The 48,066-nt window shown below is 65.1% G+C and carries 44 protein-coding genes and 3 pseudogenes; 25 read left to right on the top strand and 22 right to left on the bottom strand.

Translation table 11 applies throughout. From position 1 onward, the window contains the following. Positions 1-125: 125 nt before the first annotated feature. The 4 genes and pseudogenes from AC0L30_RS26835 to AC0L30_RS26820 all read left to right on the top strand — a co-directional run. Positions 126-4,712: pseudogene (locus AC0L30_RS26835) on the top strand (amino acid adenylation domain-containing protein); the annotation flags it as partial. Positions 4,713-4,853: 141 nt separating this feature from the next. Next, positions 4,854-5,024, top strand: a complete 171-nt coding sequence (locus AC0L30_RS26830) for a hypothetical protein (RefSeq protein ID WP_162847227.1) — start codon at positions 4,854-4,856, stop codon at positions 5,022-5,024. A 245-nt stretch (positions 5,025-5,269) separates the two neighbouring features. Beyond that, on the top strand, positions 5,270-6,001 hold the full coding sequence (locus tag AC0L30_RS26825) for a 4'-phosphopantetheinyl transferase family protein (protein ID WP_007600598.1): 732 nt from the start codon (positions 5,270-5,272) through the stop codon (positions 5,999-6,001). Beyond that, positions 5,998-6,975 carry an LLM class flavin-dependent oxidoreductase gene (locus AC0L30_RS26820; RefSeq protein ID WP_473405601.1) on the top strand — a complete coding sequence of 326 codons (978 nt, stop codon included), beginning with the start codon at positions 5,998-6,000 and terminating at the stop codon, positions 6,973-6,975. The genes AC0L30_RS26825 and AC0L30_RS26820 overlap by 4 nt, the downstream gene beginning before the upstream one ends. Before the next feature lie 170 nt (positions 6,976-7,145). Here the strand turns inward: AC0L30_RS26820 and AC0L30_RS26815 are convergent, their stop codons facing one another. The 3 genes from AC0L30_RS26815 to AC0L30_RS26805 form a co-directional block, all read right to left on the bottom strand. After that, positions 7,146-8,171, bottom strand: a complete 1,026-nt coding sequence (locus AC0L30_RS26815) for a histone deacetylase family protein (RefSeq protein ID WP_473405600.1) — start codon at positions 8,169-8,171, stop codon at positions 7,146-7,148. A gap of 126 nt (positions 8,172-8,297) precedes the next feature. Continuing rightward, entirely contained in the window at positions 8,298-9,239 is a 942-nt protein-coding gene (locus AC0L30_RS26810; RefSeq protein WP_007600595.1) for an SMP-30/gluconolactonase/LRE family protein, read from the bottom strand. Then, the gene (locus tag AC0L30_RS26805; RefSeq protein WP_473405599.1) at positions 9,196-11,268 is read right to left on the bottom strand and encodes a PQQ-dependent sugar dehydrogenase; all 2,073 of its coding nucleotides are present in this window, start codon (positions 11,266-11,268) and stop codon (positions 9,196-9,198) included. The genes AC0L30_RS26810 and AC0L30_RS26805 overlap by 44 nt, the downstream gene beginning before the upstream one ends. Positions 11,269-11,474: 206 nt before the next feature. Here AC0L30_RS26805 and AC0L30_RS26800 point away from each other — a divergent pair, with 206 nt between their 5' ends. The 3 genes from AC0L30_RS26800 to AC0L30_RS26790 all read left to right on the top strand — a co-directional run bounded on the left by AC0L30_RS26800 (position 11,475) and on the right by AC0L30_RS26790 (position 13,745). Beyond that, on the top strand, positions 11,475-11,708 hold the full coding sequence (locus AC0L30_RS26800) for a DUF6894 family protein (protein ID WP_007600593.1): 234 nt from the start codon (positions 11,475-11,477) through the stop codon (positions 11,706-11,708). Positions 11,709-11,717: 9 nt separating this feature from the next. Then, complete coding sequence (locus AC0L30_RS26795) at positions 11,718-11,894, top strand: hypothetical protein (RefSeq protein WP_219685338.1); 177 nt, start codon at positions 11,718-11,720, stop codon at positions 11,892-11,894. Between the two features lie 261 nt (positions 11,895-12,155). Then, complete coding sequence (locus AC0L30_RS26790; RefSeq protein ID WP_473405598.1) at positions 12,156-13,745, top strand: gamma-glutamyltransferase family protein; 1,590 nt, start codon at positions 12,156-12,158, stop codon at positions 13,743-13,745. Positions 13,746-13,969: 224 nt separating this feature from the next. Here the strand turns inward: AC0L30_RS26790 and AC0L30_RS26785 are convergent, their stop codons facing one another. Genes AC0L30_RS26785 through AC0L30_RS26770 form a run of 4 tightly spaced genes read right to left on the bottom strand, consistent with a single transcriptional unit; the run spans position 13,970 to position 17,446 of the window. Further along, entirely contained in the window at positions 13,970-15,256 is a 1,287-nt protein-coding gene (locus tag AC0L30_RS26785) for an NAD(P)/FAD-dependent oxidoreductase (RefSeq protein WP_473405597.1), read from the bottom strand. A 12-nt stretch (positions 15,257-15,268) separates the two neighbouring features. Then, on the bottom strand, positions 15,269-16,000 hold the full coding sequence (locus AC0L30_RS26780; RefSeq protein ID WP_027568180.1) for an amino acid ABC transporter ATP-binding protein: 732 nt from the start codon (positions 15,998-16,000) through the stop codon (positions 15,269-15,271). Further along, positions 15,997-16,650, bottom strand: a complete 654-nt coding sequence (locus AC0L30_RS26775) for an amino acid ABC transporter permease (RefSeq protein WP_007600584.1) — start codon at positions 16,648-16,650, stop codon at positions 15,997-15,999. The genes AC0L30_RS26780 and AC0L30_RS26775 overlap by 4 nt, the downstream gene beginning before the upstream one ends. 31 nt (positions 16,651-16,681) lie before the next feature. Beyond that, complete coding sequence (locus AC0L30_RS26770; protein ID WP_007600582.1) at positions 16,682-17,446, bottom strand: ABC transporter substrate-binding protein; 765 nt, start codon at positions 17,444-17,446, stop codon at positions 16,682-16,684. Positions 17,447-17,470: 24 nt separating this feature from the next. On the opposite strand from AC0L30_RS26770, the gene AC0L30_RS26765 reads away from it, so the two are divergent. Both AC0L30_RS26765 and AC0L30_RS26760 read left to right on the top strand, forming a co-directional pair. Next, positions 17,471-17,608 carry a hypothetical protein gene (locus AC0L30_RS26765; RefSeq protein WP_354201023.1) on the top strand — a complete coding sequence of 46 codons (138 nt, stop codon included), beginning with the start codon at positions 17,471-17,473 and terminating at the stop codon, positions 17,606-17,608. A 19-nt stretch (positions 17,609-17,627) separates the two neighbouring features. Next, positions 17,628-18,302 carry a helix-turn-helix domain-containing protein gene (locus AC0L30_RS26760; protein WP_473405596.1) on the top strand — a complete coding sequence of 225 codons (675 nt, stop codon included), beginning with the start codon at positions 17,628-17,630 and terminating at the stop codon, positions 18,300-18,302. A 105-nt stretch (positions 18,303-18,407) separates the two neighbouring features. Here the strand turns inward: AC0L30_RS26760 and AC0L30_RS26755 are convergent, their stop codons facing one another. Then, the gene (locus tag AC0L30_RS26755) at positions 18,408-19,673 is read right to left on the bottom strand and encodes a D-amino acid dehydrogenase (RefSeq protein WP_219685342.1); all 1,266 of its coding nucleotides are present in this window, start codon (positions 19,671-19,673) and stop codon (positions 18,408-18,410) included. A gap of 70 nt (positions 19,674-19,743) precedes the next feature. Beyond that, positions 19,744-21,072 (bottom strand): omega-aminotransferase AptA, encoded by a 1,329-nt coding sequence (aptA, locus tag AC0L30_RS26750; protein ID WP_473405595.1) that lies wholly within the window; start codon positions 21,070-21,072, stop codon positions 19,744-19,746. A gap of 149 nt (positions 21,073-21,221) precedes the next feature. Here aptA and AC0L30_RS26745 point away from each other — a divergent pair, with 149 nt between their 5' ends. Then, entirely contained in the window at positions 21,222-21,770 is a 549-nt protein-coding gene (locus AC0L30_RS26745) for a cupin domain-containing protein (protein ID WP_007606338.1), read from the top strand. A 140-nt stretch (positions 21,771-21,910) separates the two neighbouring features. After that, entirely contained in the window at positions 21,911-22,063 is a 153-nt protein-coding gene (locus AC0L30_RS26740) for a hypothetical protein (protein ID WP_473405594.1), read from the top strand. A gap of 43 nt (positions 22,064-22,106) precedes the next feature. Here AC0L30_RS26740 and AC0L30_RS26735 read toward each other — a convergent pair. The 3 genes and pseudogenes from AC0L30_RS26735 to AC0L30_RS26725 form a co-directional block, all read right to left on the bottom strand. Continuing rightward, a pseudogene (locus tag AC0L30_RS26735) lies at positions 22,107-24,360 on the bottom strand (xanthine dehydrogenase family protein molybdopterin-binding subunit). Continuing rightward, positions 24,347-25,408: an FAD binding domain-containing protein gene (locus tag AC0L30_RS26730; RefSeq protein WP_354201018.1), complete on the bottom strand. Its 1,062-nt coding sequence runs from the start codon at positions 25,406-25,408 to the stop codon at positions 24,347-24,349. The pseudogene AC0L30_RS26735 and the gene AC0L30_RS26730 overlap by 14 nt, the downstream one beginning before the upstream one ends. After that, positions 25,405-25,902: a (2Fe-2S)-binding protein gene (locus AC0L30_RS26725; RefSeq protein ID WP_007600564.1), complete on the bottom strand. Its 498-nt coding sequence runs from the start codon at positions 25,900-25,902 to the stop codon at positions 25,405-25,407. Before AC0L30_RS26725 ends, AC0L30_RS26730 begins: the two co-directional genes overlap by 4 nt. Positions 25,903-26,142: 240 nt before the next feature. Here AC0L30_RS26725 and AC0L30_RS26720 point away from each other — a divergent pair, with 240 nt between their 5' ends. Continuing rightward, complete coding sequence (locus AC0L30_RS26720; protein WP_473405636.1) at positions 26,143-26,784, top strand: TetR/AcrR family transcriptional regulator; 642 nt, start codon at positions 26,143-26,145, stop codon at positions 26,782-26,784. A 53-nt stretch (positions 26,785-26,837) separates the two neighbouring features. Then, entirely contained in the window at positions 26,838-27,245 is a 408-nt protein-coding gene (locus AC0L30_RS26715; protein WP_063993780.1) for a DUF4864 domain-containing protein, read from the top strand. Here the strand turns inward: AC0L30_RS26715 and AC0L30_RS26710 are convergent. Further along, positions 27,242-28,507 (bottom strand): MFS transporter, encoded by a 1,266-nt coding sequence (locus tag AC0L30_RS26710; RefSeq protein WP_473405593.1) that lies wholly within the window; start codon positions 28,505-28,507, stop codon positions 27,242-27,244. The genes AC0L30_RS26715 and AC0L30_RS26710 overlap by 4 nt on opposite strands. 152 nt (positions 28,508-28,659) lie before the next feature. Between AC0L30_RS26710 and AC0L30_RS26705 the strand changes: the two genes are divergently transcribed. The 8 genes from AC0L30_RS26705 to AC0L30_RS26670 all read left to right on the top strand — a co-directional run bounded on the left by AC0L30_RS26705 (position 28,660) and on the right by AC0L30_RS26670 (position 36,072). Continuing rightward, a complete protein-coding gene (locus AC0L30_RS26705; protein ID WP_354168981.1) occupies positions 28,660-29,106 on the top strand; it encodes a hypothetical protein in 447 nt (148 codons plus the stop codon). 79 nt (positions 29,107-29,185) lie between these two features. Then, a complete protein-coding gene (locus AC0L30_RS26700; protein ID WP_473405592.1) occupies positions 29,186-29,470 on the top strand; it encodes a hypothetical protein in 285 nt (94 codons plus the stop codon). A 9-nt stretch (positions 29,471-29,479) separates the two neighbouring features. Next, complete coding sequence (locus AC0L30_RS26695) at positions 29,480-30,901, top strand: TolC family protein (protein WP_473405591.1); 1,422 nt, start codon at positions 29,480-29,482, stop codon at positions 30,899-30,901. Between the two features lie 13 nt (positions 30,902-30,914). After that, positions 30,915-32,252 carry a copper oxidase gene (locus tag AC0L30_RS26690; protein WP_473405590.1) on the top strand — a complete coding sequence of 446 codons (1,338 nt, stop codon included), beginning with the start codon at positions 30,915-30,917 and terminating at the stop codon, positions 32,250-32,252. A gap of 35 nt (positions 32,253-32,287) precedes the next feature. Beyond that, complete coding sequence (locus AC0L30_RS26685) at positions 32,288-32,746, top strand: cupredoxin domain-containing protein (RefSeq protein WP_456765949.1); 459 nt, start codon at positions 32,288-32,290, stop codon at positions 32,744-32,746. An 11-nt stretch (positions 32,747-32,757) separates the two neighbouring features. Continuing rightward, positions 32,758-33,060, top strand: coding sequence for a copper-binding protein (locus tag AC0L30_RS26680; protein WP_354201014.1), 303 nt, complete (start codon positions 32,758-32,760; stop codon positions 33,058-33,060). Between the two features lie 375 nt (positions 33,061-33,435). Further along, positions 33,436-35,577 carry a flagellar biosynthesis protein FlhA gene (flhA, locus tag AC0L30_RS26675; protein WP_219685354.1) on the top strand — a complete coding sequence of 714 codons (2,142 nt, stop codon included), beginning with the start codon at positions 33,436-33,438 and terminating at the stop codon, positions 35,575-35,577. A 294-nt stretch (positions 35,578-35,871) separates the two neighbouring features. Continuing rightward, on the top strand, positions 35,872-36,072 hold the full coding sequence (locus AC0L30_RS26670) for a hypothetical protein (RefSeq protein WP_007600553.1): 201 nt from the start codon (positions 35,872-35,874) through the stop codon (positions 36,070-36,072). A 997-nt stretch (positions 36,073-37,069) separates the two neighbouring features. Here the strand turns inward: AC0L30_RS26670 and AC0L30_RS26665 are convergent. From AC0L30_RS26665 to fliI, 5 genes are all read right to left on the bottom strand, one after another. Then, complete coding sequence (locus AC0L30_RS26665) at positions 37,070-38,029, bottom strand: helix-turn-helix transcriptional regulator (RefSeq protein WP_007600550.1); 960 nt, start codon at positions 38,027-38,029, stop codon at positions 37,070-37,072. Between the two features lie 351 nt (positions 38,030-38,380). Further along, positions 38,381-39,436 carry an anti-sigma factor gene (locus tag AC0L30_RS26660; protein ID WP_473405589.1) on the bottom strand — a complete coding sequence of 352 codons (1,056 nt, stop codon included), beginning with the start codon at positions 39,434-39,436 and terminating at the stop codon, positions 38,381-38,383. Positions 39,437-39,473: 37 nt separating this feature from the next. After that, positions 39,474-40,019 carry a sigma-70 family RNA polymerase sigma factor gene (locus AC0L30_RS26655; RefSeq protein WP_007600547.1) on the bottom strand — a complete coding sequence of 182 codons (546 nt, stop codon included), beginning with the start codon at positions 40,017-40,019 and terminating at the stop codon, positions 39,474-39,476. Positions 40,020-40,197: 178 nt separating this feature from the next. After that, entirely contained in the window at positions 40,198-40,617 is a 420-nt protein-coding gene (gene fliJ, locus AC0L30_RS26650) for a flagellar export protein FliJ (RefSeq protein ID WP_007600546.1), read from the bottom strand. A 121-nt stretch (positions 40,618-40,738) separates the two neighbouring features. Beyond that, the gene (gene fliI, locus AC0L30_RS26645; RefSeq protein ID WP_473405588.1) at positions 40,739-42,064 is read right to left on the bottom strand and encodes a flagellar protein export ATPase FliI; all 1,326 of its coding nucleotides are present in this window, start codon (positions 42,062-42,064) and stop codon (positions 40,739-40,741) included. A gap of 415 nt (positions 42,065-42,479) precedes the next feature. Between fliI and ctrA the strand changes: the two genes are divergently transcribed. The 4 genes from ctrA to AC0L30_RS26625 all read left to right on the top strand — a co-directional run bounded on the left by ctrA (position 42,480) and on the right by AC0L30_RS26625 (position 45,340). Continuing rightward, positions 42,480-43,181 (top strand): response regulator transcription factor CtrA, encoded by a 702-nt coding sequence (gene ctrA, locus AC0L30_RS26640; protein WP_007600544.1) that lies wholly within the window; start codon positions 42,480-42,482, stop codon positions 43,179-43,181. A gap of 166 nt (positions 43,182-43,347) precedes the next feature. After that, positions 43,348-43,752: a DUF350 domain-containing protein gene (locus tag AC0L30_RS26635; protein ID WP_219685357.1), complete on the top strand. Its 405-nt coding sequence runs from the start codon at positions 43,348-43,350 to the stop codon at positions 43,750-43,752. A 1-nt stretch (position 43,753) separates the two neighbouring features. Then, complete coding sequence (locus AC0L30_RS26630) at positions 43,754-44,176, top strand: hypothetical protein (protein ID WP_246649495.1); 423 nt, start codon at positions 43,754-43,756, stop codon at positions 44,174-44,176. A gap of 3 nt (positions 44,177-44,179) precedes the next feature. Further along, on the top strand, positions 44,180-45,340 hold the full coding sequence (locus tag AC0L30_RS26625) for a glutathionylspermidine synthase family protein (RefSeq protein WP_473405587.1): 1,161 nt from the start codon (positions 44,180-44,182) through the stop codon (positions 45,338-45,340). 45 nt (positions 45,341-45,385) lie between these two features. Here the strand turns inward: AC0L30_RS26625 and AC0L30_RS26620 are convergent, their stop codons facing one another. The 4 genes and pseudogenes from AC0L30_RS26620 to AC0L30_RS26605 all read right to left on the bottom strand — a co-directional run. Then, entirely contained in the window at positions 45,386-46,258 is an 873-nt protein-coding gene (locus AC0L30_RS26620; protein ID WP_473368091.1) for a CheR family methyltransferase, read from the bottom strand. Next, a complete protein-coding gene (locus AC0L30_RS26615) occupies positions 46,255-47,451 on the bottom strand; it encodes a protein-glutamate methylesterase/protein-glutamine glutaminase (RefSeq protein ID WP_473405586.1) in 1,197 nt (398 codons plus the stop codon). Before AC0L30_RS26615 ends, AC0L30_RS26620 begins: the two co-directional genes overlap by 4 nt. Before the next feature lie 75 nt (positions 47,452-47,526). Then, positions 47,527-47,892, bottom strand: a complete 366-nt coding sequence (locus AC0L30_RS26610) for a response regulator (protein WP_007600538.1) — start codon at positions 47,890-47,892, stop codon at positions 47,527-47,529. 73 nt (positions 47,893-47,965) lie between these two features. Next, positions 47,966-48,066 (bottom strand): annotated as a pseudogene (locus AC0L30_RS26605) (chemotaxis protein CheW); the annotation flags it as partial.

The raw sequence follows: 48,066 nt of genomic DNA, 5'->3' as shown, positions 1-48,066 counted from the left end.
TATTATTTGTCTTTTGGTCGGGGGTGTTGTTTTTCGCGCCCCCCCCGCCGGGGGGGGGGGGGGCGCGGGCCCCCCCCCCCCCCCCCCCCCCCCCCCCGGGGCGCCCGGCGGGCCCCCCCCCCGGGGAAGCAGACGCGCCGCTGTCGTTCCAGCAGCAGCGGATGTACGTGCTCTCGCGGCTCGACCCCACGCGCTACAATTATAACGTCGTCGAAGTCGCGCTCCTCAAGGGTGGGCTCGATGTCGCCGCACTTTCTGCGAGCCTTGCCGCGGTCTCTGCCCGCCATGAGGCGTTGCGGTCGGTCATCATCGAACGCGAGGGCGAGCCGGTGCAGCTTGTGCTGCAATCGCCGCCGCAGTTCGAGCGGATCAAGCTCAAGCCCTGCCCGGCGGACAAGCGGGCCGCTGTTGTCAGGCGCGAAGCGCTCCGGCTCGCGCAACATCCGTTCGACCTTGCGCACGAGGCGCCGCTGAAGGTCACGCTGCTCTCGTTCGACAAGAGCAGCCACGCGCTCGTGGTCAACGTCCATCATCTCGTCACCGACGGCTGGTCGCAGCGACTGTTCTGGGAAGAACTCGCCGCCCATTATTCGGCAGCGCGCAAGAACGACGTGGCAACACTGCCTGCGCCCGCCTTCCAGTACCGCGACTTTGCGCTCTGGCAGCAGAGCTGGGCCAAGACGCCGGCGGCCAAGGAGCAGCTCGATTACTGGCGGACGCAACTGGACGGCGTCACCACGCTGCCGCTGCGGACCGACCGGCCAAGGCCGGAGGTCTGGAGCGGCCACGGTGCCCGTCACTATCTCGAATTCTCCAAGACTCTGTCGGCCGACTTGCGTGCGCTGAGCCAGAACCAGGGCGTCACGCCCTTCATGACCCTGCTCGCAATGTTCCAGTGCCTGCTGTTCCGTCACACCGGACACGAGGATGTCGCGACGGGATCGCTGATCGCCAACCGCAACCAGATCGAGAGCGAGCGCCTGATCGGACTGTTCGCCAACACTCTGATCCTGCGCAATGATTTCGGCGGCGATCCGAGCTTCGGCGACATGTTGCGCCGGGTCCGGCAGGTCACGCTCGATGCCTATCGCAACCAGGACCTCCCGATCGAAGAGGTCCTGCGCGCGCTTCAGATCGCGCGAAGGAGCGACGGCAATCCGCTGTTCCGGATCATGTTCATCCTCCAGAACGCCTCGATTGAGGCGGCACGATTCTCCGGTCTGTCGACGCGGCGGATCGAGATCGATCCACAAGTGGCGCGATTCGACATCACGCTCGAACTGGTCGAGGCCGACGGCCGTTTCACCGGCTTCTTCGAATACGCCACCGATCTGTTCGACGCGGCGACGATCGAGGGCATGGCCGCTCAGTTCAAAACCCTGCTCAAATCCGTCATCGCCGATCCGGAGCAGCGCATCTCGCACCTGCCACTCCTGAGCGAGACCGAACGCCGGCAGCTGCTGGCGCAGGGCCGGGGCGTGCCGGCCGATTTCGCCACGCGCGGCAATTTGAGCGAAGGTTTCGACCGCCAGGCCAAGAAGACGCCGAACGCGATCGCCGTGTCGGACGGCCGCACATCCCTGAGCTACCGCGAGCTGGCGCGCCGCAGCCAGGCGGCCGCGCGCTGGCTTGCCCTCGAAGGCGTCGGCGCCGAGACCGTGGTCGCCTTGCTTGCAGATCGCGGGGCCGACCTGCTCGCCGCGATGATCGCCGTGCAACGCGTGGGCGCCGCCTTCCTCAATCTCGATCCCGACCAGCCGCCGGCACGGCTCGCAACCATCCTCGGATCGAGCGGCGCCCGCATGCTGCTGACCGGACGGTCGCAGTCGTCCATGGCGGAGGGGCTGCTCGAACCGCTGGTCGAGCGCCTTCAGGTGGCCGAGCTCGAGGACGCGATCGCGCCGGCGTCGACCAAGCCGGCCCGTGCAACGCGGCGCGCGGCTTCGAGCCTTGCCTATCTCATCTACACTTCCGGGTCGTCCGGCGCGCCGAAGGGCGTCATGATCGAGCAGCGCGGGCTTTCGAACCATCTGGCCTCGCTCATCTCCGAGCTGAAACTCACGTCCCGGGACGTGATCGCGCAGACCGCGCCGCAGAGTTTTGTCATCTCGGTGTGGCAGTTCCTCGCGGGGCCCATGGTCGGTGCGCGGGTCCATGTGTGCGGTACCGCGATCGTGCAGGACCCGATTTTGCTCGCGCGCGAGATCGAGCGCGAGGGCATCACGGTGCTCGAGATCGTCCCATCGCTGCTGCGTGTGATCCTCGATCGCATGGACGAGGCACAGGTCCGACGCGCCTTTGCGAGGCTGCGCCTTCTGATCTCGACCGGCGAACCGCTGCCCGTCGATCTCTGCAAGGCCTGGTTCGCCCGCTGTCCGAAAGTGCCGCTGATCAACGCCTATGGTGCGTCGGAATGTTCCGACGACGTCTCGCTGCATCGCCTGACCAAAGCACCGACGATCACGACCGGCAACGTCCCCATCGGCGCGCCGCTGCCGAACATGCAGCTCTACGTGCTCGACGCAAGCCTGCAGCCGCAGCCGGTCGGCGTGAGCGGCGAGCTCTGCATCGGCGGCGCCGGTGTCGGCCGCGGCTATGTCAACGACCCCGCGCAGAACCGGCAGCGCTTCCTGCCCGATCCGTTCTCGCGCAAAGCAAGCAGCCGGCTGTTCCGGACCGGCGATCTCGCCCGCCGCCGCGCCGACGGCACGATCGAATGCCTCGGTCGCGCCGACCATCAGGTCAAGGTTCGCGGCTACCGTATCGAGCTCAAGGAGATCGAGAACGCGCTTGCCGACCATCCCAGTGTGCGCGCCGGCATCGTCGAGCCGCGCCGCGAAGCAAGCGGCGATGTCAGGCTGATTGCCCATATCGTCGCAAGGTCCGGCAGCCGGAGCAGTGCCAGCGAGCTGCGCGACTTCCTGAAGAGCCGGCTGCCGGGCCACGCCATCCCGTCCGCGTTCCTGTTCCTGGATCAGGTGCCGCTCAATGCCCATGGCAAGATCGACCGCACCGCGCTGCTGGCGCCGGCGCAGCAGGAAACGTCCGGACCGGATGCGACCGTGCCGGCGCGGCGCTTCACCGAAAAGGTGCTGTCCGACATCTGGATCGACCTGCTGAAGATCGAGAGCCTCGGCGTCACCGACAATTTCTTCGACCTCGGCGGCCACTCGCTGCTGGCGGGCCAAATCATGGCGCGCGTCGCCCGGGCGCTCGGCGTGTCGCTGCCGATCAAGACCATCTTCGAGGCACCGACGATCGACGAGCTTGCCCGGCGGGTAGACGAGGCCGTGGCGGCCAAGCTGCGCAAGCCGGCCACAGGTTTCGCAAGGCTGGCTACAGCGAGCCTGGCCGAAGGCAGCCCTCCCACGCTCTCGATCGCGCAGGACCAGATGCTGCGGATCGAGCAGAATCTTCACGGACTGCCGCTGTTCAACCTGCCTTTCGCTTTCCGTCTTCAGGGGCCGCTCAATCTGGCCGCCCTGGCGCAGGCGATCGATGACATCGTGCGCCGGCACGAATCGCTGCGGACCCATTTTGGCTGGAGCGGCGGGGAGCCCGTCAGCCGCATCGCCGCGCCCGGCGCCCTCGGCCGTGTCCTGACCGTCGAGACGATCGGCGACGGCCAGCCCCACAACAACAAGCGGCGCAAGGCGCTGGAGCTCCGCAAGATCGATCTCCTGATCGAACAGGAGACCTATGTCCCGATCGACACCACGCGCGCGCCGCTGCTGCGCGCCCGGCTGTTGCGGCTCCACGATTGCGATCACGTGTTGCTGCTGACGCTGCACCACGCCGTTGTCGACGGCTGGTCGATCGGCGTGCTGTTCGAGGAATTGTCCAGCCGCTATGCGGCCTTGGCTGGCTATCCTTCGGTGCCGCTGCCGAAACCGCCGCCGGCCTTTTCGGACGTAGCGCGCTGGCAGCGCTGGTGGTGCGGCACCGATGCCGCCCGCCATCAGGCGGCCGACTGGACGGAGAATTTGCGCGGGGCGCCTCCCCTCTTCGAGGGCGGATCACGTCCGGGCCCGTCCAGGGGGCACCATCCCGTCAGCCTGGATCGTGAGCTGATCGGCCGGCTCGCGGCTTTCGCCGGCCAGCACAATTGCACGCTGTTCATGTGCCTGCTGACCGGCTTGAAAGCCGTGCTGCTGGCGCGGGCCGGCCGCCACGACATCTCGATCGCCACCGCCATGGCCAATCGCGCCCAGCCGGACACCGACCGGATCGTCGGTCCGTTCGAGAACACGGTGATCGTTCGCACCAAAATCACGCCGGAGCTGTCGTTCGTGCAGGCCGTGGTCCGGGTCCGCCAGAGCGTGCTTGACGCGCATGCGCGCCAGGAGCTGCCGTTCAACATCCTGGCCGACCATCTGGAGCAGGAGGGGGTCAATCCAGCCTCGCTGCTCCAGGTCTATTTCACCCTGCAAAATCCGCTGCGCCAGCCGCTCGATTTGCCTGATCTCACGACAGGATCGATCGGCAACATCGCCCGCGAAGGCCAGCCGGTGCTGCCGATCGACCAGACCTGGCTGTCGCTGATGCTCAAGGAGCGGCCGACGGGAATCACCGGTTCATGCAACTACAAGAGCGAGCTGCTCGACGGCGCTACGGTCGGCCAGTGGATGGAGGATCTCGTCGCGCTGCTCGGGGCGGCCCTCGCCCAACCCAACGCACCACTCGGCCGATTGCTCAATCGCAGGGCGGCATGACCGGCCGTACAGCACGGGCGAATACGGGGTCACCCGTCAAAGCTGTGAATGACCAAGTTGCATCTTGATTATTTGGCGCCATCGCGCAAGATTATTCTCGCGTTTTGATTTGGACGATTATTTTCAACCGGGGAGTTCGTTATGGGTTTCATCAAATTTACCAAGGGCACCTCGTTGAGTGACAAGGACCGCAAGGCCCTGCAGAAGTTGCTCGGCGCCGAGAAGAAGAAGCTGCAGTCCGCGCTGAAGGATGTCGACGCCAGCATTTCGATGCTGGGCGGCTCCAAGAAGTCCAAGAAGAAGAAGACGTAAGACTCGTCGGCCGGGACGCCGCACGAATCTTCAGGCTTCAGTTTTCGGGCTTCAGTTTTCAGATTTGGCCACTCGCCTGTCGAGTTGGGGTCTCGCACAAGCTTGCGCCCGTAAACCGGCCAGCAATCGACAAGGATTCGCCGGAGTGGACCGCTAGAAACGGTCCGCTCAGTTGATTCTTGCTCAGTTGATTCTTCCGTCATGGCAGGGGATTTGGCCCCGGCCTGACGCCATGGGCCCAATTGATGGCAGACGACAGAATTGAACTGTTTGTCGGACTGATCGAGACTTTTGACGCGCCGGATGCGGTTGATACGTGCCGGCGCCTGCTCTCGGTCGACGAACGGGTACGAGCCGACCGCTTCGTGTTCGAGCGGCACCAGCGACAGTATATTTTCGCGCACGCGATGTTGCGCCTTGCGCTCTCCCACGTCGCACCTGAGGTCGCACCGACCGACTGGTCATTTGCGGCCGGGCGTTACGGGCGGCCGTTTGTCGCATCGCCCAAGACCTCGAGCACGCTGCATTTCAGCCTGTCGCACGCCGACGGCTGCGTCGCCTGCGTCGTGTCAGGGCATGAGACCGTCGGCGTCGACGTCGAGACCGTATCGCGTCGGGTGGCGCCGCTGTCGACCGCGCTTCGGTTCTTCGCGCCGGAAGAGGTCGAAGCGCTGCGCGGGCTGCCGGAGCCCGCCGCGACCGAGCGCTTCTTCGACTACTGGACGCTGAAAGAAGCCTATCTGAAGGCCAGAGGTTTCGGCCTCAATTTGCCGCTCGACGCCTTCGCCATGCAGGTATCGCGCGAGGCCATCGAGATCAGCTTCAAGCCCGATATCGCCGACGATCCGCAAGGGTGGCGATTCCAGCTGATCTCGCCGTCGCCCTCGCATCGTCTCGCGATCGCCGACGGCTCCCGCGCCAGCGGCGGCCTTCCCATCACGCGCAATGCGTGGCCGCTGCAGGAGGCAGCTGAATGACGCCGCGGCTGCGTGTCTTTCCCGCGATTTCGCGCAACCGCGACCCCAAGAAATATGTCGGTGAGTTGATGCGGGTGGCGCAGTTCGCCGACCGCAACTGCTTCGAAGGCATCCTGCTGTTCGAAGGCAACGACGTGTTCGTCGAGCCTTGGGCGATGGCCCAGCACATCATCAGCGAGACGACGAGGTCCTCGCCGCTGATCGCGGTCAATCCGGTCTACATGCACCCGTTCACGGCGGCAAAATTCGTCTCGTCCTTTGCGCAGCTCCACCGCCGCAAGGTCTATCTCAACATGATCACGGGGACGGCGGTCAGCGATTTGCAGGGGCTCGGCGACGAGCAGTCGCATGCCGACCGCTATGTCCGGCTCGGCGAATTCATTGCGCTGATGCGCCAGCTGCTGGCAAGCCCGCGGCCGGCCACTTTCGAGGGCCGGTTCTACCGTGCAAGCAACCTGCAACTGCGACCACGCCTGCCGCCGGAGCTGATGCCGGAATTTCTCGTCGCAGGTCAGTCCGAGCCGGCACAGCGCGTCGCAAAGGAGACCGGCTGCATCAAGATGCAGATGCTGCCGCCCGATCTCGACCGCCGCCTCGATGCGCCCGGCATGAATTTTGGAATTTTCGCCCGCGAGGGACGCGACGAGGCACGGCAAGCGGCAAAGGCGCGTTTCCGCGATAATGCCGACGATCGCGAGCTGCTCGTGCTCACCGTGGAGAACAGCGATTCCGTGTGGAAACGGCGCCTCTACGAAGGCCAGAGCGGCGAGCTCGCGGACAATGGCTATTGGCTGCTGCCGTTCCTGACCTTCCAGGCCGACTGCCCCTACCTCGTCGGCAGCTACGCGGAGATCGGCGCGAAGCTGAAGGAGTTTGCCGCGAAGGGGCTGACCACGATCATGCTCGACATGGTCGCAGACGAGACCGAGATGCAGCACGTCTGCAAGGCGCTCGCGGCAAGCGGGATGTTTTGAGATCGAATTATCAAGGAAGTGCCTCTTCTCCCTCTCCCCGTTCTTACGGGGAGAGGGTCGGGGTGAGGGGCTCTCTCTGCGGGCGAGATATGCCTGAGACCTGTACCCCCTCACCCGGAATTTGCTCGCGAAAATTCCGACCTCTCCCCGCAAGCGGGGAGAGGTAAACTTCACCGCGCCTCTTCGAATCCGGCCAGCACGGAAGTCAGGTTCGCGCCGAGGATATCCGAGAGATAGCCGCCCTCCTGCACGAACACGGTCGGCAGGCCCAACTTCGCGATGGCCTGGCCGATGCGGCGGAAGCCGCGCGTGGTGACGGCGAGACCCTTCAGCGGATCGTGCTCGGAGGCGTCGAGGCCGAGCGCGATGACGAGGGCGCCAGGCGCAAAGGACTCGATCGCCTTGCGTGCGACGTCCATCGCCTGGATGTAGCCGTCATCTCCGGTGCCGATCGCCAGGGGAATGTTGAGATTTGTGCCGAGGCCGGGACCTTCACCGCGCTCATGTGCGTAGCCCCACACGTAAGGATAATACGCGACGGGATCGGCATGGATCGAGACCGTGTAGACGTCCGGCCGCGCGTAAAAGATTCCTTGCGTGCCGTTGCCGTGATGGACGTCGACGTCGAGGATCACGATGCGCTCGTGCCTCTGCCGCAGATGCGCCGCCGCGATCGCGCTGTTGTTGAGGAAGCAGAAGCCGCCGGCCATGTCGCGATAGGCGTGATGACCGGGCGGACGGCAGAGCGCATAGGTCGCGTCCTCGCCGTCCATCACCATCTGTGCCGCGGTGACCGCGACGTCGGTCGCGGCGCAGGCCGCAGCCCAGGTGCCCGGGCCGATCGGCGCCGCGGTGTCGGCGGTGTGCCAGCCGAGCTTGCCGGTGATATGGGTGGGATAAGTCGCGGCATGGCGCACCGGATGGATATTGCCGATCATCTCCGGACCGGAATCGCCGAGCGCGGTCCAGGCGTCCCAGGCCTCGCTCAGGAACGACAGATATTCCGGACTGTGGATGCGCGCACGCGGCCCCTGCCCGAATGTGGTTGGTTCGACCAGTTGGTGCTTGCCGTCCTTGAGGCCTTTGAGCAGGCGGTCGGCACGTTCGGGCTGCTCGGTGGTACGCTTGACGACACCGCGAACCAGGAAGAATTGCGGATCGTGGCTGCGATGCAGCTCGGTATGGACGGCTTTCACTCGAACACTCCGTGGTCGCTTTGAGGGTGCCACAGATGTCTAAATCCCCGCGGCGGCGAGATGCAAGCAAGAAGAATGCCGTCCCTTTCGCACCGCCCTGCGCCTGAAGCAGATCGCTCGTGAAGCTCAGCAACGCCCGCGCTGGAGGCAGTGCTCGCGGCCCTGCTGGTCGGTGCGAAAGGACTCGACGAAGCCGCCCTGACGCTGGGTGACGAAGATCGTCTTGCCGTCGTGGCCGCCGAAAGCGAGGTTGGTCGGCTCCTTGGCCCTCAGCGCGATCTCCCGCTCGACCGCGCCATTGGCCTTCATCAACGTGATGGTGCCCTTGAGGATGCGCGCGACATAGAGGCGGCCAGCCATGTCGGTGCGCAGGCCATCGACGCTGTCGGGCTGAAACGCCTTGACGAGTTTTGGACTGGTGAGCTCGTTGCCGCCGATCGTGTAGGACCAGATCTGGCCGCTGCTGGATTCCCCGACATAGAGCGTCTTGTCATCGGGGCTGAGATCGATGCCGTTGGTGGTGCCCATCGCGCGCGGCGCCGACATGAGCTGTCCCTGCACCGTTCCGTCGGCTGCCTTCGCGATGCGCCAGATATGGCCTTCGCGACCTTTCCAGTTCGGATCACTCGCGTAGATCGTGCCGTCGCGGGCGATGGTGATGTCGTTGGGCTGGTTCATCTCGTCGGAGTGAAACCAGATGGCGGGCTCGGTCGATCCCTTCGGGATCGCGAAGATGTTGTGCTTCTTGTAGTCGGCAATGAACATGGTGCCGTCGCGGGCGAAGCGGATGGCATTGCCGACGCTGCCCTCGGGCAGCGCCGTGAAGGGCTCGGACGCCGCGCCGCCGACAGGCAGCTTGCCGATGGTGCCGGGCTTGCCGAAATTGACGACGAAGAGATTGCCGTCGAGATCGGCGGCCGGCCCTTCGATGCCGAAGGTGTATTCGCCTGATGGCGTCACCTGCACGCTTTCGAACAGTTTTGTTTCTGCTCGTGCCTGTGCCGTCGCAAGGACGAGAACAACGCTACTGCACAGGCACCAGAAATTCCTGCCGGATGTAATAGCCATCGCCGTCGCTGCACTCGCCATTCAGGTAGGGATCGGCCGGCCGGAAGAAGCGGCTGAAGCCGGGTTTGTCTACAGCGTTCCTTTGTGTCACGACGACGACCTTGGCAGCCGGTATTTCGCCGCATTCCCTGTTGGTTTTCCCAAAGAACTTGCGCTGCGGCGGGCCGGACTTGATCCGCATCCGGATGCCTGGGACCATTTTTGACACCAGCAGATCCGCCGTGTCGAGCAGGCGCGTGTAACCAGGCTCGGCCTTCGGCAGGCCTTCGCCACCCGGCGGCATCAGCTTCTCCGCGCCTAACCCACGAAGCCGCGTGCGCAACTTTCCGGAGTCGGGATCACCAGGATAGATCCAGCCATCCTGCGACAGCATGAAGCGAAGCACCGTCGCGTCCTTCTGAGCGTCAGATAGGCCCGGCTTCAGGCCGAAGTCCGAGTGACAGCCGACGCAGTGCTTTTCGACGAGGCCTTTGCGCAAATTGGTGAGCCGGACGCTGTTCTGCGCATCTCTGGCCACGAAGACAGCCAGTTGATTGATCAGCGCCTGGCTACGCATGTCGCAGGGCAACGGCGGCGGCGCATCGCCCGCGGCGCGGTCGATCCGGATCACGGTCTGGTTCTTGTCCTCGACCAACCAGATTGCGCCGTCCTCCGCGACCGTCATGCCGACGGGCGCACCTTGCGGCCGCGCGCCGTTGACGCGGTGCCAGCCTGCGACCAGCTCCTCGAACGGCGCGGCCGCGACGTCGCCACCCTCGGTCTGAAAGCTGTGGGTCGGATCGGCCGCGCAGCTGACATGATAAGACACCGGCGCCGGGGCGGGCTTCGGGAAGCCGTGGTCGTCGACGTCATAGACGATGACGCGGCTGCCGGTCGGGCGATAGCCATGCAGGCCGACCAGCAGCTTGCCCTCGAGCTCCGGAAATTTCGCGCCGTGATAATAGAGCATCGCGAGCGGCGCGCCGTGCGGCGGCAGCAGCGAGAACGGCGCCTTGTAGAGAGCGTTGGCGGTGCACAGCGATTTGTAGATCCCCGACTGCAATACGATCCTGAATTCGGGACTCGGCGTCGACAAATCGTAGCAATAAGGCCAACCGTAATGCCTGCCCTGCTCGATGGCGTTGATCTCCTCGTTCGGCTTGAAAATGTCAGGCAGGTCGCGGCCGTTCTCGCCTTGCAGGAAGGCATAGCCCGCATCGGGAAAGTTCGGGTGCAGCGCCAGCGCCATCGAGTTGCGCAGGCCGCGCGCATAGACGCCGTGCGGCGGGTCGGGTTCGCCAGGCTTCAACGCCGGGAAGATACCGCCCGGGGGCGGCGTGAACAGCCAGATCGACGCCATCGCGGAAGCACCCTCGGCCGCCGCGCAAGGTCGCGTGATCGGCGCCGGCGTGATGCAGTCGTCGCTGTGCGAGCCGATGTTGACGAACAGCCGGCCGTTCCTGTCGAACACAAACTGCTTGAGCGGGTGCGCGCTCTCGTCGACCCTGGTGCCGTCGGGCAATGTGATCCGGCGGCCCGGCATCTGACGGACGATGGTCTCGACCATGTCGCGCGGATTGTCGGCGAGCGGATCGAACCGGAAGATCGTCTCCGCGCTCGAGGCATAGAGCTTCTTGTCCGGACCGATCACGAGGCCAAACGGATATTCGATTGCAGTGAGCAGCTCCTTGAACCGCCGTCCCTGGGGCGCGCGCGGGTCGAGCAACAGCAGTCGGCCATCGGTATGGCCCCAGCCCGCCATGTCGGCGACCACGAACAGGTCACGACCGGGCACCTGGATGATCGCCCGCGGGAATTTCAGCCGATCCTCCTCGCTGGCGACGAGGCCGGCGCAAAATCCGGCCTTCATGTCGATCTGGATTCTGGGAAAAGCCAGATCGGCACTGCCGCAGGTCTCCGTGCCGATCGCATAGCCGCTCTTGCGGACCGGTTCTGATGAGCCTACCGAGGTGAGGGTCAGGAGCACCACCAAGGCGCCCGCGCATGCGCGCAGGCTTCGGCTTTCACGCCAAAATGTGAGGTGGTTCACGGCGCCTCCCGGACTTTCCGTCCAGGGTTGTTCCATGCCGCGGGAACGCCGTCCAGTTGATCAACACCCCCTTGTGATCAAACCAGCAGGGGGCTTGGCGCCGACCAATCTCCGTAGATTCCCTTACCGGGCTCGACCCGAATGTTTCGCGAAGGCTTGGAATGGTATCGGTTTGCCGTCCCAATCGCTCCCAATAGGAGACGCATATGGTCCAGGTCTATTTTCACTGCTCCAATACCGAGGGCACGCTGATCGATCGCAGCGGCACAGCCGTGACCAACCTGACCGAGGCGCGCGACCGTGCCGCCCAGATCATGAACGCGATGATCCTGACGCCCGGCGCTGAGGATTGGCGCGACTGGGTGATCCATGTCAGCGGCTCCGACGGCGAGGAGATCTTCGACCTCCCCTTCACTGCCATGCTCGGCAAGCCGCACTGAGGTGATGCCATGTTGCTCGCGTCACTGACCCTGCTCCGCCAGCCCCTGAGCTTCGTCGCCGGCAAATGGCAGACGCTGATCCGGATCGCGGGCAATCCCTACCGGCCCGAGCTCCACTACATGCGCGGGCCTGGCCCGAAATGGCACGCCAAGTATCAGGCCAGCCGGCTGGATCGCGCGCGCTGAGCTCTGCGGCTTCCGCTTCCCACTGATCGGTCTCTCGACTCGTGATGCCCGGGCATAGCCGTCCGAAGGACGGCGTCGCTTCCGCTCGCCTATGCCCCGGGCATTCACGCGTTGGCGCCTCCCCCGCCTGCTTCACACCAGCCATGTCGCGCCTCCCTTTCGATATTCTCGGTGGGGACGATGTGCCATTGTCCGCGCACTCCGCCGATTGCGGAGCTCAGCGCAACGAAGCCAAACCGAAGACAGCACACAGACATCATCATGCCGCACCAGTTCAGCCACGCCCAAACCGTCCGCAAGCCCGCCATCACAACCAAAGGCGGCATCGTCGCCGCGCAGTCGCGGCGGGCGGCCGAAGTGGGGGCGCAAGTGCTGGCGGCGGGCGGCGACTGCGTGGATGCGATCGTCGCCACCACCTTCGCGCTCAACGTGCTGGAGCCCTGGAACAGCGGCATGGGCGGCGGCGGCGCGATGGTGCTCTACCGTGCCGCGGAAAATCGCTACGAAGTGATCGACTACGGCATGTGCGCGCCGCAAAGCCTGCGCGCCGCCGACTATCCGCTCAGCGGCGAAGGCGCGGCTTCCGATCTGTTCCCCTGGCAGCGGGTGAAGGACGACCGCAACATCCACGGCCCCGCCGCGATCGCCGTGCCCGGCGTCGTCGCCGGCATGGAGGAGGCGCATCGCCGTCACGCGAAGTTGCCGTGGAAGGATCTGGTCGCGCCGGCAGCGGTCCTCGCCGGCGAAGGCCTGCTGGTTGACTGGTGGACCACGCTGACGATCGCGGCATCGGCGGCCGATCTTCGGCGCTATCCCGCGAGCGCGACAACGTTCCTGAAGGACGGCCTGCCGCCAAGCGCGCCATGGGGCATCAAGTCCGAGACGCGACTGCCGCTGGACACGCTGAAGGCGACGCTGTCGCACCTTGCCGACGCCGGTCCGCGCGATTTCTACCAGGGCGATCTCGCCAGGAGCATCGCATCCGACATCAAGGCCGACGGCGGCGCGCTGTCGGTGGAGGACCTCGCCGCGTTCCGAGCTCATCTGCGCGAGCCGCTGGCGATCCCCTATCGCGGCGGCAAGGTGTTTGCGACGCCGGAGCTCACAGCCGGGCCGACAATGGCGCATGCGCTGCGCCTGTTGCAGCAGAACCTGAATCCGGGAAGCGCGCCCGACGCGGCCGGCTATGTCGAATATGCGCTCGCCCTGCAATCGGCTTATCGCGAGCGGCTCAAGGATATGGGCGATGCCGACGGCAAGCGCTCGCTCGGCGCGGACTATCTGGCGCCCGCCTGCACCACGCACTTCTCTGTGGTCGACCGCCACGGCAACATCGCGGCGGTGACGCAGACGTTGCTGTCATCCTTCGGCTCGAAATACGTCACGCCGCACACCGGCATCGCCATGAACAACGGCATCATGTGGTTCGACCCGACGCCGGGCACCACCAACTCGCTCGCCCCAGGCAAGCGCTGTCTCACCAACTACACGCCTGTCATCGCCGAGACCGCGGACGGCAAGCGGCTCGCGGTCGGCGCCTCCGGCGGTCGCCGCATCCTGCCGTCGGTGATGCAGATCGTGTCGTTTGCGATGGATTTTGGCATGGATCTCGATGCCGCGATCCACCAGCCGCGCATCGATGCCAGCGAAGGCGCGATCGTGATCGGCGATACCAGGTTGCCAGCGGAAGTCCGCAAGGCACTCGCCGCGCGCTTCGACTATGAGGAGACGCAGGTACAGGCCGTGCCGATGAAGTTCGCCTTCCCGAGCGTAGTGATGCGCCAGGGCGACACGAATTCCGGCGCGGTTGAGATTTTTCATCCTTGGGCCGATGCGGTGGCGGAAGCCTAAGGCTTAACGAAAACCGATTGAGCCGCGAGCACCGCTGCACCTCTTCCGCTTGCGGGAGAGGTCGACGCGCGCCGGGCGATGCAAAGCATCGTCCCGAGCGCGGCGGGTGAGGGCTCTCTCCTCTTGGGGATTCCCTGTATGGAAACACCCTCTCCCCAGCCCTCTCCCGCAAGCGGGAGAGGGAGCGCACCTGTGCTGCGGCAACAGTAAATCTAATCGCGCCGTTAGATCCCGAGCCGGTCGCGCACCCGGCCTGCGATCACTGCCGTCGTCACGCCCACCGGCCAGAATGCGTGCATCGGGATCGGCTTGATGCCGGTGACGGGCATGTCGAGCTCGGCCTTGGCGCCTCCGATCAGACGTCGTGCGAGCTGTGCGCCCATCGCGGTCGAGAGCGCGACGCCGCGGCCGTTGCAGCCGAGCGAGATCAGGATGTTGTCCGCGGGCTCGTGCACATGCGGGTAATGATCCGCGGTGATGGCGAGCCGGCTGTTCCAGCCATGGGTCCAGGCGACGCCCTCGAGTTGCGGCCATAGCCGCTCGGCGTATCGCATGAGATAGGCGACGTCGCGCGGCGAATTGATCCAGCGCATCGGACCACGACCACCCATCAAGAGGCGGTTCTGCTGATCGACGCGGTAATAGACGGTGATGTGGCCGCTCTCGTAAAGGACGGGACGCGTTGGCATGATCGAACGGGCCACATCGTCGGACAACGGCGCGGTGGCCGCGATCGAGGAGAACACCGGCACGATGGTTCGGCGAAGCGCCGGCCAGAGATCGTCCGTAAAACCGTTGGTCGCGAGCAGCACCTTGTCGGCATGCACCACCGCGCGCGGCGTCCCGATGCGCCAGCGGCTGCCCTCGCGGCGTAGCGACAGCGCCGGTGTCTCGCCGTGCACCTTTGCGCCCGCGGAGATCGCGGCGCGCGCGAGACCGCGGGCATAACTGAGCGGATGCAGATCGCCGCCGCGGGTATCCAGCATGGCGCCGACGTAGCGATCGGTGCCGGTCATCGCGCGCAGCTGCTCGCGGTTCAGGTACGACACCGGCATGCCGCGGGCAGTGCATTGCCGCGCGGTTGTCTCGATCGCGGCGGCGCTGGCCTGGTTATAGGCCGCGCGCAGCGTGCCGTTCTGCCGCGCCTCGCACGGGATCTGGTAGCGGCGGATCAAATCGTGGGTGAAGTTCGTCGTGCCGTAGGAGAAGTCGATCATGCGGCGGCCGAGCTCAGTGCCAAAATCGGCTTCGATCTGATCGGGGTCGTGCTTCAGTCCCGGATTGGTGTGGCCGCCATTATTGCCGGATGCGCCCCAGCCCGGCTCCTGCGCCTCCAGCACCAGTGCCTCCACGCCCTGCTCGGCCAGATGCAACGCCGTGGACAGACCGGTGTAGCCGCCGCCGACGATGGCGACCGAGACCGTCTTGTCGATTTCGAGCGGCGGCGTGGCCACCGGCGCGACGGCGGTGTCGGCATAGAGGGACGGCGGCAGAGGCAGGCGCGTGGTCATGGCAAGGACCGGTCAGAGCGGATGCAGCACGCGGCGCAAAAAATCCTGCGTCCGCGCATGCTGCGGTTGATTGAGCACCGATTTCGCCGGTCCCTGCTCGACGATGACACCGCCGTCGATGAACAGCACGCGGTCGGCGACGTCGCGGGCAAAGCCCATCTCGTGCGTAACGACGACCATGGTCATGCCGTCGTCAGCAAGCTTGCGCATCACGCCGAGAACGTCGCCGACCAGTTCAGGATCGAGCGCCGAGGTCGGTTCGTCGAACAGGATGGCCTTGGGCTGCATCGCCAGCGCCCGCGCGATCGCGACGCGTTGCTGCTGGCCGCCGGAGAGCTGCGGCGGATGTTCGTTGGCTTTCTCGGCAAGGCCCACCTGGGCGAGCAGCGCGCGGCCACGCTCGAATGCGGCAGCGCGCGGCTCCTTCTTCACATAGAGCGGACCTTCGACCACGTTCTCCAGCACCGTTCGGTGCGGAAACAAATTGAAGCGCTGGAACACCATCGAGACCTGGGTGCGGACTTGCACGATCGACGGCGCGTCGCGGTCGACCTTCAATCCCTCGACGCTGATCTCGCCGCGGTCGTAGCTTTCGAGACCGTTGATACAGCGCAAGATGGTGGACTTGCCGGAGCCGGAGGGGCCGACGATGCAGACCACCTCGCCCTTCTGCACGGAGGCCGTGATGCCCTTGAGCACCTCGTTTTCGCCAAAGCTCTTGTGGACGTCGGTCAGCTCGATCATTTCTTGCCGGCCCGCTTCTCGAAGTGACGGACCAGCAGGATCAGCGGAATGCTCATGGTGAGATACATCAGCGCAACCATCGTGAACACGTTGGTGTTCTTGAAGGTCGAGGACGCGATCAGCTTGCCTTGCAGCGCGAGCTCGGCGACCGTGATGGTCGAGGCCTGCGAGGAATCCTTCAGCATCATGATCATGACGTTGCCGTAAGGCGGCAACACGATTCGCACCGCCTGCGGCAGCACGACGCGGCGCATGGTCAGCCACCAGCCCATGCCGATCGATTGCGCCGCCTCGATCTGCCCCTTGTCGATGGCCTCGATGCCGGCGCGGAAATTTTCCGCCTGATAGGCCGAGTAGGCGATGCCGAGCCCAAGGATCGCAGCCTGCAACGCGGACAGCGTGACGCCGAGATCCGGCATCACGAAGTAGAGGTAGAACAACAGCACGATGATCGGAATGCCGCGGATCACATTGATCAGGCTGGCGCTGAGCAGCGACAGGACGCGGATGCCGGAGACCCGCATCATCGCCCAGACGAGGCCAAGCACCGTCGACAGCAGCAGCGAGCCGATGGTGACGACGATCGTCAGCACGACGCCGCTCATCAGGATCGGGAAGAATTCCGCCGCGTCGTGCCAGAAGCCTTTCATCGATCAGCCTTCATCGATTGACCTCTCGCGATCAACCCTGGGCCTTCAGGCCCCATTTATCGAGGATCTTCTCGATGGTGCCGTTGGCCTTGAGCTTGGCGAGCGAGGCGTTGATCTTGCCGAGCAGCGCGCTCTCGCCCTTGCGGACGCCGATGCCGACCGAGCCGACAGTAGCAGGCTTGTAGCTGTCGACGAGCCGCACCTCGGGGAAGCCGCCCTGCTTCAGATTGTAGGCGAGGATCGGATAATCGGCATAACCGGCCTTGAGGCGGCCGGTGTTCACGTCGCGCAGGATGTCGGGAATGGTATCGTAGGCCTTGACGTCGGCGAACAGGCCGGACTTCTTCAGCGCATCGACGAAGGCGGTGCCGACCTGGGCGCCGACCGTCTCGCCTTTCAGATCGTCCTGCGTGGCGTAGGCCTTGGTATCGCCCTTCGGCACGACGAGGCCTTCCCCGTAAGTGTAGATCGGATCGGAGAAGTCGACGACCTCCTTGCGCGGCGCGGTGATGAACATCGCGGCCGCGATGATGTCGATCTTGCTGGAGGTCAGCGACGGGATCAGCGCCGAGAACGCCATCGGCTCGATCTGCACGTTGAGGCCGGCATCCTTGCCGATCTCGGTGATGAGATCGACCATGATGCCCTGGATGGTGTTGGTCTTGGTGTCGAGGAAGGTGAAGGGAATGCCTGTCGGCGTCGAACCAACCTTCAGCACCTGCTGCGCCGAAGCCGGCGCTGCTGCGGCAATCGCGAGTGCCGCGACCGCGGCCTGGACAAAACGCTTCAACGCCATCGCATTCCCCTTTGGGCTCGGCCGATGGCGGCGCTCGCAGATGTCGTGATCGCAGACATTGCGGGCCGAGCCGTTTCGGCCTATTTTCACCAACATGAAAATTTGGTCACACTTTCGCGGGTCATGCAAGCGGTTTTCATGCACATGAAGGAAGCGGTTTGACGTGAGCGGTGGCAAAAGAATGCGCAGACCGGCCGCCGCAAAGCCGGTGAAGAAGGTGCAGATAAAGGCTAAGGCGAACGCCAACGCCAAAACCAAGGCTATCGCCAAAGCCGCCGATCCCGCGATGGACATCGCGGTCGGCCGCCGTATCCGCGATCTCAGGCGCATCAGGCAATTCTCGCTCGAGACGGTCGCTTCGCGCACGGATCTGTCGATCGGCTTCCTCAGCCAGATCGAGCGCGGCCTGTCGTCGCCGTCGCTACGTGTGCTGGCCACGCTCGCCGACGTGCTCGGCGTCGGCATCGCCGCGCTGTTCGGCGCGAGCCCAAACGCCGACGGCACATCCGACCAAGTCGTCACGCGCGGGCTTCAGCGGCCCGAGCTGAAGCTCTGGCGCACCGGCGTGTCGAAGCAATTGTTGAGCCCCGCCAGCGCCGACAACCGGCTCAACCTGTTCCTGGTGCATCTGGAGCCCGGCGGCTCCACCGGTGACGAGCTCTACACCCATGACGGCGAGGAAGCCGGCCTCGTGCTCGAAGGCGAGATGATGCTGACGGTGGACAGCGAGACATGGTCGCTGAAGAGGGGCGACAGTTTTCGGTTTGCAAGCCGGCGGCCGCACCGGTTTTCCAATCCGGCCAATGACGCGAAGGCTGTGGTGCTGTGGGTGAATTGCGTGACGGGGACGGGGTAGCGCAGCCGTCATTGCGAGCGAAGCGAAGCAATCCAGACTCTCACCGCGGAGACACTCTGGATTGCTTCGTCGCTTCGCTCCTCGCAATGACGGGAGGATAGAGTCTTAGCCGAACCGATACTTATACCGGTTCACCGTCAGAGCACTCACATCAATGTCCGGCTTCTTGCCCGACAGCATGTCGGCGAGTACGCGGCCGGAGCCGCACGACATGGTCCAGCCTAGCGTGCCGTGGCCGGTGTTGAGGTGAAGGTTGGCGTATTGCGTCGGGCCGATCACGGGCGGGCCGTCCGGGGTCATCGGGCGCAGGCCGCTCCAGAACGTCGCCTTGGAGAGATCGCCGCCGCGCGGGAAAAGATCGGTCAGCGAGTGATCGAGGGTGGCGCGGCGCGCGTCGTAGAGCTGGCTCGAGAAGCCGGAGATTTCGGCGGTGCCGCCGACGCGGATGCGATTTCCCAAACGGGTGATGGCCACCTTGTAGCTCTCGTCCATCACGGTCGATTCCGGCGCGCCGGAAGCGTCCTTGATCGGCACCGTGATCGAATAGCCCTTCACCGGATAGACCGGCAGCGAAATATCGAGCGGCGCGACCAGCCGCGACGACCAGCTTCCGAGCGCGAGAACGTAAGCGTCTGCCTGCAACATTCCGGCGCTGGTCACGACGCCGCTGACGCGCGCGCCGTCGGTGACGATGCGGTCGATGCCGGTGTTGAACATAAAGCGCACGCCGAGCGCTTCGGCATGCTTGGCCAGGGCCTGCGTGAACATGTGACAATCGCCGGTCTCGTCCTGCGGCAGCCGAAGTCCGCCCGCGAACTTCTCCTTCACGCCCGCCAGCGCCGGCTCGGCCGCAATGCAGCCCTCACGGCTCAGCACCTCGAAGGGCACGCCGTACTGCTTGAGCACGGCGATGTCCTCACCGGTGCCGTCGAGCTGGGCCTGGTAGCGGAACAGCTGCAGCGTGCCCTGGGAGCGCTCGTCATACTGGATGCCGATGTCGCGGCGCAGATCGCGCAGGCAATCGCGGCTATACTCCGCGATCGGGATCATCCGGCTCTTGTTGATCGCATAGCGTTCGCTGGTGCAGTTGCGCAGCATCTTCAGCAGCCAGACCCACATCACGGGATCGAGCTTCGGCCGGATCACAAGGGGGCCGTGCTTCATCAGCAGCCATTTGACCGCCTTCACCGGTACGCCGGGGCCGGCCCAGGGCGAAGAATAGCCGGGCGACACTTCGCCGGCGTTGGCAAAGGAGGTCTCGAGCGCCGGTTCGGGCTGACGGTCGACAACCGTCACCTCATGGCCGGCACGCGCGAGGTAGTAGGCAGAGGTGACACCGATGACACCGCTGCCGAGGATCAGAACTTTCACGCTTCGTCAAACTCCCGCGGCATCACGCTCGCCGCTGCAAGAGGAAACTCCGCAACGGCGAGAGCAATTATCAGGCCACCCGCTTGATCGCGTCGCCGAGGATCGACACGATATCGTCGATGTGGCTCTTCTCGACGATGAGCGGAGGCGACAGCGCAAAGCTATCGCCGCTCATGCGGAAGTACAGCCCGCGATTGAAGCAATCGACCATGACGTCGTAGCCACGCACGCCGACCGTGCCGTCACGCGGCGACAGCTCGACCGCGCCCATCAGACCGCAATTGCGGATGTCGACGACATTGGGCAGGCCCTTCAGCGAATGCAGCGCGTCGCGCCAGTAGTCGGCGATCGACGCACCGCGCGTCAGCAGGCCTTCGTCCTTGTAGATGTCGAGCGTGGCGATGCCCGCGGCGCAGGCGACCGGATGCGCCGAATAGGTATAGCCGTGGAACAGCTCCATCGCGTTCTCCGGGCCGACCATCAGGCCGTCGTGCACCTTGCGGCTCGCGAACACGGCGCCGCACGGAATGGTGCCGTTGGTGATGCCCTTGGCCGTCGTCATCATATCAGGCGTGACGCCGAAGAAGTTGGCGGCGAACGGCGTGCCGAGGCGGCCGAAGCCGGTGATGACCTCGTCGAAGATCAGGAGGATGCCGTGCTTGTCGCAGATCTCGCGCAGGCGCTGGAGATAGCCCTTCGGCGGCGGCAACACCGCGGTCGAGCCCGGCACCGGCTCGACGATGACGGCAGCAATGGTCTCAGCGCCGTGCAGGGCCACCAGCCGCTCGAGATCATCGGCGAGCTCGGCGCCATGCTCGGGCTGATCCTTGGCGAAGGCGTTGCGGGTGAGATCGTGGGTGTGGCGGATGTGGTCGACGCCCGGCAGCAGGGTCGCGAAGGCGCGGCGGTTGGCGACCATGCCGCCGACTGAGGTGCCGCCGAAGCCGACGCCGTGATAGCCGCGCTCGCGGCCGATCAGGCGGGTGCGGCTGGCCTGGCCGTTGGCACGGTGATAGGCGAGCGCGATCTTCAGCGCGGTGTCGACCGACTCGGAGCCGGAATTGGTGAAGAAAATGCGATCGAGGTTTTTCGGCGCGATCTCGGCCAGACGCTCGGCGAAGTCGAATGCCAGCGGATGGCCCATCTGGAACGACGGTGCGAAATCCAGCGTCATCAGCTGGCGCTCGACGGCGGCGGCGATCTGCTTGCGGCCGTGGCCGGCATTGACGCACCAGAGGCCGGCGGAGGCGTCGATCACCTTGCGGCCGTCGACGGTGGTGTAGTGCATGCCCTCGGCCGAGGAGAACAGGCGGGGCGCCTTCTTGAACTGCCGGTTGGCCGTGAACGGCATCCAGAACGAATCGGTCTTGATGGTGTTCGGAATCTGATGAAGGGTCACGGGCCACGCTCCTTTGCTGACCTGCTAGCAGAGGCACGGCTTGAAAAGCGCAACAAGTCCTTTTCTGATGAGCTGCAAGCCATTGATTTGACTGAGGCTGCCGGTCCATATTTGCGCGATCCGCAACACTTGCAACACGGGTTAGGGACATGAGCGTCGATATCGGTGGACGGCTGCGATTCATCCGGGCGCGCCAGAAGCTGTCGCAGCGCGAACTCGCCAAACGCGCCGGCGTCACCAATTCGACGATCTCGCTGATCGAATCCAACCAGATGAACCCGTCCGTGGGGGCGCTCAAGCGCATCCTCGACGGCATTCCGATGGGGCTCGCCGAATTCTTCGCGCTGGAGCCTGAGAGCCGGCGCAAGATCTTCTACCGCGGCGAAGAGCTGACCGAGGTCGGCAAGAAGCCGATCTCGTATCGGCAAGTCGGCGACAATCTGTTCGGTCGCAGCTTGCAGATTCTGAAGGAGCGCTACGAGCCCGGCAGCGACACCGGGCGCGTTCACCTCGTCCATGACGGCGAGGAAGGCGGCATCGTGATCTCGGGAAAGCTCGAGGTCACGGTCGAGGACGAGCGCCGCATCCTCAATCCGGGCGATGCCTACTACTTCGAGAGCCGCCGCCCGCATCGCTTCCGCTGCGTCGGCGGCAAGCCGTGCGAGGTGATCTCGGCCTGCACACCGCCGACGTTTTGAAGTTGCCCGCAATCCTACGGAGCCACCGGTATCATACGGAGCTTGAGCCATCTCAATTTCCGCAGCCTGATCCTCTATATGTTCCGAGCCATAGCCAAGCAGCCTCCGCTTTCCGGAGCCGCTTCGTAACAGGGCTCGCTATGAAGATCACGCTCGCAAATGCAGAGGCTGCGCTCGATGAAGTGCAGCGCGACAGCGACAGGCTCCATTCGGAGGAGCTGCGCAAGGCCATCGCGAACTACATCGAGTCGCAGCGAGAAGCGCTCAAGGCTCTTCGCAAGAAGCTGCATTAGCACGCGGCGGAGCGAGACGGCCTCGCCCGCCGCTGCTTAAAGCCTAGGTCAGCAACTCCTCGATCCGGATCGGGAAACGGCGAACACGCACGCCAGTCGCATGCCAGATGGCGTTGGCGACTGCCCCTGCACTGCCGGTGATGCCGATCTCGCCGACACCCTTGATGCCAAGCGCGTTCACGTGCGGGTCTTGCTCATCGACCGTGATCACGTCGAGCGGCGGCACGTCGGCATTCACCGGGATATGGTACTCGCCGAGATTGGCGTTCATGATCCGGCCGGTGCGGCGGTCGGTGATGGCTTCCTCGTGCAACGCGAAGGACAGGCCCCAGATCATGCCACCGAACAGCTGGCTCTGCACCATGCGCGGATTGACGATCCGCCCCGCGGCGAAGGCGCCGACCATGCGGGTGACGCGGACCTGGCCGAGCTCGGGATCGACCTTCACCTCCGCGAACACCGCGCCATGGGCGTGCATCGCATACTCCTCCATGGCCGCCGGATTCGGCGCACCGGTGCCACGCGCCTCGATTTCGGCGACGCCGGCGCGCGCGAGAATCTCGGAATAGCTTTCGCCGCGGCTCTCGTCGTCGCGCCGGATCAACCGGCCATCGCGCGCGATCACGCCGGCATTGCCGGCGCCGAACAGCGGCGACTTCTCGTCGCTGGTGGCGAGATCGGCGAGTTTTGCAATCACGGCCGCGCCTGCGCTGTGGATCGCGGCACCCGCGGTTGCCGTGTGTGCCGAACCGCCGGCGATGCCGGCATCGGGCAGGTCGGATGAACCCGCCTTGAACTCGACGCGGTCGATATCAAGCCCGAGTTCGTCGGCCGCGATCTGCGCCAGCGCCGTCCAGGCGCCCTGCCCCATGTCATGCGCGCCGATCTCCATGGCACCGGAGCCATCGCGGCGGAGCACGGCACGCGCTTCGGCCTGGAACATCAATGCCGGGAAGGTCGCGGTGCCCATGCCCCAGCCGACCAGAAGGCCGGCATCGTCGCGCATCTGCCGCGGCTGGAGCGGTCGCTTCGCCCAGCCGAAGCGCGCCGCGCCCTGCTCGTAGCAGGCGCGCAGCGCCTTGGACGAGAACGGCTTGCCGGTGATGGGCTCGACCTCGGCATAGTTCTTCAGACGAAAGGCGAGCGGATCGATGCCGCAGGCCCAGGCCATCTCGTCGATCGCGCTCTCCAGCGCGATCGAGCCGGTCGCCTCGCCGGGCGCGCGCATGAACAACGGCGTGCCGGTGTTGACGCGCACGGCGTCGTGCGAGGTGCGGATCGCGGGCGCCGCATAGAGCGTGTGCGAGGCGTCGGCCGCGGGCTCGTAGAAATCGTCGAACGTGCTCGACACGGTCCTCGCATGGTGCTCGAGCGCGGTCAGGCGCCCCTCGCCATCGGTGCCGATGCGAAGCCGCTGCCGCGTCGGCGCGCGATGGCCGACCGGGCCGTACATCTGCTCACGGCGCAGCACCAGCTTGACTGGTTTCGACGAGCTTTGCCGCCATGATGCCGAGGACCGGAGGGCCGGCCATGAGCCCCTTCGAGCCGAAGCCGCCGCCGAGGAACGGGCTGCGGATATGGATCTTGTCGTGCGCGATGCCGAACAATTCGGCAACGCGCGCCAGCGACAGCATGAGGCCCTGGGTCGGCATGTCGATCTGCAGATTGTCGCCGTTCCAGGCAGCCACGATCGCATGCGGCTCCATCGCATTGTGATATTGCGGCGGCGTTTCGTAGACCGCGTCGATCCGCTTCTCGGCCGACGCAAGCTCCGCCTCGACATCGCCGCGGTGATTTTCCGTCGGGTTGCCGACGCCTACGACCGGCGGCACGAAGCTCTCACCCGCGTCGAGACCGATGAGCGCGGGCAGCGTCTCGTAGTGCGGCGCCAGCAGCGCCGCGCCTTCCGTCGCCGCCTCCAGCGTCTCGGCGATTACGACGGCGATCGGCTGGTTGGCGTAGCGGACCTCATTGCTCTGTAGCACCTCCATCCGGAATACGAATGGATTGGTCTTGATCTCGGGATCGATCGCGAGCTCAGGCTTGTGGTCTGGCGTCATGACATCGATGACGCCGGGGTGGCGCTTGGCAGCAGCGACATCGAGCGAGGTCACGCGACCGCGCGCGATGCTGGAAACAGCCATCACCGCAAACAGCATACCGGGCGGATGATTGTCGGCGGCGTAGGTCGCCTGGCCTTTGACCTTAAGCACGCCGTCGCGGCGGGTCAGCGGCTGGCCGATGTTCGAGCCGTGCCGCAGATGAGCGGGCGCGCTGGTGAGATTAAGCTCGGGCATGAATGGCTCCGGACATCGAGGCAAAGGGAGAGGCCGGCAGCGCGGGGATGCGCACGGGCGTACCGGCGGCGGCGAGGCTCAGCGCGCGCACGACGATGCGGCGCGCGAGCTCGATCTTGAAGGCGTTGTCGCCGGACGGTTTTGCGTCGGCGAGCGCGCGCGAGGCGGCTTCCTGGAAAGCGTCCACCGTGGGCGGAACGTTCCTGAGCATGTCCTCCGCGGCGCGGGCACGCCAGGGCTTTGCGGCGACACCGCCGAGCGCAAGCCGCGCCTCCGCGATCTTGCCGTTCTCGATCCGCAGCGCAGCGGCAGCCGAGACGACGGCAAACGCGTAGGACGTTCTATCGCGGACCTTGAGATAGCGCGCATGAGCCGCAAAGCCGCGCGCAGCGGGCGGCAGGCGCACCGCGACGATGAGATCACCCGGTTCGAGCGCCGATTCACGCTCGGGCGTATCGCCGGGCAGGCGATGCAGGTCGTCGAGCGCGATCTCGCGCCGCCCGCTCCTGCCCTCGATCTCGACGATGGCGTCGAGCGCGACCAACGGCACGCAGAAGTCGGATGGATGCGTGGCGATGCAGTTTTCGCTCCAGCCGAGCACGGCGTGGGTGCGGTTCTCGCCGTCACGCGCGTCGCAACCGCTGCCGACCTCGCGCTTGTTGCAGCGGCTGGCGGTGTCGTAAAAATACGCGCAACGCGTCCGTTGCAGCAGATTTCCGCCGACGGTCGCGGCGTTGCGCAGTTGCGCCGACGCGCCGGAGAGCAGCGCTTCGGCGACAGCCGGGTAGGCCTTGGCGAAGTCGGCGTCATGCGCAAGATCGGCGTTGCTCACCAGCGCGCCGATACGCACACCACCGTCGGCAAGGCGCTCGATCTGATCGAGCCCGTCGAGATGCGTGACGTCGACCAGACGATCCGGACGGCTGACGCCGCCCTTCATCAGATCGAGCAGATTGGTGCCGGCGGCGAGATAGACGGCGCCCGGCTGCGCTGCGGCCGCGACGGCTTCGGCGACCGTGGCCGGCCTGACGTAATCAAATTGCTTCATGCGGAGCGCCTCTGATTGGATTCGTCCATCCCGGCCTGCGCGTCGAGCACGGCATCGACGATGCCGGCATAGGCGCCGCAGCGGCATAGATTGCCGCTCATGCATTCGCGGATGCGCTCGGGATCGTTGCCGGCCTGTGCCTCGCTCATCATGCCGATCGCGCTCATGATCTGGCCGGGCGTGCAGAAGCCGCACTGAAAGCCGTCATGGGCGATGAAGGCGGCCTGCACGGGGTGAAGCTGGTCGCCGCGCGCCACGCCCTCGATGGTGAGAATGTCGGCACCGTCATGGCTAATGGCCAGCGCGAGGCAGGAGTTGATCCGCTTGCCGTCGACGAGAATGGTGCAGGCGCCGCATTGACCGCGGTCGCATCCCTTCTTGGTTCCGGTCAGGTGGAGGCGCTCACGCAGGAGATCGAGCAACGTGACGCGCGCATCGTCGAGGACGAAGTCGCGCCGCGCACCGTTCACGGTGAGGCTGATGGAGTGGTTCATATAAGGCTCCGATCAGATATGGACATGAGTCGTCGCGCAGCGCGCCACCGCCGTGGCCGCCGTCGATTCCGCGCCGCCCGAATATCATCCGAGCCAACGTCTTCAGCGAAGATACGGAGGCAGCCTCCGCTTAACAAGGGCCGCCGAAAAATTTTGGAATTCGTCAAAAGCCCGTGCGCATCAACGCGATGCAGCCCCACAAGGGTTCAATCTAACCAATTCGTGATCTACAGTGCCGGCATGGACGACCACACCGATCAGATCCGCAAGCCGCGTGCCGATGCCGTGCGCAATCGCGAGCGCGTGCTCGAGGCGGCGAAAGCCGTGTTCAACGCGGGCGGGCCGGAGGCGAGCTTGGAGGCGGTGGCAAAACGCGCCGGCGTCGGCATCGGCACGCTCTATCGGCATTTCCCGACGCGCGAGGATTTGTTCGAGGCGGTGTACCGGCGCGAGGTCGAGCAGCTCAGCGAACTCGCCGAGCAGTTGAAGAATGCGAAGGACCCGGTGGATGCGCTGCGGCGCTGGCTGCGCTCAGGTGTCGAATTCGTTGCCACCAAAAAGGGCATGGTGGCAGCCTTGGCACTCGCGGTGCAGAGCGGGTCGGAGTTGCATGCCTTTTCCTTTGAGCGCCTGAGCAAGGCGATCGGCTCGCTGCTCGATCGGGCAGCCGCGGCCGGCGCGATGCGCGCGGACGTCAGCCCCGAGGACTTGCTGCGCGCGTTCTTCGGCATGTGCTACATGCACGACCAGCCCGGCTGGCAATCCTCGGTGCTGCGGATGCTCGACGTGTTCGTTGACGGTTTGCGGGTGCAGCCTGTCGTGAAAGCCAGGGTCCGCGTGGCCGCCAAGCCCGCGAAGCCGGCTGCAAAGCGGAAGCGATAGCCCGCGAGATGTGCTAGGGTCGGCGCCGCCGGGATTTCAACGCGGAGCCTGTCATGCGCATCGCCGCCTTGCTGGTCTTTCTCAGTGTCGCCTTCGGTCCGATCTCGGCGCGTGCCGACGATGTCGCGACGGCACAGGATATCATCCGCGCCCAGGAGCAGGCATTCGGCCGCGACGACGCGCGCGTGGCCTATTCCTACGCCGCACCGGCGATCCGGGAGATCTTCCCCGCGCCCGACATCTTCATGTCCATGGTGCAAAACGGCTACCCGCCGGTCTATCGGCACAAGAGCTTTGAATTCGGCGACAGCAAGAGCGAGGGCAGCCGCATTGCCCAGCACGTCCATATCATCGATGCCAATGGCGAGGCCTGGGAAGCGCTCTACACGCTCGAGCAGCAGGCAGACGGCAGCTACAAGATCACGGGTTGTTCGCTGCTGAAGGCGGGACAGGCAGTCTAGGTCGCAAAACCTGGACCGGTCCTGACTGCATTCATCCGCGAGCGGATCAGCAACGTCAGCACGATGCCGATATTGAGCGCGTTCCACGCCACACCGTTGGCGAACGCCGCTACATAGGAACCTGTCGCGTCGAAGATGACGCCCGAGACCCAGCCGCCGAACGACATGCCGAACACGGAGGCGAAGATCACGATGCCGACGCGGGTTGCGGCCTCGCTCGCTGGCATCGCCTCGCGCACGATGATGGCATAGCTCGGCACGATGCCGCCCTGGAACAGGCCGAACATCGCGGAGATCAAATAGAGCGAGGTCAGGCTGTCGAAGAACAGGTAGAATACGAGCGCAAAGCCTTGCGCCAGGGCGCCGATCAGAAGCGTCGGGATGCCGCCGATCTTGTCGGCGAGGTAGCCCGAGCCGATCCGACTGACGATGCCGCAGGCCATCATCAGCGACAACATCTCGGCGCCACGCGCCACGCCATATCCGAGATCGCCGCAATAGGCGACGATATGCACCTGCGGCATTGCCATGGCGACGCAGCAGGAGATGCTGGCGATCGAGAGCAGCACCGTCAGCGTATTGGTCGAGAGCTTGAGGTCGACCCGCGGCGGCGCTGCATTGGCATGATCGTGAACCTTGTCGTCGCCCATCTGCGCGCGCAGGACCAGCACCAGGATGGTCATCAGGCTGACGCAGACGAGGCCGATGCCGATGTGCGTGTAACGCCAGCCGATCGTCTGCATGCCCGTGCTCACGAGCGGCGGCCACATCGTGCCGGCGACATAATTACCGCTCGCGACGATGGTCACGGCCAGGCCGCGATAGCGCTCGAACCAGTGGGAGGCCTCCGCCATCAGCGGCGCGAAGGTCGCCGACGTGCCGAGCCCGATCAGGAAATACGCCGCCACGAACTGCCAGAGTTGGGTCGATAGACCCGCCAGCACATTGGCGACGCCGAGGAAGGCAATGCTGATCGCCATCGCCGCCACGATGCCGAACCGGTCGGTGATCCTGCCTGCGATGACGCCGCCAAGCCCGAAGCCGAACATCATCAGCGTGAAAGCCAGCGACACCGCGCCGCGCGTCGCCGAGAATTCGGCCTGCACCGCGGGAATCATCACCACGATCGCCCACATGCCGACGCCGCCGATCGAACCGATCAGAAGCGCAATGACGAGGCGCATCCAGGCCTGACGCGAATCAGGGGTGAATGTTTCAGGTGTTTGTCCCGATTGATTTGGCGCGTGCACGGGCGGGACCATGGCCCGCGGATCGCCACAGGGTCAACCATTGTGGCGCGATATTGGGCATGCACGGTGCACTGCGGTAAGAAGGAGCTTGGCGAACGCGCGTTTTGTCATTATTTTGCAAATCAGCGCGTGCAACATCGCCGCGCGAAGGGCATGTCGGCGGAATGTTGCTGCGATTGACACGATCGATGCGGATCAGGGTGGGGCGTGTGATTGCCCTTGCCTATTTGTTCTGCGTGCTCGCGCCGGCCGCAAGCCTCGCCTGGGGTAGCGGTCCAGCGCCGTGCCTCGACGACGCGCTCCTCGCCGACCTCGTGCCGGTGCATCATCAGATGCAGGCCGGCCACACGCATGACGGCGCCTCGCATGACCACGCCGGGCCGCATGCGCATCACCAGACCGCCGCGCAGGACGCGCCCGCCGTCCCTCATCATCACGACGGCAAGGGTACGCCGGGACCGTGCTGTGCGATGATGTGTGTGAGCGCGCTGGCGGCCGACCTGCCCAGCGTCGCAAAGCCGCTTCAGCCGGTTTCCGCCTGCTCGCCCGAGATCGTGGCCAGCCTGCACAGCGCGGCGCCGCCCCTGCTCTACCGCCCTCCCATCGCCTGATCTGACGCGCGACGACGTCAGGCCGAGCGCGCACCCGCGCGCGCGAACCTGTGGTCTCCAGACAGATCAGGGATGACTCATGCTTACGCTTTCCGGGGCGAAGTCCGCCGCTGCATCCGCGGCGCGGGGACGACACTTTCGATTCAATTGGCCGCTGCTGGCCGCGACGGCATTGGCGTTGTCCGGCTGTATGCCGGCAACGACACAAATCGCCGGCGCTGATCCTGCCGATCCCGCGGCCAAGCTCGCGCGCGCCGGCTATCGTTCGACGATTGCGCCGTACACCAGCCTGCGGCCCGCGACGCCGGCACCATGGCGCGAGCGTAACGAGAGCGTCGCGCCGCAGCCCAAGCAAGACCGGTAGGAGCGCGTCATGACACACCGTCTCGCGCCAAGCCTGCTCGTTCTTGCCTCGCTCGGCTTGTCGGGCTGTGCCGCCTTCTCGCCCGACAGCGGCATGAATGCCGTCTCCGAGCTGACGAGCCAGACCATCAACAAGGACGTCGCCTTCGTGCGGACGGCCGAGGGAGCCGGCGCGGTCGACGCGCGCGTTCGCCAACTGCTGTCGCGAACACTCAGCGTCGAGACCGCCGTGCAGATCGCACTGCTCAACAACAAGGGGCTTCAAGCCGCCTATAACGAGCTGGCGCTGGCCGAGACCGATCTCGTCGAGCAGGGCCTGCCGCCCAATCCCGTGTTCTCGGTCTCGCGGATCTCGGGCAACGGCGCCAGCGAAATCGAGCGTCAGGTCGTCGGCGACATCCTCGCGCTCGCCACGCTGCCGTTTCGTTCGGAGATCGCCCGCGACCGTTTTCGTCAGGCGCAATTGCGCGCGGGTCTGGCGACCTTGCGGCTTGCCGCCGATGTCCGCCGCGTCTATTGGCGCGCCGTGGGCGGCAACGAGATGGTGGCGTTGCTGACGGATGCGAAGGCGACGGCGGAATCGACCGCACAGCTCGCGGTCAAGCTCGGCGAAACCGGCTCGATCAACAAGCTCGATCAGGCTCGTGAACAGGTGTTTTACGCCGAAACCACCACCGACCTTGCCACCGCGCGACAGACGGCGACGAGCGCGCGCGAAAAGCTGGCGCGCCTGATGGGACTGTGGGACGGCGGCCTCGACTTCCGCCTGCCCAACCAGCTGCCGCCGCTGCCGCGCCGGCCGCAGGCTTTGCCGTCGATTGAAGCCGACGCGGTCGCCCATCGCATCGACCTTCAGATCGCGCGGCTCGAGCTGACCGCGCTGGCGAAGTCGCTGAACCTCACGGAGGCGACGCGCTTCGTGACGCTGCTCGATCTCGCCGGCATCTCTCGCCGCACCCGGGATCCGGAAGGCGCGCCTTTCCGCGAGCGCGGCTTCGACGTGCAGTTCCAGATCCCGATCTTCGACGGCGGCGAGGTGCGGGTGCGGCAGGCGGCGGAGACCTACAATTTCGCCTTCAATCGGCTGACCGAGCGCGCCGTGAACGTACGCTCCGAGGCGCGCGATGCTTACCGGATCTATCGCTCGGGCTACGACATCGCCAGCCACTATCAGCGCGAGATCATCCCCTTGCGAAAGATCATCACCGAGGAGATGCAGCTCCGCTTCTCCAGCATGCAGGTCGATATCTTCGCGCTGCTCACCGAGGCGCGGCAGCGACTTGCGTCGCTGCGCGGTGCAATCGATGCGAAGCAAAGATTTTTCCTTGCCCAGTCCGACTTGCAGACCGCCGTCAATGGCGGCGGCGCGCCTGCTGACAGCGACAGCTCAACCACTATCGCCGCGGCAGCGCCTGCCGATGGCGGTCACTGACATGGAGGCCAACATGTTTTCCCGCCGAGGATTTCTGGGCAGCGCCGCGCTCGCCGGCGCCTCCGTCGTCAGCGGCCGCACGCAGGCCGCCTCGATTCCGGAAGCCCCGCACATGGACAAGGCGGTGATGCAAGCGCCGCTGCATCCCGCCGGTGGGCCGGACTATCGCCCCGTGGTCACGCTGAACGGCTGGTCGCTTCCGTTCCGGATGAACGGCGACTGGAAGGAATTCCATCTCGTCGCCGAGCCCGTGGTGCGCGAATTCGCCGAGGGCATGAAGGTGAATTTGTGGGGCTATAACGGCCAGTCGCCGGGACCGACGATCGAGGCCGTGGAGGGCGACAAGGTCCGCATCTTCGTCACCAACAGACTGCCCGAATACACCACCGTGCACTGGCACGGCATGATCATTCCCAGCGGCATGGACGGTGTCGGCGGGCTGACGCAGCCGCACATCCAGCCGGGAAAAACCTTCGTCTACGAGTTCGAGATGAAGAAGAGCGGGACCTTCATGTACCACCCGCATTCCGACGAGATGGTGCAGATGGCGATGGGCATGATGGGCATGGTCGTCGTGCATCCGCGCGACCCGAACTTTCGGGCCGTGGACCGCGACTTCGTCTTCGTCATGAGCACCTATCGCGTGGATCCCGGCACCTATCTGCCGCAGGTCAACGAGATGACCGACTTCAACATGTGGACCTGGAACGCGCGCGTGTTTCCCGGCATCGATCCGCTGCCGGTCAGACTCGGCGACAAGGTGCGCGTGCGCATCGGCAATCTCAGCATGACCAACCATCCGATCCATTTGCACGGCCACAGCTTTGCAGTGACCTGCACCGACGGCGGCTGGATTCCGGAGAGCGCGCAATATCCGGAGACAACCACGGACGTACCGGTCGGCGCTGTCAGGGTGTTCGACGTGCTCGCCGACAACCCCGGCGACTGGGCGTTCCACTGCCACAAGTCGCATCACACCATGAATGCGATGGGACACGACATGCGCAACATGATCGGGGTGTCGCGCAAGGATCTCGCCAGGGCCGTCGGCAAGCTCGCGCCTGACGGCATGGCGATGGGCTCGACCGGCATGGCGATGGGCAACATGGAGATGCCGGCGCCCGACAACACGCTGCCGATGATGACCGGCACCGGTCAGTTCGGCCCGATCGAGATGGGCGGCATGTTCACGGTGATGAAGATCCGCGAAGGCCTCGCGCGCGACGACTATCGCGATCCCGGCCCCTACCAATTCCCGCAAGGCACCGTCGCCTACGAGGTCACGCCGCCGGCCCCGGAGCCCGTGCGCCAACAACCAGGCGGGCCGCCGATGAAGAACATGAAGATGTGAGCGTTTCGATGAACCACCACCAACTGGAGATACCAATGAAGACGACGATCAAGCTCGGTCTGGCGCTGGCCGCGCTTTCCACCGCGCCGGCCTTTGCCCACGACCAGCACGGGCACGGCACCTTTTCGGCCGGCGAGCCCGGCGACCCCAAAAAGCCCGCGCGCACCATCGAGATCCTCCTGAACGAGATGGACTACGCGCCCGCCAGGATCGAGGTCAAACGTGGCGAGCAGATTCGCTTCGTGCTGCGCAACGTCGGCAAGGAGGACCATGAATTCCTGCTCGCCACCACCAAAGAGAATCTCGCGCATGCGGTGGAGATGAAGAAGCATCCGCACATGGAGCACGACGATCCCAACGGTGTCAGGCTCGCGCCGAGCAAGACAGCCGAGATCCTCTGGAAGTTCAGCAAGGCCGGCACGTTCGAATTTTCCTGCCTGATTCCCGACCACCGCGACTACGGCATGGTCGGCCACGTCACCGTGAAGCAATAAAGGAGAGTCCCATGAACCGCATCATTCGTATCGCCGCAGCGCTGGCGCTGACCGTCGGCCTTGGCACAGGTGCCTTCGCGGCCCAGGGCGCCGCGATCAGCGGCGAGGTCAAGAAGATCGACGAGGGCGCCGGCAAGATCACGCTCAAGCACGCGGCGGCGAAGAACCTCGGCATGGATGAACCCATGACCATGGTCTACCGCGTCAAGGACCCGGCCGTGCTCAAGCAGGTGAAGGTCGGCGACAAGGTGACTTTCGAAGCCGAGGAGGCGGCTTCGGGGTACATGGTGACCCGGATGGAGAAGGCGAAGTAGGGGCGGCTTCCCCGTCCGCCGAAATTCGGCGCCAGGCGCTTCCACAACGTCATGGTCGGGCTCGTCCCGGCCATCCACGCTTACCGCGCGGCATGGAGAACGTGGATGGCCGGGACAAGCCCGGCCATGACGACTGCTTGCCTGCCAAATGGCCGAAATACCCCGGTCAGCCCCCATGCCGCAGCCTTTATTAACCGTTTGCTAACCATACACCCGGCAAGAATTGCCCAGTGGAGTCGAGTGTCGTCAGCCGCGTAGAACGGGGGGTGCCCTGTGGACGCCAGTGCGGTGCCTCACTTTCGGAACGGCGGCCCTTCGGCCGTCGGGCAGACGTTTGGGGCGCGCGGACGGCAGTCGCGCGGAGGGGCAGCTACTATGGTCGACGTCACCGCGGGACAGGGCGTAGGCGGCACAAACGCCGGTTTCCCCACCCTTGCCGAGATCGGCAACATCCTCAAACGCGGCGATATCGCGCTGGCGCTCGGCGTCCTCACCATCCTGGTGGTGCTGATCCTTCCGCTGCCCGCGATCGTGCTGGACCTGTTCCTGGCGATTTCAATCACGCTCTCGATCCTGATCCTGATGACGTCGCTGTTCATCCAGGCGCCGCTGGAATTCTCCGCTTTCCCGACCGTCCTGCTGATCTCGACCATGCTGCGGCTGTCGCTCAACATGGCCTCGACCCGCCTGATCCTGTCGCACGGGCACGAGGGCACGGATGCCGCCGGTCACGTCATCGAGGCCTTCGGCAGCTTCGTGATGGGCGGCAATTTCGTCATCGGCATCATCGTCTTCGCCATCCTGATCATCGTCAACTTCGTCGTCATCACCAAGGGTTCGGGCCGCATCGCCGAAGTCGCCGCCCGCTTCCACCTCGACGCCATGCCCGGCAAGCAGATGGCGATCGACGCCGACCTCTCCGCCGGACTGATCGACGAGGCGGTCGCCAAGCAGCGGCGCAAGGATCTGGAGGACGAGAGCGGCTTCTTCGGCGCCATGGACGGTGCCTCCAAATTCGTCCGCGGCGACGCCATTGCCGGCCTTCTGATCGTCTTCATCAACGTCGTCGGCGGCATGATCATCGGCGTGGCGCAGCAGGGCCTGTCCTTCGCCGACGCCGGCCGCAGCTACACGCTGCTGACCGTCGGTGACGGCCTCGTCACCCAGGTGCCGGCGCTGATCGTTTCGACCGCGGCCGGCCTGCTGGTCTCCAAGGCCGGCGTGTCCGGCGCCGCCGACAAGGCGCTGATGAAGCAGTTCTCCGGATATCCGCAGGCGCTCGCGATGTCCGCGGCGGTCATGCTGGTGCTGGCGGCCCTGCCGGGCATCCCGACCATCCCCTTCCTGGCGCTCGGTTCCGGTGCCGGCGCGCTCGCCTGGCACGCCCGCAACCGCAATCGGGCGACTGCCAGGGCTGCCGAAGTTGCAAAGACCGCACCTGCGCCGGGTACGCCGGGCGCAGCCGGCTCCGCTGCGGCGGAGGAGCCGATCTCCGCGGCGCTGAAGATCGACGACCTCAAGATCGAGCTCGGCTATGCCCTGCTGCCGCTGGTCAATGGCCCCGACGGCACCGACCGCCTCACCGAGCAGATCAAGGCGCTGCGCCGCTCGCTCGCGATCGAGATGGGTTTTGTGATGCCGGCCGTGCGCATCCTCGACAACGTCCAGCTCGAAGCCAACACCTACATCATCAAGATCAAGGAGGTCGACGCCGGCACCGGCAAGATCTGGCCGAACCAGTTCATGGTCATGGACCCCGGCGGCAGCCAGGTGCAGGTGCCCGGCATCCACACCACCGAGCCGACCTTCGGCCTGCCCGCGACCTGGGTTGATGCCAGCCTCAAGGAGGAAGCCTCGCTCAAGGGCTACACCGTCGTCGATGCCGCGACCGTGCTCTCGACCCACCTCACCGAGCTGCTCAAGGCCAACATGTCGGACCTGCTCTCCTATGGCGAGGTGCAGAAGCTGCTCAAGGAGCTGCCGAAGGAGCAGGGGGAGCTGGTCAAGGACATCGTGCCCGGACAGGTCACCGTCTCCGGCATCCAGCGCGTGCTGCAGCTGCTGCTCGCCGAGCGCATCTCGATCCGCGACCTCTCGACCATTCTGGAAGGCATCGCGGACTCGCTCGCCTTCTCGCGCAATCCGGCCACCATGGTGGAGCACGTCCGCGCCCGCCTGGCGCGGCAGATCTGTGCGCAGAACACCTCCTACAGCGGTTATCTGCCGCTGATCGCGCTCTCGGCGCGGTGGGAACAAGCCTTTGCCGAATCCATTATCGGCCAGGGCGAGGAGCGCAGCCTCGCGATGCAACCCTCGAAGCTGTCGGAGTTCATGACCGGCGTGCGCGAGGCCTTCGAGCGCGCCGCGCGTGAAGGCGAGGCCCCGGTGCTGGTCACCTCTGCGGCAATTCGTCCCTTCGTGCGTTCCCTGGTCGAGCGGTTCCGGGCGCAGACGACCGTGCTGTCGCAAGCTGAAATCCACCCCAGGGCGAGATTGAAAACGGTCGGAAGCATCTGATTTGCCTTAAGAAGCCGTGTGTTTTTCGGCCACAGGCAAATGGTTTTTCAGTTTCTGGCGCCTTGCCGATCAATGGCCGGCAAGGCGCCCGGCAGACACATTACAGCTTTGAAATAATTGCCAAATTGCACGATCAAGGATCGTTTTTGATCGCGGCTTCTCACGTCCTGTCACGCTCTTGTGATCGCCTCTTGGGAACGAATCCCCCCAATACTAGGTTGTTGGGCACCGGAAGCATGAACCTGCCCAAACACGCAGGCGACTACTTCGGGTAGATGGCGGCAGGAGCCTTCCATGAACCACTCGATTTACAGCGCAGATCGCTCGACCCACCTCAAGATCGTGGTTGTCGCGCTCGTTGCCGGCATCGCGGTGGCGGGCCTCGGGATCACCGCGCGTACGAGTTCAGACGAAGGCCTGACCCAGACCGCTCGCGTCATGAAGGCGGGCAAGCCGATCGCCATCACCAGCTCGAACGTTTCCCTCGTTCGCTAAGGAGATTTGAGTTTCAGGAATTCACGCGGCTCTTTATCAGCCCCCCAAAGTCGCCACGTGGATATGTAGACGACCCCAACCCCAAGTCGACTACAGAAAGCGCCCGCCCCCCACGGGCGCTTTCTCATGTCTGGGGTATGTCGTCATCGTGAGCGCACGCGCGTCCAGCTCCGTCATTGCGAGGAGCTCTTGCGACGAAACAATCCAGAATCCCTCCGCAGAGACAGGCTGGATTGCTTCGCTGCGCTCGCAATGACGGAATCTGTGGGTGGCAGCGTCGCTCTTTAAATTCGCATCTCACTCGCAGACACACCTTCGCCATCTCGCGGCTTGTTCGCCCGAGCTTTGCTTCGTCGCCTCACCCCCGAATGAAAGAGGGCGCAGGGAAGACCGGGTGCCGGCTGGCACCCGCGGTCCACTGTGCGAGATTGTCGTAAGAACATTGCACAGCGGCATACAGGTGAAGCCTGAACATCCGGCCTTCCCTGCGCAGTGGCTTTACGGCTTATGTCGCGCTCTCCCCGGGGAGCGATGCACTATTGCCCCCGTCGCCTTGCGGATGGCTGATGCACGCGCCCCGGTTGGGCCGCGACGTCACCGCAACGCTTGGCGCACAGACCCCGGGCGCCAGGACCACACGATTTCGCCGTACGCAGATCACACCGGTCGTGTGCGCGGCGGCTTCGCTCACGGTTGCCCGCCCTGCGAAACCCTTCGCGCCGATGTGGTCAACGTCCACCGCCGTCCGGCCCGCGTTCGTGACGATCGCGACACGCCCCTCTTCCTTGGGCCGGAGTGAGGCGAAATATACGCAATTCCGAATTTCGGTAAAGTGGAATATTTTGAGCCACGCGGGTTGACCGGCAGCTTGGGTGTTTTGCCCGACGGGCAACGCGATATCTTGTAGCCCGGATGAGCGCAGCGATGTCCGGGATGTCTCCGCGAGCGACCCCGGGTGTCGCTTCGCTCACCCGGGGCTACGCCTACGCGGCGCGGCTCAGGCCTCGCGCAGTTCCGACGGCGTCGCGGCAAAGCGCTTGCGGAAGGCGCGGTTGAAATAGGACAGATCGGAGAAGCCCGACGAATGCGCGATGTCGCTGATCTTGCGGGTCCTGGCGCGAGGATCGCTGAGCAGCTTGCGCGCCTGCAGCAGGCGCTGCTCCAGAACGAATTCGGTGAAGGTCGTTCCGGCCTGCTCGAACAGGCGCTGTGCCTGGCGCGGGCTCAGGCCCGAGCGCGTGGCAATCTCGGACAGGCAGAGATCGTTGCGGCCAAGTGCAGCCATCACGTCGGCGCGCATGAGATCGAGACGGGCCGCCGCATGACCTCGCCCGCGCGCAAGACTTGCATGCTCGGCGTCAGTGCCGAGCAGGAGCCCGACGAGATCGACCATGTGCTGCGCGGTGAGGCGCTGGCCGACGGCGTCGAGATGCGGCGCGTGATGGGCCGCAAGGGAGTGGTAGCGGAAGATCGTCTCGGCGACCGCGCCGTCCGAGAGCACTTGCGACAGCTTGTCCTCGGCGCGTGGACTGATGTCGAGGAGTGCGCGGCGCGGCATGCGGATGGTGGTGAACCGATCCTCCTCGGTGTGGCCCACGGTGCCGGTGATGCCCATGTCGACGAGCACCATCTGCGCGGGCGCAAGCTCCACGGCATGGCCGTTCTGCCCAACGCGGACGAGACCCGCGTGTGCCGCGATCAGGACGAGATCGTCGCTGCCGTCGGCAAGGTGGCTCTGGGTGCGTGAATATTGCGCGGAGGCGCCTTCGGGAATGGCGAGTGCGATATTGTCGACCACGCTGACTTGGAGCCGGCAATCGATGCTGTCGCCCCGGCTCGGCCCGATATCCAGGCCGCAGGCCCCGAAAGTCCGCTCGCGCCAATGTTCGAAGGCCTGGCCGTGTGGCAGCCCCGCATATTGGTGAATGAAGATGCCCGACGTTTTCGCTGCATCCATCTGATTTCTCGCCCCTCTCCGGCGCCATGCTTGGGGGCGCCGACTGCAAATTCCGGGCATTTGACGCCACGAAACGGATGGAGGTTCAAATCGGGGGAGGATTCGGCGGGAATTGTCGGGATGCGACGGCGGGGCGGACCGTGGCGACAGAAACCGATCAGGCATTGCCACGACGATGTTGAAGCGTCCAATGCCCCCGGTGTCGTCCTGGACAAGCGAGCAGAGCGAGCGCCGATCCAGGACCCATTACCCCGGGATTGAGTGGTTGCTCACCCGTGTGGTCACGGCTCACTCTTGCAACAAGCTCTTGGGGTAATGGGTCCTGGCTTTCGCCAGGACGACAATAGAAACCTACTTCTTCGCGGGCGCCTGCGGCTGTGACGGCGGCACGGTCTCGATCAGCTTGCCGGAAAATATGGGCGCCGAGGTCGGCTGGCCGTTGGGCGAACCGCCCGCCTGCTCGACGGTGACCGCGTAGGTCGCGCTGTTGACGACGTCGGCATCGTACGAACCGAGCACCGGTCGTGCGGTGAAATCGCCGGCGCCGATCACGCCGAGCGAGCGCGGACGCGGCAGCTTGTCGGAGATCAGCCAGAGCTCGAAACTCTTGCCGGGCTCCGGTGTCGCGCCCACTTTGCGCACGGTGAAGTTCTTGGTCGCACCGTCGATGGTGAGGATGAAGGCAGGACCTCCGCCCTGGCCCTGCAACAGCGCGACATATTGCGACGACACCGGGAGCGGCGCCGGTGTCTTCACCTCGACCGTCTGGATGCGTGGCGCCGGTCGCAAGCCGCCCGGGAGCGCCTCGGGCTGGAATATCTGAAGCGACAGCGTCACGAGCAGCGCGGCCGCGAGCGCACCGACGGCGGATGCGATGGTGCGCCAGCGCTTCACGCGCCCCTCGAGCCGGATCACGTTACTGTTGTCGGCAACCGGCGGCGGTGGCGTACGCGCGACCTCCGGGTCTGGCGCGTGGACCTGCGGCATGAAGATCGGCACGACATCGGGAAGCGCATCGGGCGCCGGTGGCGTCGTTTCGGGCTGCTCCGCTTCGGGAGGCTGCGGCGCCGGTTGCTGCATAGTCTCCGACGGCACCGGCGGAGGCACGGTGTCGGGCGAGGAAAACTCCGGCACAGGTGGCGGCGCTGCGTCCGGCAGCGCTGGCGGATCCTGCGCAAAGCCCGTCCGCGCGAGCTCGGACCTGATGTTCCCCCACACGATCGGACGCGGCTCGATCGAGCCGACCATCTGGTTGAGGACGCCGAGCCGGAATGCCCACGCCTGCACGACATCGGCGAACGCCTTGTCCACCGCCATCATGGTCTCGACCTGCGCGCGCTCGCCGGCGTCGAGCGTGCCGAGCGCATATTCCGCGGCGAGCGCGATATGGTCCTCCGTATAGGCCATCACTTGCGATCCAGACTCGCCCTCACCGTCGAAGCCCTCATAGTCCGAGACATTCGCGAATATCCATCATGCTGCGCCGAAGCCACGTCTTCACCGTGTTGACGGGCGCCGCGAATTTCTCCGCCAATTGCTCGCGGCTCCAGCCGTTGTAATAGGCGAGAAGCACGAGCCTCTGACGGTCCGGCTCGAGCCGGCCGATACATTCCAGCAGCCGCCTCAATTCCTCGGTCATCTCGCGCCGCGCCAACGGATCGGGGCTATCGCTTGCGACTTCCATCGCCTGCGGCTCTTCCTCGATAGAGACTTCCGTCTTCTTGCGCACGACGTCGATGGCGCGGTTGCGCGCGATCGATGCCATCCATGTGATCGGCGACGCGAGAGCGGGATTGAACTGGCCGGCGCTGTTCCAGATCTTGACGTAGGTCTCCTGAATGACCTCCTCTGCGAGATCCTGTCGGCGCAAGATACGGAGCACGACGCCATAGAGTTTCGCGCGCGTGGCGACGTAGAGGCGCTCGAACGCGGCCTGATCGCCCTGCGCCACTGCCCCAATCAGCCCGACCAGCTCTGCTGGCGTCAGCATTCAGCCCCCCAATGCGCGGCCCGTCGCATTCCGCGCAGGTCCTGGCACGCCGCCACCATAGCGCGCGACAAAGCCGACCACCAAGGGGGCGCGGCGGCACACTGTGGACAGCACATGCAAAAACCCGGACCTTTGGGGTCCGGGTTCTGCAATTCTCGCAGGTCTGGCGGCTAGCGCCTCAGGCGACGGCGCCCATGCGGGCACGCATCAGGCCGATGCTGTCGAGATCGGCCTGCTCGCGGGCGTTTTCCTCGGCGCGTTCGCGGGCCTGATCGCGCTCGTCGAGGAGCTCGACCTTCTTCAGCTCCTCGAAGGCTTCGGCCAGCGCTGCCTTGGCCTCGTCGAGCTGGCCCTTCAGCTCGTCGGCCGAGCGGGTCAGGTTCTCGCGACGCTGGATGGCAGCCTTGGCATAGGTCGGATAGGCGAAGTGCGAGGGATCGTTGATCCCGGCGCGCTCCTGCTCGGTCGAGATCTCGCGTTCAAGATCGGTCGACATCCGCTGGAAGTCGGCGATCATGGTCTCGATCTGGCTGACCCGGCGGCGCTTCTCGTCGACCTGAAATTTCTTCAGGCGGATGAGGGTATCACGTGACTTCATCGACTCGTACTCCCCAGAAGTCCCTTGGCTGCACGTGGGACAACACCGGTCTCCCCACAGGCCCGACTGGGGCCAAGACCGGCTCTGCTACTCTGTGGGATGGGATGATGACCGGACAAAGTTAGCGTTCCGTTTCCAAATCACCGAGGATTTGCGCCAACTGGCGGTAGCCGTCCGCCAGCGATGCATTTTCGTCCTTGCGCTGGCGCAGGAAGGCCTCCAGCGGCTCGTGCAGGCGGATCGCCTCGTCGACCTCCGGGCTGGAGCCGGCGCGGTAGGCGCCCAGACGGATCAATTCCTCCATGTCGGCATAGGTCGCCATCACCGCCCGCGCCTTCTGGATGGTCGGCCAGAACTCCGGGTCGGCCGATTTCGGCATGGTGCGGGAGACGGATTTGAGGATGTTGATGGCGGGGTAGCGGCCGCGCTCGGCGATCGAGCGCTGCATCACGATGTGGCCGTCGAGGATGCCGCGGACGGCATCCGCAATCGGCTCGTTATGGTCGTCGCCATCGACCAGCACCGTGAAGATCGCGGTGATGGCGCCCTCGCCCAGGCCCGGACCGGCGCGCTCCAGAAGCTTCGGCAGTTCGGTGAACACGGTCGGCGTGTAGCCCTTGGCGGTCGGCGGCTCGCCCGCGGACAGACCGATCTCGCGCTGGGCCATGGCAAAGCGTGTCACCGAATCCATCAGGCAAAGGACGTCCTGCTCCTCGTCGCGAAAATATTCGGCGATCGCGAGCGTCAGATACGCGGCCTGGCGGCGCATCAGCGCCGGCTCGTCGGAGGTCGCGACCACGACGACGGAACGCGCCAGGCCCTCCTCGCCGAGGTCGTCCTGCAGGAATTCCTGCACCTCGCGGCCGCGTTCGCCGATCAGCCCGATGACGCTGACCGCGGCATCGACGTTGCGCGCCAGCATCGACAGCAGCACCGACTTGCCGACGCCGGAGCCTGCGAAGATGCCCATGCGCTGGCCGCGGCAGCAGGTCAGGAACGTGTTCATCGCGCGCACGCCGAGATCGAGCGGAGCGCCGACGCGCTTGCGCGAGTGCGCCGGCGGCGGCGAATTGCGGTACGGCATCGGCGCCGGGCCCTGCGGCAGCGGCCCCTTGCCGTCGATCGGCTCACCCAGCGCATTGACGACGCGGCCGAGCCAGGCCGCACAAGGCCGCACCTGATTTGCGGCATTGGCGATGACGGCCTTGCAGCCGCGCCGCACGCCGTCGAGGCCGGCGAACGGCATCACGACGGCATTGTTGCCGCAGAAGCCGATCACCTCGCAGGGGATGGAACGGTTGCCGCCGGTCTCGATCACGAGCCGCGCGCCGACCGACATCGCATGGATCGGGCCGGCCACCTCGACCATCAGGCCGCGCACGCCGACCACACGGCCATAAATATTGATGCCGTCGATGTCGCCGATCTGTTCGGCAAGAGCCTTCACAAGAGGGCCTTCATGAGGTGATCGCCTTCATAATCCGGGGTTTCGTGGCGAGAACCTTAAGTTTCGCCATATTTCTGAACGGCGCTTAACTTCGTGTTTACCCGCATCGTTAATCATTGCGTCACTGTCTTTGTGACTGAGCGTGACTCCCCTTCAGAAGAAGGCTGAGTCGCGGGAGTCGGTTAGGCCCGTCTCTTAAAGTGGAACTTGAACGCAACCGGATAACGAAAGCTGCTTCGCACACAAGACCTTAGGGCGATTCGACGAAAATTGCATCTACAGGGCTTGCGTTCCAGAATCAGAATTTGTTAACCATCTGTTGTCAGGATCCGAATCAGTTGTTCAAAGGCGTTTTGTTGTGTGCCGCGAATGCGGCCGACCTGACGCCCAGGAGCGGCGACTATGGGGAACTGGCATGCGCGTTTTGCTGATTGAAGATGACAGCGCCGTCGCGCAGTCGATCGAGCTGATGTTGAAGTCTGAGAGCTTCAACGTCTACACGACCGATTTGGGGGAAGAAGGCGTCGATCTCGGTAAATTATACGATTACGACATTATCCTTCTCGACCTCAACCTGCCCGACATGTCCGGCTACGACGTGCTCAAGCAGCTCCGGGTCTCCAAGATCAAGACACCAATTCTGATCCTCTCCGGCCTCGCCGGCATCGAGGACAAGGTCAAGGGTCTCGGCGTCGGCGCCGACGACTACATGACCAAGCCCTTCCACAAGGACGAGCTGGTTGCCCGCATCCACGCGATCGTGCGCCGCTCCAAGGGCCATGCCCAGTCGGTGATCCAGACCGGCGATCTCGTCGTCAACCTCGACACCAAGACGGTGGAAGTCGGCGGCCAGCGCGTGCATCTGACCGGCAAGGAATACCAGATGCTGGAGCTGCTCTCGCTCCGCAAGGGCACGACCCTCACCAAAGAAATGTTCCTCAACCACCTCTATGGCGGCATGGACGAGCCCGAGCTGAAGATCATCGACGTCTTCATCTGCAAGCTCCGCAAGAAGCTCGCGAATGCCTCCGAAGGCCGCAACTTCATCGAGACCGTGTGGGGCCGCGGCTACGTGCTGCGCGAGCCGCACGAGGTCGAAGAGCGCATTCCCGCCTGATCGGTTTACTGCGCAAGCCCCAGGGCTTGCTCCTCCCAGCCTGGACCCCGCCGCAAATGGCGGGGTTTTGTTTTTTGGGGGATGCGACCGGGGCCTTATCGTCCTTGCGCCATTGAACCGCTATCCTTCCCCCGCCGACGAATGGTCGCTGCACGATGGGGGAACGATGATCCTGCAATCACTCGCCGGCCTGCCCGCCTTCCTAGTCTATTTCTGCACCGGGCTCATCGCGATCGTGACGTACCTGTTCGTCTACACCCGCATCACGCCCTACAACGAATTCCAGCTCATCCGCGACAACGAGCCGGCCGCGGCGATCGCACTCGGTCTCAGCCTGCTCGGCTTCGTCGCGCCGCTGGTCAGCGCCATCGCGCATTCGGCCAATGTGCTGGATTGCCTGATCTGGGCGCTCGTCGCGCTGATCGTGCAGATCATCGTGCTCTTTCTGGTGAGGGTGCCCGTGCCGAATCTGCCGGCGCGGATCGCGGCCGGCGAGCTTGCGCCCGCGATCTGGCTCGGCCTGTCCTCGCTTGCCGCGGGCCTGCTCAACGCCGCCTGCATGATCTACTGACATGGCCGACAAGCCCTCCAAAAAGGAGTTCGGCAAGCGCCGGCCGGCGGCAGGACCGCCGCCTGCACGACAGCCGGTGAAGCGCTCCGGCCGTGTCGCGCTGCTGGTGATGGGAACGATCGCGGTCGGCACCACCGCCTACACGCTGATGCCGCGGCAGAATTGCGAGCCCTCTGCTACCGGGGCGATAGTCCCCGGGGCGACGGTCCCCGGGGCCGCGCCGGTGCAGGCGAGCACCGCCTGCAGCAGCAGAAGCAGCTCGTCGGGCGGCGGCGGCAGCTCACGCTGGTCGTCGCGATCGAGCTTCTTCAGCAGCGACTCCTCGAGCCATTCCTCGTCCGGAACGTCGTCCGATTCAGGCTCCGGCGGCGTGAGCCGCGGCGGCTTCGGCTCGTTTGGCCATGGCTTCTCTGGCGGCGGCTGACCCATGCGACGCATCGTCTGCCCCGAGCGCGACGACTGGCGGCAGACCGCAGAGCAATGCGGCTTCGCCTTCCACACCATCGACGGCGAGCGCTATTGGGACGAGCGCGCCTACTACGCCTTCAGCCTCGACGAGATCGAGCGCGGCATCGAGACGCCGACCGGCGAGATCGACGCGATGTGCCTGGAGCTTGCCGGCCGCGTGATCGGCGACGAGCGCCATCTGCGGCGCTTGAAGATACCGGACGCGTTCTGGAGCTTGATCGCCGAGAGCTGGGCACGCGACGACCGCAGCCTTTATGGCCGGCTCGATCTGACATTCGACGGCAAGGGACCGGCAAAGCTGCTCGAATACAACGCGGATACGCCGACCTCGATTTTCGAAGCCGCGGTGTTTCAATGGACCTGGCTCGAACAGGCGATCGAACGGCGCATAATCCCGTCGCGGGCCGACCAGTTCAACTCCATCCACGAACGACTGATCGAAGCGTGGAAGCAGATTGCCGCTAGCCGCCATGTCCATCTCACCGGCACCACGGGCAATGAGGAGGACGCCGGCACGCTCGCTTATCTCGAAGACACTGCGCGCCAGGCGGGACTGACGACCACGCTACTCGATGTCGAGGCGATCGGCTGGCGCGATGATACTGGCGGCTTCGTCGATCTCGACGACCGCGACATCGCGCTCGCCTTCAAGCTCTATCCCTGGGAATGGATGTTCCAGGACGCCTTCGGCGCAAAGCTCAAGGACGCACAGACACGCTGGATCGAACCGCCGTGGAAGGCGGTGCTCTCCAACAAGGGCATCCTGCCGCTGCTATGGGAGATGTTTCCGAACCATCCCAATCTGCTGCCGGCGTTCTTCGAGGACGATCCGCGGGCAGCCGAGCTCGGCAGCTCCTATGTGCGCAAGCCGCTGCTGTCGCGCGAAGGCGCCAATGTCACGCTGGTGTCGGGCGGAATGCCGCTCGACGAGCAGGCAGGACCCTACGGCGCCGAAGGATTCGTGCGGCAGGCCCTCGCGCCCTTGCCGAACTTTTCCGACTTCTATCCGGTGGTGGGAAGCTGGCTGGTGGATCACGAACCCTGCGGCCTGTCGATCCGCGAGGACGAGAGCCCGATCACCGGCAACGGCTCGCGGTTTCTGCCGCATGCGATCTTGTGAGGTGCGCTCGTCTTCCCTTCTTGTGGGAAAAGGGAAGAACGCATCTCACCGCGCCGCTGCCACCTTCAACGACGGCGGCATCAATCCGCCCATCGGGCGGCCGGAGCGCGTTGGGTTGAGCTGATAGAGACCACGACGTTCGGCGATCGGGCGGAACGCGTCGGTGATGCCGACGACGGATTCGGCGGCGCCGAGCAGCAGCGTACCGTCGGCTTCCAAAACCTTCGCCATGCGCTCGAAGATCACGGCCTTGGTGTCCTGGTCGAAATAGATCAGCACGTTGCGGCAGAAGATCACGTCGAACGTGCCGAGATGGGAGAAGTCCTGCAACAGATTGAGCTGGCGGAACTGCACCATCGCGCGGATGTCGGCATTGAGCTGCCAGACCTCGCCCGCTTGCGTGAAGTATTTCATCAGGTGCTGGATCGGCAGGCCGCGCTGCACCTCGAACTGGCTGTAGACGCCGGCCTTGGATTTCTCCAGCACCTCCTGCGACAGATCGGTGGCGACGATCTCGATGCGCCATCCGGCGAAGGCAGCGCCCATCTCCTTCACGCACATCGCGATCGAATAAGGCTCCTGTCCCGTCGACGACGCCGCCGACCAGATGCGCAGCGACTTGCGCGCCGCGCGCGCCCGAAGCAGCCCCGGCAGGATCGTTTCGCGCAAATGATCGAACGGGATCTTGTCGCGGTAGAAGAAGGTCTCGTTGGTGGTCATCGCTTCGACCACGTCGCTCGCAAGCCGCCCGTCGCCGTTCCTGATCTTCAGCACGAGATCGGGAATCCCGGTAAGGCTCGCCTTGCGAGCCAGCGGCAGCAGCCGGCTCTCGACCAGATACTGCTTGTCCGGGGAGAGATCGAGGCCGGAGCGCTCCTTCAGGAATTTGCGCAGATAGTCGTAGTCGGCCGGCGTCACGTGCGGTCTCCCGCGAACAGGCGATTGACCCGGGCGCCGATCTGATTGAGCGGCAGGATCGCCGCGCAAATGCCGGCATTGGCCGCTGCGCCCGGCATGCCCCAGACCACGCTGGAGGCTTCGTCCTGCGCGATCACGCTGCCGCCGGCGGCGACGATGTCCTTGCCGCCGCGCATGCCGTCCGAGCCCATGCCCGTCAGGATCACGGAGAGGATGGCGCCATGCCAGATGTCGATGGCGGAGGTGAACAGCGGATCGACCGCGGGCTTGCAGAAATTGACGGCGGGACCATCGTCGAGCGCGATCGCCACGTCGGCGCCGCTGCGCACGACGCGCATGTGCTTGCCGCCCGGCGCAAGATAGATGCGGCCCGGCTTCACCGGCTCGCCATCGACGGCTTCGGCTGCCGGCTTGCGGCTCGTGCGTGCCAGATGCTCGGCGAGAATGGTGGTGAAGGTCGGCGGCATGTGCTGGGTGATCAGCACCGGGACGCGGTCGATCACGGCGCCAAGCTCGGCGACGAGCGCCATCAGCGCCTGAGGACCGCCGGTCGATGAGCCGATCAGCAGCACCTTCGGTGCCTGGGTCGAGAACGGACGCGTGGACAGCACCGAGGACGACGACGGCGCATGCACGGCCGGAGCCGGCGCGGCAGGCCGCGCGACAACCGGTCCACGTGCGGCCGGGGCCGGGCTCGCAGGCGCCAGCGGCGGGCTCGCAACCGCGGGCTTGCGGCGAAGCCGTGCGCCGAGGTGGCGGATTTTCTGGATCAGGTCGTGGTGGAAGATGTCCGCAGCCGACGCCTCGCGCGTCGATTCCGGCTTCGGAATGTAGTCGGCGGCGCCGAGCGACAGCGCCTTGAAGCTGATCTCCGCGTTACGGCGGGTCAGCGTCGAAGCCATGATGATGACGAGATCGCGCTTCTTCGCCAGGAGTTGCGGCAGCGCCGAGATGCCGTCGAGCTCGGGCATTTCGATATCGAGCACGGCAACGTCGGGGTTGATGCGTTCGATCTGGTTGACCGCCTCGAGCCCGGTGCGCAGCGACGCCGCGACCTCCATGTCGTGCTCGGCACCGATCCAGCGCGAGATCAGACCGCGGATGACGACGGAGTCGTCGACGACCATCACCCGCAACGGTCCGGCTTCCCGCGACGAGCCCGGGGTCGAATTACCTGCGAACGCAACACTCATTACTCACCAACTCAGACTGAAACGGTCAGTTGAAGACAAACGCCGAAGGAGCCGTTCAGCCTCCGGGGCGGTCGCTCAGATAAGGCCGACTTCCTGGAATTTCGCCGTCACGATGTCCTTGTCGAAGGGCTTCATGATGTACTCGTTGGCGCCGGCGTGCAGCGCGCGCGCGATATGCGCGACGTCGTTCTCGGTGGTGCAGAACACCACCTTGGGCTGGTCGCCGCCGGGCATGCGGCGGAGATGGCCGAGGAACTCGTAGCCGTCCATCACCGGCATGTTCCAGTCCAGCAGCACAGCGTCGGGCAGGCCGCGCTTGCAGGCCTCCAGCGCCTTCTCACCGTCCTCGGCTTCGAGGATCTGGAAGTCGAGCCCTTCCAGGATCCGGCGCGCAACCTTGCGGATGACGCTGGAATCATCAACGACGAGACAAGTTCGCATGTGAACCTCTGCTTCTCCCCGCTTTTGCGGGGGCACTTCCAATTGCAGGTACGTCGGCGGATGTGCCGGCGTATCAGGCCGCCATCATCTCGGGCGCGAGCTCGAGGACGCGGTCGACGTCGAGGACGACCATGAGCTGGCCGTCGAGACGGTGGACACCGCCGGCGAGCTTGG

This window comes from Bradyrhizobium sp. MI1.11, assembly GCF_055811255.1.
The sequence above is the reverse complement of the archived record's forward strand: the minus strand, read 5'-3'. Positions and strand labels throughout refer to the sequence as shown.

Excerpts from the sequence above, each read along its gene's own strand:
- AC0L30_RS26830 (WP_162847227.1), top strand. The coding sequence starts at position 4,854 with ATGGGTTTCATCAAATTTACCAAGGGCACCTCGTTGAGTGACAAGGAC.
- AC0L30_RS26825 (WP_007600598.1), top strand. The coding sequence starts at position 5,270 with ATGGCAGACGACAGAATTGAACTGTTTGTCGGACTGATCGAGACTTTT.
- AC0L30_RS26820 (WP_473405601.1), top strand. The coding sequence starts at position 5,998 with ATGACGCCGCGGCTGCGTGTCTTTCCCGCGATTTCGCGCAACCGCGAC.
- AC0L30_RS26810 (WP_007600595.1), bottom strand. The coding sequence starts at position 9,239 with ATGGCTATTACATCCGGCAGGAATTTCTGGTGCCTGTGCAGTAGCGTT.
- AC0L30_RS26800 (WP_007600593.1), top strand. The coding sequence starts at position 11,475 with ATGGTCCAGGTCTATTTTCACTGCTCCAATACCGAGGGCACGCTGATC.
- AC0L30_RS26795 (WP_219685338.1), top strand. The coding sequence starts at position 11,718 with ATGTTGCTCGCGTCACTGACCCTGCTCCGCCAGCCCCTGAGCTTCGTC.
- AC0L30_RS26790 (WP_473405598.1), top strand. The coding sequence starts at position 12,156 with ATGCCGCACCAGTTCAGCCACGCCCAAACCGTCCGCAAGCCCGCCATC.
- AC0L30_RS26785 (WP_473405597.1), bottom strand. The coding sequence starts at position 15,256 with ATGACCACGCGCCTGCCTCTGCCGCCGTCCCTCTATGCCGACACCGCC.
- AC0L30_RS26780 (WP_027568180.1), bottom strand. The coding sequence starts at position 16,000 with ATGATCGAGCTGACCGACGTCCACAAGAGCTTTGGCGAAAACGAGGTG.
- AC0L30_RS26775 (WP_007600584.1), bottom strand. The coding sequence starts at position 16,650 with ATGAAAGGCTTCTGGCACGACGCGGCGGAATTCTTCCCGATCCTGATG.
- AC0L30_RS26770 (WP_007600582.1), bottom strand. The coding sequence starts at position 17,446 with ATGGCGTTGAAGCGTTTTGTCCAGGCCGCGGTCGCGGCACTCGCGATT.
- AC0L30_RS26765 (WP_354201023.1), top strand. The coding sequence starts at position 17,471 with ATGGCGGCGCTCGCAGATGTCGTGATCGCAGACATTGCGGGCCGAGCC.
- AC0L30_RS26760 (WP_473405596.1), top strand. The coding sequence starts at position 17,628 with ATGCGCAGACCGGCCGCCGCAAAGCCGGTGAAGAAGGTGCAGATAAAG.
- AC0L30_RS26745 (WP_007606338.1), top strand. The coding sequence starts at position 21,222 with ATGAGCGTCGATATCGGTGGACGGCTGCGATTCATCCGGGCGCGCCAG.
- AC0L30_RS26740 (WP_473405594.1), top strand. The coding sequence starts at position 21,911 with ATGAAGATCACGCTCGCAAATGCAGAGGCTGCGCTCGATGAAGTGCAG.
- AC0L30_RS26730 (WP_354201018.1), bottom strand. The coding sequence starts at position 25,408 with ATGAAGCAATTTGATTACGTCAGGCCGGCCACGGTCGCCGAAGCCGTC.
- AC0L30_RS26725 (WP_007600564.1), bottom strand. The coding sequence starts at position 25,902 with ATGAACCACTCCATCAGCCTCACCGTGAACGGTGCGCGGCGCGACTTC.
- AC0L30_RS26720 (WP_473405636.1), top strand. The coding sequence starts at position 26,143 with ATGGACGACCACACCGATCAGATCCGCAAGCCGCGTGCCGATGCCGTG.
- AC0L30_RS26715 (WP_063993780.1), top strand. The coding sequence starts at position 26,838 with ATGCGCATCGCCGCCTTGCTGGTCTTTCTCAGTGTCGCCTTCGGTCCG.
- AC0L30_RS26710 (WP_473405593.1), bottom strand. The coding sequence starts at position 28,507 with ATGGTCCCGCCCGTGCACGCGCCAAATCAATCGGGACAAACACCTGAA.
- AC0L30_RS26705 (WP_354168981.1), top strand. The coding sequence starts at position 28,660 with ATGTTGCTGCGATTGACACGATCGATGCGGATCAGGGTGGGGCGTGTG.
- AC0L30_RS26700 (WP_473405592.1), top strand. The coding sequence starts at position 29,186 with ATGCTTACGCTTTCCGGGGCGAAGTCCGCCGCTGCATCCGCGGCGCGG.
- AC0L30_RS26695 (WP_473405591.1), top strand. The coding sequence starts at position 29,480 with ATGACACACCGTCTCGCGCCAAGCCTGCTCGTTCTTGCCTCGCTCGGC.
- AC0L30_RS26690 (WP_473405590.1), top strand. The coding sequence starts at position 30,915 with ATGTTTTCCCGCCGAGGATTTCTGGGCAGCGCCGCGCTCGCCGGCGCC.
- AC0L30_RS26685 (WP_456765949.1), top strand. The coding sequence starts at position 32,288 with ATGAAGACGACGATCAAGCTCGGTCTGGCGCTGGCCGCGCTTTCCACC.
- AC0L30_RS26680 (WP_354201014.1), top strand. The coding sequence starts at position 32,758 with ATGAACCGCATCATTCGTATCGCCGCAGCGCTGGCGCTGACCGTCGGC.
- flhA (WP_219685354.1), top strand. The coding sequence starts at position 33,436 with ATGGTCGACGTCACCGCGGGACAGGGCGTAGGCGGCACAAACGCCGGT.
- AC0L30_RS26670 (WP_007600553.1), top strand. The coding sequence starts at position 35,872 with ATGAACCACTCGATTTACAGCGCAGATCGCTCGACCCACCTCAAGATC.
- AC0L30_RS26665 (WP_007600550.1), bottom strand. The coding sequence starts at position 38,029 with ATGGATGCAGCGAAAACGTCGGGCATCTTCATTCACCAATATGCGGGG.
- AC0L30_RS26660 (WP_473405589.1), bottom strand. The coding sequence starts at position 39,436 with ATGGCCTATACGGAGGACCATATCGCGCTCGCCGCGGAATATGCGCTC.
- AC0L30_RS26655 (WP_007600547.1), bottom strand. The coding sequence starts at position 40,019 with ATGCTGACGCCAGCAGAGCTGGTCGGGCTGATTGGGGCAGTGGCGCAG.
- fliJ (WP_007600546.1), bottom strand. The coding sequence starts at position 40,617 with ATGAAGTCACGTGATACCCTCATCCGCCTGAAGAAATTTCAGGTCGAC.
- ctrA (WP_007600544.1), top strand. The coding sequence starts at position 42,480 with ATGCGCGTTTTGCTGATTGAAGATGACAGCGCCGTCGCGCAGTCGATC.
- AC0L30_RS26635 (WP_219685357.1), top strand. The coding sequence starts at position 43,348 with ATGATCCTGCAATCACTCGCCGGCCTGCCCGCCTTCCTAGTCTATTTC.
- AC0L30_RS26630 (WP_246649495.1), top strand. The coding sequence starts at position 43,754 with ATGGCCGACAAGCCCTCCAAAAAGGAGTTCGGCAAGCGCCGGCCGGCG.
- AC0L30_RS26625 (WP_473405587.1), top strand. The coding sequence starts at position 44,180 with ATGCGACGCATCGTCTGCCCCGAGCGCGACGACTGGCGGCAGACCGCA.
- AC0L30_RS26615 (WP_473405586.1), bottom strand. The coding sequence starts at position 47,451 with ATGAGTGTTGCGTTCGCAGGTAATTCGACCCCGGGCTCGTCGCGGGAA.
- AC0L30_RS26610 (WP_007600538.1), bottom strand. The coding sequence starts at position 47,892 with ATGCGAACTTGTCTCGTCGTTGATGATTCCAGCGTCATCCGCAAGGTT.